The sequence below is a fragment of the Bifidobacterium rousetti genome (genome assembly GCF_008698235.1).
GTDB lineage: Bacteria > Actinomycetota > Actinomycetes > Actinomycetales > Bifidobacteriaceae > Bifidobacterium > Bifidobacterium rousetti.
Map to the genome: position 1 here is coordinate 57672 of NZ_PEBH01000010.1, position 57671 is coordinate 115342.

Below are 57671 nucleotides of genomic sequence, written 5' to 3' on the forward strand. Positions count from 1 at the left end.
CCGAGGCGAGCACCACCTCGTCGCCGGGCCGGATCGTCACGACCCGGATCGGATAAGACGGATCGGTGAATCCGTCGAACACGAAATAGCCGTATTCGCCGCGCCGGTTCGCGAACTGCGATTGCAGGCGCAGGAACGGCAGGATCATCTCGCGGGCCGGGTCGTCGGACGGTTCCGAGGACGCGGGGGCGGATGGTGCGGATGACGTGGATGGCTCGGACGATGCGGCACCTAAGTTTCGTTCGTCCTGCAACCGCAGCCCCTGCGCCGCGAACGAGCGCAGCTCTCCCAACAGCTCGTCCACGCGCTTCACGGTCGGCGTTTGCACGCCGTTCACCATGATCTGGCAGTCGCCGAACAGCCACGCCTCGCCACGCGCCGCGCTGTACACGACGGCGTTGGCCTGCAGGCGTTCCAGAGGCTCACGTTCGAAGAACGACGACCCCAGCGGATGCGTGCGATACGCCTCGCGGAACCGTTCATCCACCGATCGCTGGACCTCGCGCATGCCGGCGTCGGCGGGAAGAGCCGCGAGCACGTCCAGCATGAGGTCCTTCGCCACTACGCCGCCGCTCGGACGCCACGGCCGACGTACGCTTTTGCCGGTCACCCCATCCACCACGGCGGCGAACGTGTTGCCGGCGAACGCGTCGCCGACGAACAGCCCGTCCTCGTTGAGCGTCTGATCGGCGTGCTTGCCCCTGCAGCACCGTTCGATGACCTTCATCGTCGCCTCCCTGATTCCCGGCAGCCATCCCTGCCGTCATCAACAGCCGCCATCAACTGTAGACGCGCCGCGACCGCCCCGCACGTTGCGGGATCACACGCCCCGGCTTGGTCAGTCCTCCCGATTACGCTGGGACTGTTCACCAATGCATCAACGGGAGTCGCCCGTCCCTCGCGGGGCCGATGGATGGCCGGCGATCCCCGCCATGATGCGTCGTACGAGGCAACAAGGGAGAGCGTATGACCGACGTGCAGGACAGGGCAGCCGCCGACAGCAGTGACGACGGCGTCGACATCGTTCCGCTCGATGCGCCGGGCATGCACTCGCCGCTCGAGACACCCGATTTCGACGACCTCATCCGTCCGGTCCGACTCAAGCGCAAGCGTCCGCCGCTCGGCGCGGTGATCGGCACGATCGCCGGCATCGTCGTCGTCATCGCCGTGGTCGTCGCGCTCGTCGTGCTCAAACCCTTCTCCGCGGTCCATCACTCCGATTACGCGTCCGCGGCCCAGCAGACCTCCACGATGGCCAAGCAGTACGCGAACACGTCGGCCGCCATCGACGACGCCCTGCGGTTCCTCTACGCGCAGGACGCATCCTATGACGCGACCAAGGCGGCGACGCTCAAAACCCAGGCGGCCAAGTTCGGCAAATCCATCGACGCGTTCGCCGACATGCGCGCAGTGAAGGACACCGAAGTCTCCGCCGCCTACGATTCCTACGCCACACAGGCCAAGCACTTCGTGAAGTTGTCCGAGAACCTCGCCGATTCCGCCGAACCGCTGTCCGACATGGTCAAGGCGTGCGGCGCCACACCCAGCGGCACCATGTATGACGCGGATTTCTACACGAAGTACGAGCAGTACATCGCCACCTGCCGTACCGCGGCCACCGCCCTCGACGACGCGAAGGCACAGATCGTCTCCGAGTTCTCCGCGACGCTCGTCCAGGACCTTGACAAGATGACGGCCATCATCGACCAGATGAAGGCGATCGGCAGCCCCTCCCAGTACTCCGCGAGCTCCGAGAAGGGCAAGCAGCTGCAGGACCTCTCCACGCAGCTGGTCGACCTCGACACCTCCTACGGCGCGGTCAACGCGTTCCAGGAACAGCTGCAGCAGGCCCGTGAGAACGCCGACCCGACCCAGTTGCTCACCAAACTCGACGACGTGATTCAGCTCAAGTACCGGTCGGAGGGCCAGTAGTAGCAACGGCTGGCAGGCGGCTGGCAGACGGCTGTCAAACGGACGGTTAAACGGACAGGTAAACGTCGGATACGAGGAAACACCCGACCTGTGCCGGACATGTGCCCCGCGGGTCGTCGAAAGCCCTATACGATGGGCGTATGAGCGAAACGAAGCAAGACAACCTGTGGGCCGCGCCCACGCCCGACGGGCCGCTCGACGCGACCGTCACCGTCCCGGGCAGCAAATCCCTGTCGAACCGCTATCTGATCCTCGCCGCGCTCGGCTCGAAGCCGGTCACGCTGGTGGGACTGTTGCGTTCGCGTGACACCGAACTGATGATGGGCGCGCTCAGGGCGCTCGGCGTCAGATGCGACATCGATCCGGAATGCGACACCACCGTCACCGTGACGCCGCCCGAGGGAGGACGGTTCCACGGCAATGTGGACGTGTACTGCGGTCTTGCCGGCACGGTGATGCGCTTCGTGCCCGGTCTTGCGCTGTTCGCCGACGCCGCCGTCCGCTTCGACGGCGACGAACAGGCGTACGCGCGCCCGATGAAACCCGTGCTCGACGGGTTGGAGCAGCTGGGCGCCACCATCGAATACCACGGCGAGGAGGGCTTCCTGCCGTTCACCGTGACGCCGCCGAAGGCCCTTCCCGCATCGAACCCGTCCACGGTGTCCATCGACTCGTCAGGCTCCTCCCAGTTCATCTCCGGACTGCTGCTCATCGGCTCCCGGTTGCCCGGTGGCCTCGAGCTCACGCACACGGGGGAGAAGACCCCGAGCCTGCCTCACATCCGCATGACCGTCGCCGACGTCAACGGTGCCGGCGGTCACGCCTCGGCCGACGAGGAGCGGCGCGTGTGGACGGTCGCGCCCGGCGCGCTGCAGCTGCCCGATCGCGTGGTCGTCGAACCCGACCTGTCGAACGCGGCCCCGTTCCTCGGCGCGGCGCTCATCGCCGGCGGCCGTGTGCGCGTGCCCCACTGGCCGGTCGAGACCACGCAGCCGGGCGGACTGCTGCCCGGATACCTGCAGTCGATGGGCGCGCACGTCACCTTCCCCGAGGAAGACGGCATCCGCTATTGCGAAGTGACCTCCGACGGCCACATCCACGGTCTCGGCGACTTCGACCTGACCGCGGCAGGGGAGATCGCGCCGTCACTGGCCGCGATCCTCGTGTTCGCCGACGCCCCCACGAACATGATCGGCATCGGGCACCTGCGCGGGCACGAGACGAACCGCCTCGCCGCGCTCGTCACCGAGATCACGCGCATCGGTGGACGGGCCGAGGAGCTCCCCGACGGGATTGCGATCGATCCCGTGCCGTTCGACAGCCTGCACGGAGCCGCGATGGAGACCTACGCCGATCACCGCATGGCGACGTTCGCCGCGATGATCGGGCTCAGGGTGCCGGGCGTCGACGTGGTCGACGTCGAGACGACGCGCAAGACCCTGCCCGACTTCGTGGGCATGTGGAACGCGCTGTTGAGCCGCTGACGCCGGGCGCACGAACAATACTGAGGGCCTGTGATCCGTTGTCGGATCACAGGCCCTCATCATATGTCAGCGGTGAGTCGGAGGACTCACCGGCCTACGCTCACTTGGTGAACGTGTTGCCGTAGGTGTCCTCGCCGGCGGCCGCGATCTCGGCGGACTTGCGGGCGATGGCCAGCTCCTCGTTGGTCGGGATCACGGCGATGATCACGGAGGAGTCCGGGGTGGAGATGACGCGCGGCTGCTTGGAGCGGGTCGCGTTCTTCTCCTCGTCCAGCTTGACGCCGAACGGGGCGAGCTTGTCGCACACCATCTTGCGCACGATGTCGTCGTTCTCGCCGACGCCGGCGGTGAAGGTGATCACGTCGCAGCCACCCATCTGGTAGGTGTAGTTGCCGATGTAGCTCACGATGCGGTGCACGTAGACGTCGAGGGCCAGCTTGGCGTCCTCGTTGCCCTCGGCCACCAGACGGTGGACCTCGCGCAGATCGCCGAAGCCGGTCATGCCCATCATGCCGGAACGCTTGTTGAACAGGGCGTCGAGCTCGTCGACGTTCATGTGGGCGTTGCGGATCAGGTGGAAGACCACGGCCGGATCAATGTCACCGGTGCGGCCGCCCATGACGAGGCCCTCGAGCGGGGTCAGGCCCATGGAGGTCTCGACCGGCTTGCCGGAGATCTCGGCGGAGGCGGAGGCGCCGTTGCCGATGTGCAGGACGATCTGCTTCAGGCCCTCGGCCGGCTTGCCGATGACCTCGGGCACCACGGAGGAGATGTACTCGTGGGAGGTGCCGTGGGCGCCGTAGCGGCGGATGTGGTACTGGTCGGCGATCTCCTTGTTCAGCGCGTAGGTGCTGGCGGCCTTCGGCAGCTGGAAGAAGAAGGAGGAGTCGAACACGAAGATCTGCGGCACGTCCGGCAGCAGGGAGCGCATGACCTCGGCGCCCTTGGCCTCCGGGCCGTTGTGCAGCGGGGCGAGGACGGCCAGATCCTTGACCTGGTTGATGGTCTTGTCGGTGACCAGCGCCGGCTTCGGGAAGATGGAACCGCCCTGGACGACACGGTGGCCGACGGCGACGATGCCGGCCTCGGACAGGTCCGGACCGTACTCCTTGAAGAAGCCGAGCACGCGCTTCAGGCCCTGCTCGTGGTAGTGGATCGGCTCCTCGAGCTCGTGCTTCTCGCCGTTGTACTCGTGCTTGTAGTGGCCGTCGATCGGCTCGCCGATCTTCTCGACGAGGCCGGAAGCGAGGCCTTCGCCGGTCTCAAGGTCGACCAGCTGGTACTTGATCGAGCTGGAACCGGAATTGATGACAAGGACGGTTTTCGCCATTGTGGGCATCCTCCATTGTGATTTGTCTGTTTCCCGCTGACACGGGTTACCGTTAGTCAGATTACTCGTTGCTTACTACAAACTACTGGGCTTCGATGTTAGGGGCCGGAGAGTGGTGAGCGTGGTGTCGGACACACTCACCACTCTCCGGCCAAGCCTACGGTCCGGCACCACGTTCACCGCGCTCCTCCCATGCGAAAACCCGGTAGGGAAGTGCGTGGATTACTGGGCTTCGATGGCGGTGAGGGCGATCGTGTTGATGATGTCCTGCACGAGGGCGCCACGGCTCAGGTCGTTGACCGGCTTGTTGAGGCCCTGCAGGATCGGTCCGATCGCCAGCGCGCCGGAGGAGCGCTGCACGGCCTTGTAGCCGATGTTGCCGGCGCACAGGTCCGGGAACACGAACACGTTGACGTGGCCGGCCACATCGTTGCCCTTGGCCTTGGTGGCGGCCACGGTCGGCGACCATGCGGCGTCGAACTGGATGGAGCCGACGACCGGCAGATCGGGCGCCTTCTCCTTGAGCAGACGCGTGGCCTCCTCGACGACGTCCACGTCGGGGCCCTTGCCGGAGCCGAGCGTGGAGTAGGAGAGCATGCCGACCTTCGGGTCGATGCCGAACGCCCTCGCGGTCTCGGCGGACTGCAGGGCGATCTCGGAGAGCTGTTCGGCGTCCGGGTTGAGGTTGATCGCGCAGTCGGCGAACACGGCCACATGGTCCTTGAAGCACATGAGGAACGAGCCGGAGACCAGCTTCTGGCCGGGCTTGGTCTTGATGACCTGCAGGGCCGGGCGCACGGTGTTGGCGGTGGAGTTGACCGAGCCGGAGACGAGGCCGTCGGCGTAGCCGAGCACGACGAGCATCGTACCGAAGTAGCTCGCGTCCTTCAGCTGCCGGCGGGCCTGCTCCTCGGTCATGCCCTTCTTGGCGCGCAGCTCGCACAGCTTGGCGACCATCGGCGTGAGCACGTTCTCGTCGTCGATCGCCTGGAAGCGGGCACGGTCGAGGTGGTTCAGGCCCAGCTCCCTGCCGCGGGCGAGGATCGACTCCTTGTCGCCGACGATGATGAGGTTGACGATCTCGCGCTGGAGCAGGTAGTCGGCCGCCTTGATGATGCGGTCCTCCTGGCCTTCGGGCAGGACGATCGTCTTCTTGTTGGACTTGGCCTTGCCGAGCAGCGAGAACTGGAAGGCGTACGGGGTGATGGGGAAGTCCACGTCCACGTTGAGCGCGGCGAGCACCTCCTCCGTGGGCACGTTCTTGCGGAACGTCTCCAGGGCGACGTCCTTGGTGGACGCGTCGGTGAACTGCACCTGGGGGAGCGCCCACACCGGCAGTCCGTACTTGGCGAGCGTCTCCTTGACGGAGAAGGCGTGGCGCGGCTCGCAGCCGGTCACGAAGATGCCGAGCACCTTGTTGCCGGCGGCCTCCATGCCCTCGATGGACAGCTTGACGGTTTCGTCGAGCTCGTGCGGCCAGCGGTCGACGGTCGCGATGGTCAGGAACACGCCGGCCTCGAGGTCGGCGGCCACATTCGCGTTGAACTCGTAGGTGGTCGGGTCGTTGACGTGGGACTTGTCGGTGCCGACGATGAGCGCGGCCTCGGCGCGCGAGACGTCCAGAGCGTCGTTGAAGGCGCCGACGATGTCGCCGCGGGCGGTCTCCTTGTCGCGGCGCACCTCGTGGATGTCGAGGCCGGTGGACAGGGCCACGCCGAGTCCGGCGTTGGATGCGCCGAGCAGCACGGGGGTGAAGTCGTCGTGGTTGGACACGGCGGGGCGGAACACCATCGTCTTGTACTTCGAGGTCAATGCGTTGAGCACGCCGTAGGCCACCACGTTGCGGCCGTTGGCACCCTCCGGGCTTGCGATGTAGACGCGGGTTACGGTCACGATGTCTTGTCTCCTTTGATGAACAGTTAGAACCTCGCCCATTATAACGACGGTTTGTTGTGATGGTCGGCAACGCGGGAGGAATAACGAAAAATCCCGGACCGCTCGTTCAAGCTGATCCGGGATTCGTGATCGTGGAGCTAAGGGGATTCGAACCCCTGACCCTCTCCATGCCATGGAGATGCGCTACCAGCTGCGCCATAGCCCCGTGTTGAGNNNNCGTGGAGCTAAGGGGATTCGAACCCCTGACCCTCTCCATGCCATGGAGATGCGCTACCAGCTGCGCCATAGCCCCGTGTTGAGTTATGTGGTGAACAGGCGTGATGTCCGTCTGTTTCGTGGAGCTAAGGGGATTCGAACCCCTGACCCTCTCCATGCCATGGAGATGCGCTACCAGCTGCGCCATAGCCCCGTGTTCACTTGTTTGGCTCGCTTTTTGAGCCTCGTATACATTACGACGGAGTTCCGATTCCGGCAAATACGGCGTGTCGCGTGCGTGTCGTGCATGTGAACCGTGTCGCGGTAATCGCATTGAACCCCTTGCGCCGCAACGGTTTTCGACCTGTCACGGTACAAGGGGTTCACTGCGGTTCCAACGTAATCGACGTCGGTCAGCGTTCGCGCTCCCATTCGGGCGTGTCCGCGATGGCGGGGCCGTGGTTGTAGTCGGCGAGTCGCCAAGTGACCGATCCGTCGATCATGTCCATCGGGGTCAGGCGCACCCAGTGGGCGTTGCCCATCGAGACGAGCGTGGAGTACGTGGGGTCGATGCGGTTGATCCCGAGCAGCGTCTGCACGGTCTGGGAGATCCACGCCCCGTGCGAGAACACGAACAGATCCGTGTCGCTGCCGGCTCGGGCCGACCAGTCCTCCAGCGCCTCGACGCCGCGCGTGCCCACATGCTCCTTGGGCTCGGCGCCGTACTTGAGCTCGCCCCCGGTGTGGCGCATCCACGAGCGGAAGTCCTCCGGGTAGCGTTCGGCCAGTTCGGCAACGGCGTGGCCGTCCCAGTCGCCGAAGCTGCGTTCTCGCACACGCGGGTCGTCATGCACCTCGATGCCGGTGGCCGCCCCGCCGAGCTCGTCGGCGAACGCCTGCGCGGTCGCGTGCGCGCGCGACAGGTCGGAGCTGACGATGATCCGGTTCGCGATGGTTGGGCGCTGGTCGACGTACGTGGCCTTGAGCCACGCCGCGGTCTGCGCCGCCTGCCAACGGCCCACGGCGTCGAGCGGGATGTCCACCTGCCCCTGCAGCTTGTGGGCCGCGTTGTAGGAGGTGCGCCCGTGGCGCACGAGGAAGATCGAGTGGACGTGGCGGCTCATCGTTCGGCGCTTTCTGGGTGCTCGAGCTCCAGATCGATCTGCGGGCAGTCGCGCCACAGGCGCTCGAGGCCGTAGAACTCGCGCGACTCCTCGTGCATGACGTGGATGATGTAGTCGCCGTAGTCGAGCAGCACCCACTGGCCTTCGGTCAGGCCCTCGCGCTCGCGCGGCTGGCGGCCGCCGCACTTGACGTACAGGTCCTTCTCGATCTCCTCGGCGACGGCGAGCACCTGGCGTTCGTTGGACGCTCCGGCGATCATCATGATGTCGGTGATGCCCAACGGGCCGGTCACGTCGAAGGCGACGATGTCGGTGGCCTTGACTCGGTCGGCCGCCTGGGCGGCGATGCGGATGTCGTCGATGGATGACTGCAATGCGGGCATGGATCTCCTCTATGCGGTTGTATGCGGTGTGTTGCGGTGATATTGCGGTGTGTTGCGGTTGTCGTGGGATCGGCTACGGGAGGTGTCGCCTCCGGGGGTCAGCGCTCCCAGGCGGGCTTCCAGCCCTCCACGTTGTGCTGCGTGTTCTCGGAGTACGTCATCGTGTCGTCGGGGATGGCGTGGCGCACGACGGAACCGGCGCCGGTGGTCACGTTGTCGCCGACCTCGACCGGCGCGACGAACAGGTTGCCGGCGCCGATGTGGCATCCGGCGCCGATGTGCGTCTTGTTCTTGTGCACGCCGTCGTAGTTGGCAGTGATGGTGCCGCCGCCGATGTTCGTGTGATCGCCGAGCGTGGCGTCGCCCATGTAGCTCAGGTGCGGCACCTTGGTGCCATTGCCGATGTGCGCCTTCTTCATCTCGACGAACGCGCCGGCCTTCGACTCCTCGCCCAGCTCGTTGCCGGGGCGCAGGTAGGTCCACGGGCCGATGTTGGCGGCGCGTCCGATGTGCGACTCCTGCACGCGGGAGCGCTCGACGGTGGCCTCGGCGTCGACGGTCGCGTCGATCAGCGTGGTGTACGGGCCGACGACGGCCTCCTCGCCGATGACGGTATGCCCCTGAAGGAGGCAGCCGGGCAGGATCACGGCGTCACGGCCGATCTCGACGTCGTCCTCGATCCACGTGGTCTCCGGGTCGAGGATCGTCACGCCCTCGTGCATCCACGCCTCGCACACGCGGCGGTTGTGCGCCTTGGCGAGTGCGGCGAGCTGCACGCGGTCGTTGACGCCTTCGACGCTCAGCGGGTCGGGGGCGGTGAACGCGCCGACCTTGCCGGCCGAACGGGCGGTCTCCAGCGCGTCGGTCAGGTAGAACTCGCCCTGCGCGTTGTTGGACTTGAGGTCGGCGATGGCGCGGGTGAGCAGCTCGGCGTCGAACACGTACACGGACGTGTTCACCTCCTGCACCGCCAGTTCGCTGCGGTTCGCGTCCTTCTGCTCGACGATGCGCAGCACGTTGCCGTCACGGTCGCGGATGATGCGGCCGTAGCCTGTCGGGTCGTCGAGCACGGTCGTCAGCACGGTGGCGCCGTCGCCCGAGGCGGTGTGGAATTCGACGAGCCTGCGCAGCGTCTCGGTGTCGAGCAGCGGCATGTCGGAGGCTGCGATGAGCACCGGGCCCGTCAGCGGTCCGTTTTCGGTCAGCTGCGCCATCGCGCACTGCACGGCGCGTCCGGTGCCGGGGATGTCGTCCTGATTGACGATGGTGACCGCCTCGTCGTACGAGCGGGCCGCCTCGGCGACGCGCTCGGCCTGGAAGTGCACGACCACGGCGAGCGTGGCGGGGTCGAGGGCCTTGACGGAGTCCATCACGCGGTTGAGGAAGGTGCGGCCCGCGAAGGTGTGCAGCACCTTCGGCTTGTTGGAACGCATGCGGGTGCCTTCGCCCGCGGCGAGGATGATTGCGGCGGTCAATGCCGAGGATGCCATGAGTGTGTCGTTTCCCTTCACTGGCGGTTCGATTGCTGTGTATGCGCGGGAGTCTCGCGGGGAGGCGTGCCTCGCGCATACATGACTAAAGCTAACAGCACCTATACAACGAACGGCCGACCGGGAAGACCGGTCGGCCGTTTATGCGAGGTGTTCCCCCACCTGGATTCGAACCAAGACAAAGGGTTCCAAAGGCCCGTGTGCTGCCATTACACCATGGGGGAGCGGCGGGCGGACCCGCCAAGTGTTCATTTATACCATAAGGTCAGGCGAACAGGAAACCCTGACCGTGGTGTTCGGGGTACGTCTCGAACAGTTCGGCGACGGAGCCGTCCTCGAACACGGCGCGGATGGCGCTCGCCAGCAGCGGGGCGATGGACAGGACGGTCAGGCCGTCCCAGCGCTTCTCCTCCGGGATCGGCACGGTGTCGGTGAGCACCACCTCGCGCGCGCCGCAGCCCTTGAGCCGTTCGACGGCCGGGCCGGAGAGCACGCCATGGGTGGCGACGACGGTGACGGACTTGGCGCCGGCGTCCTTGAGCACGTTGCACGCGCCCACGATGGTGCCGGCGGTGTCGATGAGGTCGTCGACGAGCACGCAGTCCTTGCCCTTGACGTCGCCGACGACGCGGTTGGAGACCGCTTGGTTCGGGCGGGTGATGTCGCGCGTCTTGTGGACGAAGGCGAGCGGGCCGCCGCCGAGGCGCTGCGCCCACTGCTCGGCCACGCGGATGCGGCCGGCGTCGGGGGAGACGACGGCGACGTTGTCGAGGTGGCCCTCGAAACGGTCGCGGATGTAGTCGACGAGCACCGGCATGGCGATGAGGTGGTCGACCGGGCCGTCGAAGAAGCCCTGCGACTGCGCGGCGTGCAGGTCGACCGACATGATGCGGTCGGCGCCGGCGGTCTTGAGCAGGTCGAAGACGAGGCGGCAGGAGATGGGCTCGCGGCCGCGGTGCTTCTTGTCCTGACGGGAGTAGCCCAGCATCGGGCACACGGCGGTGATGGAGCGTGCGGAGGCGCGCTTCAGGGCGTCGATCATGATGAGCTGTTCCATGATTGCCTTGTTGATCGGCTTGTAGTGGCTCTGCAGCACGAACACGTCGGCGCCGCGCACCGACTCGGTGTAACGCACGTACATCTCACCGTTGGCGAAGTCATAGGCGGTGGTCTCCAGCAGGTCGATGCCGAGCTGTTCGGCGACGTCCTGCGCGAGTTTCGGATGAACCCTTCCCGTAACGAGTATCAGGTTCTTGTCGGGCTTCCCTTCGAGGATTGCGCTCACCGTATCTCCCAAACGTCATTTGAAGTTTTCGCTTGCGTCACACCAGTGTAGTGGTTCGCGCCGACCGTGCCGCGCGCCGCTCGTCCGAAGTTCTTCCATGTAGAAAAAGGAGCGTCGCCCGCAACGGACGATGCTCCTTATTTTTTTACTCCCATTCGATGGTTGCCGGCGGCTTGGACGTGCAGTCCAGCACCACGCGGTTGATCTGGCGGCATTCGTTGGTGATGCGCGTGGAGATCGTGGCGAGCACGTCATAGGGGATGCGCGACCAGTCGGCGGTCATGGCGTCCTCGGAGGAGACGGGGCGCAGCACGATCGGGGAGCCGTAGGTGCGCTCGTCGCCCTGGACGCCGACGGAGTGCACGTCGGCCAGCAGCACGACGGGGCACTGCCAGATCTCGCGGTCGAGGCCGGCGCGGGAGAGCTCCTCGCGGGCGATGGCGTCGGCCTCGCGCAGCACATCGAGGCGTTCGCGGGTGATCTCGCCGACGATGCGGATGCCGAGACCCGGGCCGGGGAACGGCTGGCGCCAGACGATCTCGTCGGGCAGGCCGAGCTCGGTGCCGATGGCGCGCACCTCGTCCTTGAACAGGGTGCGCAGCGGCTCGACGAGCTGGAACTTGATGTCCTTGGGCAGGCCGCCGACGTTGTGGTGGCTCTTGATGTTGGCCGCGCCGTCGCCGCCGCCGGACTCGACGACGTCGGGGTAGAGGGTGCCCTGCACGAGGAACTTGACTTCCTTGCCGCGGGCTCCGGCCTCCTCGAGGACCTGGCGCTGGGCCTTCTCGAAGGTGCGGATGAACTTCTCGCCGATGATCTTGCGCTTGCGCTCGGGCTCGGAGACGCCCTTGAGGGCGTCGAGGAAGTCGTCGGCCGCGTCGACGGTGATCAGGCGGATGCCGGTGGCCTCGACGAAGTCGTGCTTGACCTGCTCGACCTCGCCCTTCCTGAGCAGGCCGTGGTCGACGAACACGCAGGTGAGCTGGTCGCCGATGGCCTTGTGCACGAGGGCCGCGGCCACGGCGGAGTCGACGCCGCCGGACAGACCGCAGATGACCTCGGCGTCGCCGACCTGCTCGCGGATCTTCTTCACTTGGTCGTCGATGATGGAGGAGGCGTCCCAGTCGTTCGGCAGGCCCGCGCACTTGTGCAGGAAGGTCTCGATGAGTTCCTGGCCGCGCGGGGTGTGCTTGACCTCGGGGTGCCACTGCACGCCGTAGAGCCTGCGGGACTCGTCCTCCATGGCGGCGACGGGGGCGCCCTCGGTGTGGGCGAGGACGGTGAAGCCCTCGGGGGCGGTCTTGACGGCCACGCCATGGCTCATCCAGGTGCTCTGGTCGGCGGGGGAGCCGGCGAGGATGCCTTCGGCCCTGTCGATGACGGTGTCGGTCTTGCCGTATTCGCCGAGGGCCGCCTTGTCGACGTCGGCGCCGAGGGCGTAGGCCATGGCCTGGAAGCCGTAGCAGATGCCGAGCACCGGGATGCCGGCCTCGAACAGCTTGGGGTCGACGCGCGGGGCGCCGGGCTCGAACACGGAGGCCGGGCCTCCGGACAGGATGATCGCCTTCGGATCCTTCGCCAGCATCTCGTCGACGGGCATCGAATGGGGCACGAGCTCGGAATATACATTGGCCTCACGCACGCGGCGGGCGATGAGCTGGGCGTACTGGGCGCCGAAGTCGACGACGAGCACAGGACCTGTTGCCATGGAAATTCCCCTAACGTTTATCGGGATGTAACTTGGGTGGTGTCATATTGATTATCCCCAGCGAGCCAGACAAGGGGTAAAAGGCGTAGTTTCTGTGCGAAAAACGAACAAACAACGTGCACGCGTCTTACCAACACGCCGATAGTGAACATGGCGAATCGAACGTCGCCTTTCGTTGCAAAATGGCGGATTGCCGCGGTATTCCAACGTTTTCATTGCATGGCCGCGTCAAACGTATGCGCACAATCGATCGGCTAATTCACACAAAACCAGCAATTTTCGCAACATTTTCGAACACACCCGCAAGAAATCGTTCAAAAGTCGCGTTGTCCTCGTAACATGACTGGTGATTGGAAGCGGGAAACCGCGTAACCGCAAGGTTATGGAGGTCTCGCGACCGAAACAGAAATAATCAATCGCACGATTACGTGCAGGAGTACAGGAGTACACATGACGAGTCCTGTTATTGGCACCCCTTGGAAGAAGCTCAACGCTCCGGTTTCCGAGGAAGCCCTCGAAGGCGTTGACAAGTACTGGCGCGCCGCCAACTACCTCTCCATCGGCCAGATCTACCTGCGTAGCAACCCGCTGATGAAGGAGCCCTTCACCCGCGAGGACGTCAAGCACCGTCTGGTCGGCCACTGGGGCACCACCCCGGGCCTGAACTTCCTGATCGGCCACATCAACCGCTTCATCGCCGACCACGGCCAGAACACCGTGATCATCATGGGCCCGGGCCACGGCGGCCCGGCCGGCACCTCGCAGTCCTACCTGGACGGCACCTACACCGAGACCTTCCCGAAGATCACCAAGGACGAGGCCGGTCTGCAGAAGTTCTTCCGCCAGTTCTCCTACCCGGGCGGCATCCCGTCCCACTTCGCTCCGGAGACCCCGGGCTCCATCCACGAGGGTGGCGAGCTGGGTTACGCCCTGTCCCACGCCTACGGCGCCATCATGGACAACCCGAGCCTGTTCGTCCCGGCCATCGTCGGCGACGGTGAGGCCGAGACCGGCCCGCTGGCCACCGGTTGGCAGTCCAACAAGCTCGTGAACCCGCGCACCGACGGTATCGTGCTGCCGATCCTGCACCTCAACGGCTACAAGATCGCCAACCCGACCATCCTGTCCCGCATCTCCGACGAGGAGCTCCACGAGTTCTTCCACGGCATGGGCTACGAGCCGTACGAGTTCGTCGCCGGCTTCGACGATGAGGACCACATGTCCATCCACCGCCGCTTCGCCGAGCTGTGGGAGACCATCTGGGACGAGATCTGCGACATCAAGGCGACCGCCCAGACCGACAACGTGCACCGTCCGTTCTACCCGATGCTGATCTTCCGCACCCCGAAGGGCTGGACCTGCCCGAAGTACATCGACGGCAAGAAGACCGAGGGCTCCTGGCGTTCCCACCAGGTGCCGCTGGCCTCCGCCCGCGACACCGAGGCCCACTTCGAGGTCCTCAAGAACTGGCTCGAGTCCTACAAGCCGGAGGAGCTGTTCGACGAGAACGGCGCCGTCAAGGAGGACGTCCTGTCCTTCATGCCGAAGGGCGAGCTGCGTATCGGTGCCAACCCGAACGCCAACGGTGGTGTCATCCGCGACGACCTGAAGCTCCCGAACATCGAGGACTACGCCGTCAAGGAAGTCGAGAAGTACGGCCACGGCTGGGGCCAGCTCGAGGCCACCCGTCGTCTGGGCGTCTACACCCGCGACATCATCAAGAACAACCCGCACGACTTCCGCATCTTCGGACCGGATGAGACCGCCTCCAACCGTCTGCAGGCCTCCTACGAGGTCACCAACAAGCAGTGGGACGCCGGCTACATCTCCGACGAGGTCGACGAGCACATGCACGTCTCCGGCCAGGTCGTCGAGCAGCTGTCCGAGCACCAGATGGAAGGCTTCCTCGAGGGCTACCTGCTGACCGGTCGTCACGGCATCTGGAGCTCCTACGAGTCCTTCGTCCACGTGATCGACTCCATGCTCAACCAGCACGCCAAGTGGCTCGAGGCCACCGTTCGTGAGATCCCGTGGCGCAAGCCGATCGCGTCCATGAACCTGCTGGTCTCCTCCCACGTCTGGCGTCAGGACCACAACGGCTTCTCGCACCAGGACCCGGGTGTCACCTCCCTGCTGCTGAACAAGTGCTTCCACAACGACCACGTCATCGGCATCTACTTCGCGACCGACGCGAACATGCTGCTGGCCATCGCCGAGAAGTGCTACAAGTCCACCAACAAGATCAACGCCATCATCGCCGGCAAGCAGCCGGCCGCCACTTGGCTGTCCCTCGACGAGGCTCGCGCCGAGCTCGAGAAGGGTGCCGCCGCTTGGGATTGGGCCTCCACCGCGAAGTCCAACGATGAGGCCGAGATCGTGCTTGCCGCCGCCGGCGATGTCCCGACCCAGGAGATCATGGCCGCCTCCGACAAGCTCAAGGAGCTGGGCATCAAGTTCAAGGTCGTCAACGTGGTTGATCTGCTCGCTCTGCAGTCCGCCAAGGAGAACGACGAGGCCCTGTCCGACGAGGAGTTCGCCGACATCTTCACCGCCGACAAGCCGGTCCTGTTCGCGTACCACTCCTACGCTCACGACGTGCGCGGCCTGATCTACGATCGCCCGAACCACGACAACTTCAACGTCCACGGCTACGAGGAGGAGGGCTCCACCACCACCCCGTACGACATGGTTCGCGTGAACGAGATCGACCGTTACGAGCTGACCGCCGAGGCTCTGCGCATGATCGACGCCGACAAGTACGCCGCCAAGATCGACGAGCTCGAGAAGTTCCGTGACGAGGCCTTCCAGTTCGCCGTCGACCACGGCTACGATCACCCGGACTACACCGACTGGGTGTACTCCGGCCTGAACACCTCCGAGAAGGGCGCCGTCACCGCCACCGCCGCGACCGCCGGCGACAACGAGTGAGTCTGACTCCATCTCGTTAGGGTCCTAACGGTTAAGGGGCTTGGGGATTCTCCCCAAGCCCCTTTTCGTATGCCGATTCGTATGCCGGTAGAATCCTGATCTCCTCCGAGTCGTAGCCCGTAGAATCTGGCAGCCTCTGCAAGGGGAGCCGAGAAAACAAATGGTCTTGGCAGAACACAGTCTGCCAAGACCATTATTGATGAGAACCGGATCGGTCAGTTGGTCGAGCCGGAACCAGTGGAGGCGCCGCCCGAGGTGCCGGAGCCGGTCGAACCGGACGTCGAGCCCGTGCCGGAACCGGACTGGGAACCCGAGGACTCGGAACCGGTGGAACCCGACGACGAACCGGTCGAGCCGGACGTCGAACCGCCGGTCGATCCCATGCCAGTGCCGGTCGAACCGGAGCCGGTGGAACCCGAGCCGGTCGAACCGGATTCCGAACCATTGGAATCGGTCGAGCCGGAGGATTCGGAACCGGACCCCGAACCGGATTCGGTGCCGCTCGTGCCGTCGGTGGAGCCGGTGGAATCGGAGGATCCGGAATCGGTCGTGGACTCGGAATCGGTGCCGTCCGACGTGGAACCGGAGTCCTTGCCCGAGTGATCCTGCGGCTGCGAGGGCGCGTTCGGCGTGGTGTCCGAATCGTTGTCGGTGCCGTTGTTTGTCGTGGTCTGCGAGGTGGTCGGGCTCACCACGTCGCGCACGATCGTGTCGGTGCCGTTGCCGTTCGTGAACAGCATCACCAGACCGGCGGCGAACGCCACGCCGATCAGGCCGGAGACGACGGACACGATGATCGCCATGCGCTTCGGATCGATGCGGCGCTTGCGGCCGCGTCGGATCTCCTCGAGCGTGTAGGTGCTCGTCTTCGTGGCGGGCAGGCCGCGACGATCCGCGGTCGGCACGTTCGAGCTGACCGCGCGGGGCGTGCGGGTGGATGCGCCGGACACGCCAGCCACCCCCGCCGCATCCGCGATGACGCGTGTCGCATCGGACGGTTCGGCGGCATCGTCGTTCGGCGCCTCGTCGGACGATGGCGAGGAGGCCGACGGTTTCGCCGCGTCGGCATCGCCACCTGCGGCGGCGTCGGAGGCGGCGGCGGAGTCGGAATCCGGTGTATCCCCGCCGTCGGCCGAGTCGGACGATCCCGGGGTGATCGACTGGAGTTTCTCGCCCGAGGCGTCGAGCACGTTCTTGTAGATGTTCGCGGCGACGGTCGAGATGATGTAACTGGCGGCGGCACCGATCACCGAGCCGGCGACGCCGATTTTCGCCGATAACAGGAATGACGTGACCGCCGCGAGCGACCCCGCGACGATCTGTGAGACGGAAAGACCTTTGATAAACTTCATCACCATCGAAAGTAACCGTTATCGCCTGCGAATGCCTGTGAAGCGCGATGATGACGCAAAACACACACAAGCTTGGGGGTGTCGTTCGGGGGTGCCCCGTGTCGTCGTCGTGTCGCGTCGTATCGACCGCGGTCGCGTCGCCGTCAGTTGCGGTGCAGGGAATGCCGTGTCGGCCTGATCACGGACAGCAACACGGCCGAGAAGATCAGCGCGAATCCGACCAGCGAACTCCATGTGATGCGCTCGCCCCAGAACAGCGCCGAGAACGAGACCGCGAACAGACTCTCCGTGCACATGATGATCGACGCCTGCGAGGCGGGCACATGCGCGAGACCGATGTTCTGCATGATCTGCGCGGACATCGTCGCCCCGAGGAACAGGTACAGCACGCTCGCCAGCACCGGGGCGGCGAGCCAGCCGGCGTTCGGCGCCGGTTCGGTGAACACGGCGCCGACGATGAACATGACGCCCGCGACGGCGAACTGCACGAACGTCACGGCGATCGGGTCGAACCGCTTCGTGTAGACGCCCAGGAACGTGAGGTTGAACGAGAAGATGACGGCGGTCGACAGCGTCAGCCAGTCGCCGGTCGACAGCGACAGTGACGCCCCGTCCTTCAGCGAGACGAAGCCGACGCCGATCAGGCAGATCACGCCGGCGACCAGATTGACGGCCTTCGGACGGACCTTCGAGACGATCCATGTGGCGAAGGGGGTGATCACGCAGTAGGCCGCGGTGAGGAACGCGCTGCGTCCCGGCTCAATGGTCTGCAACCCGATCGTCTGCGTGACCATCGTGCCCCAGTAGGTCAGGCCCACCACCAGCGCGGGGACGATGATCGACGGCTTCAAGGCCGGGATGATATGACGGTGGAACATCGCCAGCATGCACAGGCAGGCGCCGATCATGCGCAACCCCATCAGCCATTGCGGGGGAATCGCCTCCATCGCGAACTTGGCCAGCAGGTAGCTGCCTCCCCACAACGCGGCGCAGGAGAGCAGCATGAGCCGGGCGAGATTCGGCGGGAAGGACCGTGACCATCGGCTGCGCAACGCGCCGATTCGTTCCGCCATACGCATGGAAGATGACCTCACTTCCTTCGTCTTCTCGTGTTCGTCTTCTCGTGATGCCGATACTTACGATACGGCCGGTCCGGCGGACGACATGCCTGCGAGGGAAGAGTGAACATACTCACAGCGAACGATGAGGGCGGCGCGGCGGGCGAATGGGTAGAGTGGAGTACGGATAACGCGTTTCCCAACGAAAGGATGTCACCATGGCAACGCTCACCGCTGAGATGAAGACCTTCATCGAGAACAACCTGGGCTGGATCTCCACCGTCTCCAAGGACGGCCAGCTCGACCTCGGCCCGAAGATGTCCCTGTTCGTGCTGGACGACAACCACATCGCCTACCACGAGCGCACCGCCGGCCAGGCCTACGAGAACCTCAAGAACGGCTCCCCGCTCGTCATCGCCTTCGCGAACCTCGCCGAGAAGAAGGGCTACCGCTTCCGCGGCACCGTGACCCTGCACTCCGACGACGCGATCTACGAGGAGCAGGTCAAGGTCGCCGAGGAGAAGGGTACCAAGAAGCCGGCCGTGATCCCGGTCCTCGAGATCACCGAGATCCAGAACCTCGCCTCCGGCCCCACCGCCGGCAAGACCATCGTCAAGGACTGAGCCTGCCATACGGTCGGTGTCCGCTCCGGTCCTGGACCTGATCCCGGATCATTCCATGATGCCTGTGCGTCGCATTCGACTGTGACGCACAGGCATCATTGGTTTTCGGGGAAGAGATGGACTGAGGAGATGGGTCCGTCTCCGTCTTCAACCTCATCCGCGACCCCGTTATGCCTTGCGGCAGCGGATGACGAGGTGACGGCCCCGGTCGTCCGTCGTGGCGAACAGATAGGCGTCACCGCCGTCCTTGAGCTTGAGTTTCCTGCGCAGCGCGGCGACGGGCATCGGGAAGTTGCGCACGGCGATGTTCGCATGCGTGAGATCGCCAAGCGCGGCCTTGAGCTCGCGCTTGTTCATCGTCGATACGCCTTCGATGGCGAACGACCGTCCGGGGAAGCCCTCGACGGGCTCGTCGGAGACGAACAGGTGGCTGTTCGGCCCGATCATCCGTACGCCATAGCTCCGGGCGAGCGCATCGAAGCATCCTGCCTTCATGATCGAGGCGTTCGGCTCGTACAGATGACGCCATTCGTGTCCGTCGGGGGAGGGACCTGCGTCCGATCCCATGGGATCCGTCGCGGCGGGCGGGGTGAAGGAGAAGAGCTGGGCGTCGTTGACGCACACGATGCGCGGGGAGGCATGCGTGCCTCGGTCGAGGACGACCAGCAGCTCCTTGCACTCGTTGCCGGTGGAGACGATATGCACCTCGGCCGCGTGGCCGGCGAAATCGTCCACCGTCTTATGCCAGTCGAGCATCGGGGAGAGCTTGACCATCACATGCGGGGCCTTGGCGAGCAACCGGTCCAGAATCCCCAGCACGTCCGGCGTGCAGTCGGCGATCGCGTAGGTGCGCGCGCCGTGCGCGTCGCGTCGGGCCGGATCGAGGAAGACGAGCGTCGCGTCGGGCATCGAATCCAGATACGCCTCGGCGTCGGCGTTGACGATCCGGGCGTGGGCCAACCCCAGCGCGGGCATGTTGTGCGCGGCGAGCTTGCACAGGTTCGGCTGACGCTCCACGTAGACCGCATGCTCGAAGTCGCGGGCCATGTATGAGAAGTCCACGCCGAACCCGCCGGTCAGATCGACCAGCGTGGAGGATCGGGCGGAGTCGGGGGCGTTGTCCGACGGGTCGAGGGACGACGTACTCTGGGCTGTTGCGCCCTCGGCGTGCGGGACATCGTTCGACATGGTGTCGAGCGATTCTCCTGCGACGAGACGGCGCGCGACCCCCGCCTTGTACCTTGCGGTGAACTCCGACGAGCACTGTTCCATCGCGAGGTGCGGCGGATACCATACGTCGTCATGCGCCGCCCACTCGGGCAGCTTCGCGCGCGCCGTCCGCCATCCGGCGATCTGCTCCAGCGCGACCGTCATGTCGACGCCGTCCGGGCGGCCCGCGTGCAGCGCCAGATCGCGTACGTCCTCATTGCGATGCGCGTCCACGAACGCGCGCGTCTGTTCGGAAATCATCACGATGCCATTCTACGGAAGCCGGAAATCCGAAAACCCAGGACGCTCGACGATGACCGGCGGATGTGGAACACTTGACACGAGGAAGCCCCCGCGAGCGTACGGAAGGAAGTCGTCGACGATGATCGAAGAAGTGGTGATGCTTAGGCACGGACGCACGAACTACAACCTGACCCGGCGGCTGCAGGGCCAGATCGACGTGCCGCTCGACATCGTCGGCCAATGGCAGGCCGACCAGTCCGGACTGGCGCTCGCCGGTCGGTATTACTGGGCCAAGGTGAGCCGTCTGGCGGCGCACCCCGAACGCATCGCGCAGCCCGGTCCGGACGCGGCCGAACGTACCAGCGTCGACGAGTACCGCGAGGCGCCCGCCGCGGCGAGGCGCATGGTCGTGGTGAGCTCCGACCTGTTCCGCGCATTGCAGACGGCCCACGCCTTCGCCGACATCCTCGGTCTTGAGGTCCACCCCGACGCGCGCCTGCGCGAACGCAGCTTCGGACAGTGGGAGGGCATGACCCGCGACCAGATCAGGCGGGTGGACGCCGCGGCCTACGACTCATGGAAGCGTCGCGAGGGCGGCGAGCTCGCGTACGGCGTCGAAAGCAGGAAGGCGTTGGGGCAGCGCGGCGTGAAGGCGCTGAACGAGATCCTCGCCGATCCGGCGTACGCCGACGACACGCCCACCACGCTGATGATCGTCGGACACGGATCGTGGATCATCGCCACGATCAGCGAGCTGCTGGGCATCGACCCGGACGCGATGAACGCGATCGGACCGATGCGCAACGCCTGCTGGAGCCGTCTGAAGCCCCGGTACACGGTCAACGGGCACGCCGTCGCCACGCCGCTGTGGGAGCTGCTGGAGCACAATCAGGCGCCGGACGTCGCGAACCTGACCGACTGGGAGAACGGCCCGGCCGAGCTGCACGGGCCGCACATGCCCCAATGGCAGCCGATCACATGGTGAGCCGGCGGACCGGCCTGTAGACCGGGCGGCGGTCCGCGGCGGTCCGCGGCGGACCGCGGCGGACCGGACACGGACGGATAATTCACGTCGAATTCAGACTTCCTGTGGTGCGGCGGTGGCGCCGGGCACGGCCTCGGATTAGACTTGTCGAGGTTTGAAACGCCATATACGGCGTCACGATGCAAGACGGAAGGCGGGTGAGAAGACGATGTTGAGGATGTTCAGCACCATGAATGGTCAGGTGGAGCGTATCGACAAACCCGAGAACGGCTCGTGGCTGTGCCTGAGCGAACCGACCGACGTCGAGCTCGCCACCGTCGCCTCCGAGACCGGCGTGGATCTCGCCGACCTGCGTGCCCCGCTGGATGACGAGGAGCGCTCGCGCGTCGACGTCGAGGACGACTACACGATGGTCATCGTCGACATCCCGACCGTCGAGGAGCGCGGCGGACGCGACTGGTACGAGACGATCCCGTTGTCGATCATCGTCACCGAACACCTCATCATCACCGTGTGCATGCAGGACACGCCGGTGCTCCACCCGTTCATGGAGGGCACGATCCGCGGCTTCAACACGTACATGCACTCGCGTTTCATCCTGCAGATCCTCTACCGCAACGCCACGATGTACCTGCGCTACCTGCGCATCATCGACCGCGAGAGCGACAAGCTCGAACTGAAGCTGCGCCATTCGATGGAGAACCGCGAGATCGTGATGCTCATGGAGCTGTCCAAGACCTTGGTCTACTTCACCACCTCCCTCAAATCGAACGAGATCGTGATGGAGAAGCTCAACACGCTGCAGCGCATCAAGCAGTATCCGGACGACGAGGACCTGCTCGACGACGTCATCACCGAGAACAAGCAGGCCATCGAGATGGCCAACATCTACAGCGGCGTTCTCGCGAACATGACCGACGCGTTCGCCTCGATCGTGTCGAACAACCTGAACAACGTGATGCGCATCTTCACGATCATCTCGATCACGCTGTCCATCCCGACGCTGATCTTCTCGATGTACGGCATGAACTTCGTGCCCGGTCAGCTGGGCATGCCCTTCACCGACAAGACATGGGGCTTCACGCTGATCATCGTCATCTCGATCGTGCTGTCGGCTCTGGTCACCTGGTTCCTCACCCGTTCCCGCATGTTCAAGTGACGTCCCGGAGGGCGATCATGGCGATGAAGGCGAAACCGTCCGCCGGTATCAGGCGCACCGCCGTCGCGGCATGCGCGGCGCTGACGTCGCTGGCGATGCTGACGTCGCTGACCGGGTGCGGCGAGGCGCCGGCGACGGCCGGCCAGCCCGAGGGGCCGACCATCGCGATCGGCGTGGCCGCCGACGAGCCGGGCCTGTCGCGCTGGCACGACGGCTCCTACTCCGGGTTCGAGACCGAGGTGGCCCGGTATGTGGCCAAGAAGCTCGGATACGCGAACAAGCAGATCATCTTCAAACAGGTGCTTCCGTCCAACCGTCTGGAACTGCTGGACGACGGCACGGTCGACATGGTCGTCGCCGGCGTGACGATGCCCGAGACCGAACAGCAGGCCGGCGACGCCTCCATCGAGTACGCCGGGCCGTACCTCGAGGTCGCCCAAGGGCTGCTCGTCCGCCCTGACGATGCGGACGACATCACCGGACCGGACGAGTTGGCCGGCCATGACGTGTGCGTGGTGGCGGGCAGCGGGGCGAAGGAGGCGCTGCTCGCCGAACAGCCCGGAGCGCGGACGCACGAGCGAGACACGTACCCGCAATGCGTCACCGACCTGATGATCGGCACCGCCGACGCCATCGCCGGCGATGACGTGATACTCGCCGGCCTCGCCCGCGCGCAGGGCGGCGGACTCGCGCAGCCGGTGGGCGGCGTGTCCTACGGCGGGGCGCGGTACGGCGTCGCGCTGCCCGAGGGGGCCGGCACGCTGGCCCAGAACGTCGCCGCCGCCCTCGAGGACATGCGCTCGGACGGTTCATACGAGGCGGCGCTGCGCGGGCTTAAGGCCGACACCGGATGGCGGGCCTCCTGACGTCGGCCTCCGGCTCCGGTGGCACCCGCTGACGCTCGGACAGACGTTCGGACATGCGGTCGGATAGTATGGATGGCCGACCCGGACGACCGCCGGAACCGTGCCGGACGGCCACGCCGGCGGACCAGACACGAGACAGGAGAGGCGATATGCGACGCGGACCGCTCATGGCGGGGGAGAAGGTGCAGTTCACCGACCGCAGGAACAAGAGGATCACCGACCAGCTGGTGGCGGGCGGGTCCACGCAGACCGAGCACGGGCTGATCCTGCACGACGACGTGATCGGACGCACCGAAGGCGTCATCGTCACCACCGTCACCGCCAAGCGCGAGGCGCAGGTCAACCAGCTGCACCCGGAACGCGACGCCGCCAAACCATGGAAGGCGACACGCGCGATCGGCGGCTGGCAGTACGCCGTGATGCGCCCCAGGATCGCCGACTACGTGCTTTCCATGCCGCGCGGCGCGCAGATCATGTACCCGAAGGACATCGCCCAGGTCATTCAGCTCGGCGACATCCGCACCGGTCATCGCGTGCTCGAATCGGGCGCCGGATCGGGCGCGATGAGCCTGAACCTGCTTGACGCGGTGGGCGAGGGCGGCGAGGTCACCACCATCGAGCTGCGCCCCGATTTCGCGCGCGTGGCCGAGGCCAACGCGACCGTCTACTACGGCGAGCGCCCCGCATGGTGGAACCTCCTGACCGGCGACTTCGACTCGGTCGCCGCCACGCTGCCCGAACACTGTTTCGACCGCATCATGCTCGACATGCTCGACCCGTGGAACCGCCTCGAACAGGCGTACCGCGTGATCGCCCCCGGCGGCGTGCTCGTCGCCTACGTCACCACCACCACGCAGATGAGCCGCATGGTCGAGGCCCTGCGCGACGCGGGCGTGTGGACCGAACCCGACGTGCAGGAGACGCTGGAGCGCAGCTGGAAGGTGCAGGACCTCGCCGTCCGCCCCGACCACCAGATGATCGGGCACACGGGCTTCCTCATCGTCTCGCGCGCGATGGCCGAGGGCTTCACCGCCCTGCGGAAGCGCGATCGCGCGGCCAAGGACACCGTCACCGACGTGGACGACCTGACGCCCGAGGAGCGTGCCGCGCGGCTCGAGGACCTCGAGCTGCGCGACATCTCCGACCGCAAACTACGTAAGGTGCTGCGCGACCTCGACCGCATGGTCGATGCGCTCGGAGACTGAACGGACTATAATTGATCGTTATTGCGCGAACGTGATGTTCGCCGTCCGTTCCCCGGCCGTTTTCCGGCGGTTCGGACGGCGTTCACGGAAGGGTTCGCCACGGGATCGAGGGGAGCAGTCATGGGAGTCAATCCGAACAAGGTGGCCAAGCGTGCCAAGGGCTACGACCATGTCCTGATCATCATGCGCCACGCGAAGGCCGAACCGTTCCACGCCGAGGGCGACTACGGCCGCGAACTGACGTCCAAGGGCCTCAAGCAGGCGAAGAAGGTCGCCAAGGGCCTCGTCGACATGAAGCTCCTGCCGGACGTGATCGCCTGCTCCGCCGCCACGCGTGCGCGCCAGACCTGCGCCAAGATGCTCAAGACGTTCGGTGACGCGCCCAAGGTCGACTACCATCAGAGCCTCTACGAGGGGGGCGTGCAGGCCGTGTTCGACGAGCTCACGCACACCAAGGAGAAGGACCGCGTGCTCATGGTCCTCGGCCACGAGCCGACCGTCTCGATCGCCAGCCAGTGGCTCGCCTCGTCCGAATCCGATTCGGAGCGCCTCGACCTGCTCAACCTCGGACTGCAGACCGCGGGCGTCGTGGTCTTCGGCTCCGACAAGCCGTTCGACCAGTGGCAGGTGCATTCCGGCGACCTGCTGGCCGTGATGAGCCCCTCCGATTTCGAATGACGGGCAGCCGGCGCGTCGGGTCACCCAGCGGGCTATGATTCCTCTACAGTGGCGCCAAACGGCGGTATAAAGCCGGTTTATAGCGACACTTCCATGTCATTGATGACCGTGTTTTAGGACGTGTTTGATAGGCTGAGCGGGTTGAAAAGCCGTTTTCGCTACGAAGCAGTATGGAGGATTCATGACTGCACTCACGTCCGTGTCCGGATTCCCGCGCATCGGTCAGAACCGAGAGCTCAAGAAGATCATCGAAGCCTACTGGAAGGGCAACGCCACGCTCGACGAGGTGCACGCCACCGCCAAGGAGCTGCGCGCCAAGCACTGGAGGATCCAGGCCGAGGCGGGCGTCGACCTGATCCCGAGCAACGACTTCAGCTACTTCGACCAGCTGCTCGACACGGCCATCCTGCTCAACGTCATCCCGGAGCGCTACCAGCGCCTCGCCTTCGAGCAGCCCGAGGAGACGCTCTTCGCGATGTCCCGCGGCTACCAGGGCGAGCGCGGCGACGTCACCGCGCTGCCGATGAAGAAGTGGTTCACCACCAACTACCACTACATCGTGCCGGAGATCGAGCCCTCCACCGAGATCAAGCTCAACGGCACCAAGCCGTTCGACGAGTTCCTCGAGGCCAAGGAGCTCGGCATCGTCACCAAGCCGGTCCTCATCGGCCCGTACACCTTCCTCAAGCTCTCCCGCGACGACAACGCGCAGGAGCTCACCTACGACAAGGGCCTCGTCAACGCCGTGGCCGCCGTGTACGCCGAGGTGGTCGCGAAGTTCGCCGAGCTCGGCGCCGAGTGGATCCAGATCGACGAGCCGTTCCTCGTGCTCGACAAGCAGCCGGGCGACGTCGAGCTCTTCAAGAGCCTGTACGCCAAGATCCTGCCCGCACGCAAGGGCGCCGTCAAGGTGCTGCTCAACACCTACTTCGGTCACATCGCCGACGTGTACGAGACCGTCAACCTGCTCGGCTTCGACGGCATCGGCCTCGACCTCAACGAGGGACGCGAGGAGAACCTCGCCGCCGTCTCCAAGTACGGCGTCGCCGAGAGCACCACAATCTTCGCCGGCGTGGTCAACGGCCGCAACATCTGGCGCAACAACTACGCCGTCAGCCTCGGCCTCGTCGACGCCCTGAAGCAGGTCACCGCCAACGTGGCCGTCTCCACCGCCAGCTCCCTGCTGCACGTCCCGTTCAGCACCGAAGGCGAGACCGCCTTGAAGCCCGAGGTCCTCAAGCACTTCGCGTTCGCCGTCGAGAAGCTCGGCGAGCTCAAGGAGATCGCCGTCCTGGCCGACGCCTCCGACGAGGAGCGCAAGGCCTCCGCCGCGCTCGCCGCCAACCAGGCGCTGTTCGACGGCACCCGCGTGGCCGCCGACCCGGCCGTCGCCGAACGCATCTCCAAGCTCGCCGACGCCGACTTCGTGCGCCAGCCCGCCCGCGCCGAGCGCCAGAAGCTCCAGCGCGAGGCCCTCGGCCTGCCGCTGCTGCCGACCACCACCATCGGCTCCTTCCCGCAGACCCGCGAGATCCGCGCCGAGCGCGCCAAGTTCCGCAAGGGCGAGATCACCAAGGATGCGTACGACCAGTTCATCAAGGACCAGATCGACGCCTGCATCAAGCACCAGGAGAAGATCGGCCTCGACGTGCTCGTCCACGGCGAGTTCGAGCGCAACGACATGGTCGAGTACTTCGGCCAGAACCTCAACGGCTTCCTGTTCACCAAGAACGCTTGGGTGCAGTCCTACGGCACCCGCTGCGTCAAGCCCCCGATCGTCTGGGGCGACGTCTCCCGCGCCAAGCCGATCACCGTCGAATGGTCGTCCTACGCGCAGAGCCGCACCGACCACGTCATGAAGGGCATGCTCACCGGCCCGGTGACGATCCTCAACTGGTCCTGGCCGCGCGAGGACATCACCCACGAGGAGCAGACCAAGCAGCTCGCCCTCGCCATCCGCGACGAGGTCCTCGACCTCGAGGCCGCCGGCATCAAGGTCATCCAGATCGACGAGGCCGCCCTGCGCGAGAAGCTGCCGCTGAGGAAGACCGACTGGCACGTCAAGTACCTCGACTGGGCCGTGCCGGCGTTCCGCCTCGTGCACTCCGCGGTCAAGCCGACCACGCAGATCCACACGCACATGTGCTACTCCGAGTTCAACGACATCATCCGCGACATCGACGCGATGGACGCCGACGTGATCTCCTTCGAGGCGTCCCGCGGCGACCTCGTCGTGCTCGACGCGATCCACGAGGCCAACTTCGAGACCGAGGCCGGCCCGGGCGTCTACGACATCCACTCCCCGCGCATCCCCGCCGAGAAGGAGATCGAGGAGCGCATCTACGAGATCCTCAAGAAGATGGACGTCGAGAAGGTGTGGATCAACCCGGACTGCGGCCTGAAGACCCGTGGCGACGCCGAGACCTGGCCGAGCCTCGAGCATCTGGTCGCAGCCGCCAAGGCCGTGCGCGCCAAGCTCGCGTGAAGACGACTGACTAGATTCCGGTAGTTCCAGCGGGGAGGCTGGGCGTTGCATACGATACGCGACACACTCAAGGCCGTTCGGCCAAGCCTACGGTCGCGCATCGCATGCAACGCCCAGCCTCTGTTGCGTGGGCATGGCGCCTGCGCGCCGCTCGGGTGCGTGATGTGGGCGCCTTTGGCGCGCCGAGGATAAGGGAAGGGAAGAACTATGCATAAGCCGATGTTTTCGCTCGAGGTGTTTCCGCCGAAGCGGGATGCGCCCGTGGGCACGATCTATGACACGCTGGACGGGCTGCAGGGGCTCGACCCCGACTTCATCTCGGTGACGTACGGGCACGGCACGCACGCCGACCGTACGGCCACGGCGCGCATCGCCAACACGATCCGCAAGGAGTACCGCATTCCGACGGTGGCGCATCTGACCGCCCTGTATTCGGACGAGGCGAAGATCGACGAGGCGCTGGAGATGTTCGAGCATGCGGGCGTCTTCGCGGTACTCGCGCTGCGCGGCGACTACATCGACGGCGAGACGCCGGTGGGCGTGTTCGAGCACGCCAGCGATCTGGTGCGTTACATCCGCGACCGCAAGCCCGATCTCAAGGTGTTCGGCGCCTGCTACCCGGAAGGCCACATCCAGTCCGCCTCGCTCGACGAGGACATCGAACACCTGAAGGAGAAGGTGGACGCGGGCGCCACGCACCTGATCTCCCAGCTGTTCTACGACAATGAGGACTTCTACCGGTTCCTCGACAAGGCCCGCGCGGCCGGCATCGACGTGCCGATCGAGGCGGGCATCATGCCGATCAACGGCGCGAAGTCGCTGCGTTCGATGGCTTCGAAGAACCGCACGCGCATCCCGGCCGCCGTCGAATCGCTGCTTGAGCGGTGGGGGAGCGACGTGCCCACGCTGCGCGAGGCCGGCATCAACTACGCCTCGGCGCAGATCACCGATCTGGTCGCGCACGGCGTGGACGGCGTGCACCTGTACACGATGAACCGCCCCGCCTCCACGCGGCGCATCTGGCGCAACGTGCGCCCCCTGTTCGATACCGCGGAGACCGCCGAACCCGCCGAGTGACGAACCGGCCGAGTGACGGCTACTTGCGCTTCCTGCCGCCGTTGCCGCCCTTGCCGGCGGGCTTGGCGCGCTTGAGGGGGCTCTTCGGCTTGGCCGGCGCCATCCACGGGAACTGCTCCAGACCCCAGCGGTGCAGCGGCGGGATCTTGGCGATGATCACGCCGGCCAGCATCGCGAAGATCGCCGCCCACGAGGCGAAGTCCTGCTTGGTGAAGATCAGGATGATCACCAGACCGACGCCGATGATGCCGAAGAACTGCGAGTACTTGTTCTGCTCCTCGGTGGTCTGATCGACCTTGAGCGGGATCAGGCCGAAGAAGAGGCCGATCACCACCGAGACGATCACGACAATGACGGTGACGGTGATTTCCAGACTGCTCATGATGGGTGTATTCCCTTCCTGTTCGGTTCTATTCGTCTATTCGCTGCTATTCGTTGCCGGCCCAGTAGCCCCTGGCGCTGCGGTCCAGCGCCGCGCTCATCGTGCGGTCGATGAGCTTGCGTTCGCGCACCATGTTGCCATACTTCGGGCTTTCGGTGATCTCCTCGTACTCGTGTTCGGTCGCGACGCCGGCGATCTCGGCGATGATCTCCTCGTACGAGGTCTCGACCGTGCGGTGCACGCCGGAGATGCGCCCCTGACGGATCACGACGATGCGGTCGGACACGGCGAACACGTCGGGCAGGTCGTGGCAGACCATCACCACGGTACGTCCCTCGGAGCGCAGGCGCTTGATGTACGAGAGCACCTCGGCGGTCTGCATCACCGACAGGGCGGCGGTCGGCTCGTCCAGCAGGATCAGCTGCGGGTCGTTGAGCAGCGTGCGCGCGATCGCGACGGTCTGGCGCTGTCCGGTGGACAGGGCGGCGATGGGCGAACCCACGCGGATCGCCGAGCTCAGGGTCTTCAGCACCGAGCGGGCGCGGGAGTTCATCGCCTCGTCGTCGCGCACGCCGCCGATGTTGACCTCCTTGCCGAGGAACAGGTTGGCGGCCACGTTGAGGTTGTCGCAGAACTCCTGCCCCTGGAACACCGAGGCGATGCCCATGCGGTCGGCGGCGCGGATCGAGGGGATCGTCACCTCCTCGCCGTTCAGGTAGATGTGCCCGAAACCGGGCTGGAGGAAGCCGGCGATGATCTTGACCAGCGTCGACTTGCCGGCGCCGTTGTCGCCGACGATGGCGACGACCTCCTGTCGGTTGATGTCGAGGTTCACCGATTTGAGCGCCTCGACGAAGCCGAACTTGATGCAGATGTCCTCGAGCCGCAGCAGAGGCGGTTCGGACCGCTTGCCTTCGCCGGATGAATGAACGTGTGCGTTCCCTCGTGCCATCTCGTCCTCCACGCGGCTGTCGCGTGTCGATTGCCTGTTCATGCCCACCATAGTCGATTCCGATCGCCGTCGCCAAGCACCGTTACTGCGCCGCCGTTGTTACCGTGGCCGCTGTCGTCGCCGTCGCTGAGGGGGCGACCGGGTTGCGGTCCGAGTATTCGATGGCGACCAGGGCCCCGCCGAGCGCCGCCCCGTCGACCGGGTGCGAGGACACCCTCACGTCGATGGGGGAGACCGCGTCGGGGAACAGCATGCGCTGCAGCGCCTCGTCGAACGGCTGCGAGAACGTCTCCCCGGCGAGCGCGAGTTTGCCGCCCAGCACCACGATCTCCGGGTCGACGCTGATGCACAGGTCCGCGACCACCTGGCCGATGCACACGGCGGCGTCGGAGATGACGCGGCGGCATCCGGGGTCGCCGTCGTTGGCCTTGGCGACAAGGTCGTCGAGCGTCATGTTGCCGTGCGTGACGCTCAGCAGTTGGACGAGGCGGTTCTCCGAGACCACGGTGTTGAGGCATCCGCGGTTGCCGCACGAGCAGATCGAGCCGAGCGGGTCGATCTGGATGTGGCCGATCTCGCCGGCGAGTCCGGTCACGCCGTGCAGGACGGCCCCGCCGATCATGATGCCGGCGCCCACCCCGTCGCCGGTGCCGATGTACACGAAGTTGCGTCTGCCGAGGGCGACGCCCATGCGTGATTCGCAGAACGCCGAGAGGTTCGCGTCGTTGTCGACGTAGACCGGGCAGTTGAACGCGGTGTTCAGCGGCGAGGCGATGTCGACGCCGTCCCAACCGGGCAGGATGCCGGGGATCGCGATCATGTGGTCGGCGGTGGTGACGGGGGCCGCCACCGCGACGCCGATGCCGACGATCTCGTCCGCGTCGGCGTCGATGTTGTTGAGGGTCTCGTTGATAAGCACCATCGCGCGTTCGAGCGTGGTGTCGGCCTTGTGTCCGAAGGCGAGTGGCAGGACGTGCTTGGCGATGATTGACTTCGAGAAGTCAACGATGACGAGGGTGAGCTGCCTGCGTTCGACCCACAGGCCGAGACCAAGCCCCTGATGGCGTGCGAGGGCGACCAATGTGGCGCGCCTGCCGTTGCGCGTAGTGCCCTTGGTCTCCACCAGACCCTCGTCGACGAGCTGGTGGACAAGCGTCGAGACCGTCGCCGTCGACAGTCCCGTGACCTCGGCGAGCTCGACCTGCGTCATCGCGCCGAACCGGTGGAGGCTGTCCATGAGGTTCGCCCGGTTGGCCTCGCGCAGTGAGGTCTGCGACCCGAATAACCGTCTTGTCATAAGGGTCCAGTGTAGTCGAAGTGGCTGTGTCGGCCGCGGCCGTGTGTGACCGTTTACGGCGTGTCGCGTTCTCGGGTGTAAGAAATGGCGTATTTCCGCCATTGTGTTCACGTCTCAAACTCAAGTGATCGAGAACATGCGTTTATGAGTTTGACATCTAAATCCAACTTGGTATTCTGTTACCTGAACCTAAGGAAATTCCAAGGTTCGGGCAGACAACGGTTGTCCGCCCGCCCTCAACGAAGAAGGAGAGCACATGAAGTTCACCAAGAAGATCGTGGCCCTGATGGCCGGTGTCGCCATGATGGCCGGACTCGCGGCGTGCGGCGGCGGTAGCCGCACCGGACAGGCCGCCGGCGGCGACGCGAAGATCGAGAAGGGCGCCACCATCGGCATCTCGATGCCGACCAAGTCCGAGGAGCGCTGGAACAAGGACGGCAACAACCTCAAGGCCAAGCTGGAGAAGGCCGGATACAAGGTCATCCTCTCCTTCGCCGACGACAAGCCGGCCCAGCAGAACGCCGACATCGAGAACATGGTCAACAACGACGCGAAGATCGTCGTCGTCGCCTCCAAGGACGGCACCGCCGTCGGCCCCGCGGTCGAGAAGGCCCGCGACGCCGGCGCCAAGGTCATCGCCTACGACCGCCTCATCATGAACACCGACGCCGTCGACTACTACGCCACCTTCCAGCTGGAGCAGGTCGGCGTGCTCGAGGCCACCTGGCTGATCGACAAGCTCGGCCTCGAGAAGGGCGCCACCGGCCCGTTCAACATCGAGCTGTTCACCGGCTCCCCGGACGACAACAACGCCAAGTACTTCTTCAAGGGCGCCTGGGACCTCCTCCAGCCGTACTTCGAGAAGGGCGTCCTCGTCTCCCCGTCCCAGCACGGCCAGGGCGGCGTGACCAAGGACTTCACCGTCGAGGACTGGCAGAAGATCTCCGTCATGAGCTGGAAGACCGAGCAGGCGCAGAAGGACATGGAGTCCATCCTCGACTCCACCTACGCGCACGGTGAGAAGCTCGACGCGGTCCTCACCCCGTACGACGGCATCGCCCAGGGCGTCATCAACGCCATCGAGTCCAAGCGTCCGGACATGAAGCCCGGCACCGACACCTGGCCCTACATCACCGGCCAGGACGCCATGGAGATCGCGGTCGCCAACATCGCCAAGGACAAGCAGGGCGAGACTGTCTTCAAGGACGTCAACAAGCTCGCCGACGCCGTCTACGACATGATCGTCGAGATCGCGGAGAACAAGGAGGTCTCGGGCATCAACGGCAAGTTCAACAACAACAACATCGACGTGCCGTCCAAGCTCCTCGACCCGCAGAACATCACCAAGGACAACCTCGACGACCTCGTCAAGGCCAACTACATCACCCAGGATCGTTTCGACGAGCTGACCAAGTAACGTCCCGAAAAGATTCCCACGAATCCAACGACATGCGGCGCATGGCGCTACCGTGCGCCGCATGTCCATGAAACCAGCACTGTGAACGAGGAGTGATGACATGTCAGACAATGACACCATTTTGACGATGGAGAACATCACGAAGACGTTCGGACCGGTCAAGGCGCTCACCAACGTGAACCTCGAAGTGGGGCGTGGCGAGATCCACGCCATCTGCGGCGAGAACGGCGCGGGCAAATCGACCCTGATGAACGTGCTTTCGGGTGTCTACCCCTACGGCAGCTATTCCGGCAAGATCACCTTTGACGGCAAGGAATGCAAGTACCACACGATCAACGACTCCGAGGCCGACGGCATCGTGATCATCCATCAGGAGCTCGCCCTGAGCCCCTTCCTGTCGATCGCCGAGAACATCTTCATCGGCAACGAACGCGCCAAGGGCGGCGTGATCGACTGGGACGAGACCCGTGCCGAGGCCAAGAAGCTGCTCGACCGCGTCGGCCTTCCCGAGGACCCGGACACCAAGGTCATGGACATCGGCGTCGGCAAGCAGCAGCTCGTCGAGATCGCCAAGGCCCTGTCCAAGGACGTGAAGCTGCTCATCCTCGACGAGCCCACCGCGGCCCTGAACGACGAGGACTCCGCCCACCTGCTCGACCTGGTGCGCCAGCTGCGCGACAAGCAGGGCGTGACGAGCATCATCATCACGCACAAGCTCAACGAGGTCGCCGCCATCGCGGACACCGTCACCATCATCCGAGACGGCTCCACCGTCGGCGTCATGTACGTCACCCCGGAGACGCCCCTCGACCAGGAGGAGCTCATCCGCAAGATGGTCGGCCGCCCGCTGCACAACCTGTACCCGGACCACCCCTCCAACAAGCCCGGCGCCGAGTTCCTGCGCGTCGAGGACTGGACTGTCCACCACCCGCTCGACTCCGAGCGCGTCATCGTCGACCACGCGAACATCAACGTGCACGCCGGCGAGATCGTCGGTCTGGCGGGCCTGATGGGCGCCGGCCGCACCGAGATGGCGATGTCGATCTTCGGACACTCCTACGGCTCCAACATCTCCGGCAAGGTGTTCGTCAAGGGCAAGGAGGTCCACCTGCCCAACGTGCAGTCCGCCATCGACGCGGGCCTCGCCTACGCCACCGAGGACCGCAAGGGCAACGGCCTGAACCTGCTGCAGAACATCCGCGAGAACGCCTCCCTGGCGAGCCTCACGAAGATGAGCAAGTACGGCGTGATGGACGACAACATCGAGCGCAAGGAAGTCGAGCAGTACCGCAAGGACTTCAACATCAAGTGCCACGACATCGATGTGAACGTCTCCACCCTCTCCGGCGGCAACCAGCAGAAGGTGCTGCTCGCCAAGTGGGTCATCTCGCAGCCGGACATCCTCATCCTCGATGAGCCGACCCGAGGCATCGACGTCGGCGCGAAGTACGAGATCTACGAGATCATCGACCAGCTGGCCGACGCCGGCAAGGCCGTCATCGTGATCTCCTCCGAGCTGCCCGAGCTCATCGGCATCTGCGACCGCATCTACACGGTCTCCTACGGTGTCGTCACCGACAATGTTGAGAAGAATGGATTCACCCAGGAATACCTGATGAAGGGTATGACCAAGGAAAGGGAGGTGGCAGCCTGATGAGCGCCGCAACCGCAACACCTGCTAAGAAAGAAGAGAAGGTCGGCCTGCTGGCCACCGTCGCCAACAACGCCCGCCAGTACGGCATCGTCGGCGCGCTGCTGGTCATCGTCGTCGCGTTCCAGATCCTGACCGGAGGCGTCCTGCTCAAGCCGAACTCCTTCGTGTCGTTGATCCAGCAGAACGCGTACGTGATCATCCTCGCCATCGGTATGGTGATGGTCATCATCGCCACGCACATCGATCTGTCCGTCGGCTCGCTGGTCGCCTTCATCGGCGGCGTGTGCGCCCTGCTCATGGAACGCCAGGGCGTCAACTGGATGGTCGCCATCCTCGTGGCCCTGATCGTCGGCCTCATCGTCGGCGTCTGGCAGGGCTTCTGGGTCGCCGTCGTCGGCATCCCGGGCTTCATCACCACGCTGGCCGGCATGCTCATCTTCCGTGGTCTCGCCACCGTCATCGTCGGCGAGTCCGTCCCGATCACCTCCCTCGAGTTCCGCGGCATCGCCCGTAACTACCTGCCGAACATCCTCGGCTGGTGGGGTCCGTTCGACGGTCTGACGATCGTCCTCGGCATCCTGTGCATCGCCGCCTTCGCCTGGAGCCAGCTGCGCAAGCGCGCCCGCGTCGCCAAGGTCGGCCTCGTGCCCGAGCCGATGAGCCTGACGATCCTCAAGATCGTGCTCGCCACCATCGTCATCATCTTCGTGACCTACCTGCTCGCCTCCTCCGGCAACGCCGATCAGGGCGGCACCCCGATCATGCTGGTCATCGTCGGCGTGCTCGTGTTCATCTACAACTTCATCCTGACCAAGACCGTGTTCGGACGCCACGTGTACGCCGTCGGCGGCAACCGCAAGGCCGCCATCCTCTCCGGCATCAACACCCGCCGCGTGGACTTCCTCCTGTTCGTCCACATGGGCTTCCTGTCCGCCGTCGCCGCGGTGTGCATGCTCTCCCGCCTCGCCTCGGCGACCGCCCAGGCCGGTATGGAGTTCGAGATGGACGCCATCGCCGCCTGCTTCATCGGTGGAACGGCCGTCACCGGTGGTATCGGCACCATCCCGGGCGCCGTGGTCGGCGCCTTCGTGATGGGCGTCATCAACCAGGGCCTGTCCATCATGGGCGTCGACACCGCGGTCGTCAAGACCATCAAGGGCCTCGTGCTCCTGCTGGCCGTCGCCGTGGACATCATGTCCAAGAAGAAGAAGAGCTGAACCGCCTGACTTCATCCCGCTCCTCCTCCTAGAATGGGGTCCGCGCTTATAGGGGCTTTCGGTCCCGGGGCGCGGACCCCATTCGCCGTATCAGAAGGGAACCGCACATCATGAAACTCAACAAGCAATCGACCGCGCGCCTCTACGCGCTCACCTGCGTGGCCTGCGTGGCCTGGCTCGTCCAGTCGCTCATGGAGGCCAACTCCGACGGCTCCCTGACCAACTGGGCCACCATCGTCTTCTCCCTGTGCCTGCTCGTCGTCATCGGATGGACCGGATACAACGCCATCATCGGCTGGAACGCCAAGGACGATGACGAGGACGACGGCGCGAACGGCGACGGCAAGAACGATGGCGTGAACGGCGGCGACGCCCGCAAATAGTCCGCACCGCGGACGCGACGTCCGCCGTGGCGCGTGCGTTCCGTGTACATTAGCTAAGTATGAACGCAAGTGACGCCTTCCAGCCATCCGCGATGGACCTGATCCGAGCGGGATTGCAGAACCTCGACGAAGCCCGCGGCATGTTCGACCGTCTCAGGGCCGATGGCGTGCCGTCCGACCGTCTGCGATTCGTCCTGAAGGCGCTCGCCGAGGCGTGCGACCCCGACGGCGCGCTCGCCAACCTCGTGAGCATCACCAACGCCGTGCAGAGCCAGGGGCGCGACTTCGACCGCATGGTGCCCGACGCGGCGGCCTTCGAACGGCTCATCACCGTGCTCGGCGTCTCCGACGAGCTCGGCAAGCTCATGCGCTTCCGCCCCGAACTGGTCGAGGCGGCGTCCACCGACGCCTGCAACAGCCACCTGTACACCCGCGAACAGCGCCGCGCCCACGTCCTGAAGGCCGTCGGCGCCGATCCCGGCGATCTAACCGCACCCGTCGCCACCAAGGAGCTCGCCGACGCCGCCACCGCGCTGCGCGGCACCTACCGCCGCCAGCTCGCCGCGATCATGGCGCAGGACGCCACCGCCGCCGATCCGTGCGCGATCCAGCCCACGATCAGCCGCGGCCTGTCCGATCTGGCGGACGCGGCCCTCGAAGGCGCGCTCGCCATCGCCCGCCACGAGGTCAAGGGAAGCGAGCATGTGCGCTTCGTCATCATCGGCATGGGCAAGCTCGGCGCCCAGGAACTGAACTACGTCTCCGACGTCGACCTCATCTACGCCGTCGAGCCGGCCGACAAGGAGATCGGGCGGCAAGAGCTGCTGCGCACCGGCACCAAGATGGCCACCACGCTGCAGCGCGTCTGCCAGTCCATCATCATGGGCGTCGCCGAACCCACCCTGTGGCAGATCGACGGGGGGCTTCGACCCGAAGGCAAGGACGGCCCGCTCGTGCGCACCATCGAATCGCACGAGGGCTACTACCAGCAGTGGGCCGAGAACTGGGAGTTCCAGGCGCTGCTCAAGGCGCGGCCGGTGGCCGGCGACCCCGAGCTCGGCCGTCAGTACATGGAGATGACCCGCCCGTTCGTATGGACCGCCTCCAAGCGCGACAACTTCGTCTACGACTGCCAGCAGATGCGCAAACGCGTCGAGGACCTGATCCCCGCGCCGCTCAAGGACCGCGAGATCAAACTCGGGCGCGGCGGCCTGCGCGACGTCGAATTCACCGTGCAGATGCTCCAGCTCGTCCACGGGCGCTCCGACGAGACGCTGCGCACCCGCTCCACGCTCGAATCGCTGGCGAGGCTCGCCGAAGGCGGCTACGTCTCGCGCAAACAGGCGGCCCGGCTTTCCGCCGACTACCGCTTCGAACGCGTGCTCGAACACCGCCAGCAGATGTGGGGGCTCAAGCGCACCCACCTGTTCCCGGATCTCGGCGCCACGGCGAACCTCGGCGGGCTCGAACGCAAGCGCGACGTCGACGTCGACGAGCTGAACCAGAACCAGGAGCTGCGCCGCGTGGCCCGCGCCTTCCGCATGCACCCCGAGGAGCTCGTCGAACGCTACGACGAGACCCGACGCGAGGTGCGCCACCTGCACCTCGACATCTACTATCGTCCGATGCTGCCCGTCTCCGCGCAGCTCGAGGACGACCAGATCGACCTGAGCAAGACCGCCGCGCAGGAGCGTTTCAGCTCCATCGGCTTCGGCGACCCGGATGCCGCCATGCGCCACGTCGCCGCCCTGACCGCCGGCATCGGACGGGCCGCCAAGATCAACCGCATCATCCTGCCCGCCGTGCTCGAATGGCTCGGACAAGGGCAGAACCCGGACATGGGCCTGCTCAACTGGCGCAAGCTCGAGGAGCACTTCGGCACCGAAAGCGAGTACCTCGGCTTCCTGCGCGACTCCAACTCCGCCGCCCAGCGCCTGTGCCATGTGCTGTCCAACTCCCGGTTCCTCGGCGACGCGCTCAACAAGTCGGTCGAATCGGTCACCTGGCTGGGCGACGACGATCGGCTCAAGGCGCGCACCCGCGAGAGTCTCGACGTGCAATGCCGCTCCTCGCTGGAACGCAACGCCGAGAACATCAACGACTTCGCCACCTCGATGCGCGCGATGCGCCGCCACGAGATCGAGCGCATCGGACTGGCATGGATGAGCGGCGTGATGGACGACGCCGCCAGCCTCAAGGGCATGACCGACGTGTACGACGCGATCATCGAGGCGTCGCTCGAATGGGCGGTCCGCCGTCGCGTGCGCGAGGGCGGGCTGACGTCGGCGCCGGCCGCGCTCGCCGTCATCGGCATGGGACGGTACGGCGGGCGTGAGGTCAACTTCAGCTCCGACGCCGACGCGATCCTCATCTACCGTCCCACGGACGGGGCGCACGTCGACGAGGGGACGGCGAACCTGTTCGCGCGCAAGGTCGTCGAGGACCTGCGCGCCATCCTGCAGGGGCCCACCACGCTGGAGCCGCAGATCGAACTCGATCTGGACCTGCGCCCCGAGGGCAAAAACGGCCCGCTCGTGCGCTCCTACGCCTCCTGCGAGGAGTACTACCGCTCGTGGGCGAGCACCTGGGAGCATCAGGCGCTGCTGCGCGCCCGGTACGCGGCCGGCGACAGGGAGCTCGCGCACGACTTCCTGACCAACATCGCCGACCCGCTGCGCTACCCGCATGTGGACCTGACCGACACCGAGATCGGCGACATCCGCAAGCTCAAGGCGCGCATGGAGGCCGAACGCCTGCCGCGCGGCGTGCGCCGCGATCGTCACCTCAAGCTCGGCAAGGGCGGCCTGTCCGACGTCGAATGGACCGTGCAGCTCATGCAGCTCGAACACGCGGGCGACATCGCCGACCTGCGCGTCAACGGCACGCTGCCGGCGCTCGACGTGCTCGAGGCGCGCAAGATCATCTCCAAGGCCGACGCGTTCACCCTGCGACGCGCGTGGACGATGTGCACGGCCGCGCGCAACGGCAACTACCTGTGGAGCGGCCGCGCGCGTCAGGCGGACATCCTGCCCGACGACATGTACTCGCTCGGCGGCATCGCCGTGTACCTCGGGTACGACGCGAATCGCGGGCAGCATTTCGAGAACGACCTGCTTGCGGTGATGCGCAAGGCGCGAGAAGTGGCCGAACGCCTGTTCTACGGCCGCTGATCTTTCGGAAGGGGAGCAACATGGTGTCCAGCAAACTGGTGTTCATCGACATCGACGGCACGCTGGCCGACGAGAGGCACATCGTGCCCGAATCGGCGGCGCTCGCATGCCGCGAGGCGCAGAAGAACGGCCACCGGCTGTTCATCTGCACCGGCCGGTCCATGCCGAAGATCGAGAAGAGCATCCTCGATCTGGGATTCGACGGCGTGGTGTCGGTCGCGGGCGCGCAGGCGAACATGGGCAGCAAGGTGCTGTTCCAGCGGTTCGTTCCGCCGGAGGCGATCGACGCGGCCGACAGGTACTTCCGCGAGCACCACATCGAGGCGTACCAATGGCAGGGCGCCGACGGCATGTACATCTCGGAGGGCTATCGCCGTCATCTCGAGGAGAAGGGATCGGCGTGGAACCGCGGCGAGTTCGCGCGGTTCTGGCATCGCCTTGATGAGATCGAGATCCCGTCGGGCTCCACGCTCGGACAGGTGATCCACGTGAGCAAGGGATCGTACTTCACCGGCCCCGACCCGGACGTGAGCTTCGAGGAGACGCGTCGCGACCTCGCCCCGTGGTTCGAAACCGTGCACGGCTCGTACGACAAGATCTCGCCGAACAACGGCGAGCTGCTCATCAACGGCGTCGACAAGGGCACCGCCGTGCGCGAGGTGGCCGCGCGCCTCGGCTACGACATCGCCGACACGATCGCCATCGGCGACAGCGACAACGACACCGCGATGCTCAAGGCTGCCGGCACGTCCGTGGCGATGGGCAACGCGATCCACGGCATCAAGGACTTCTGCGACCTCGTCACCACCGACATCCACGACGACGGCCTGGCCAACGCGTTCCGCACGCTGGGGCTGACCGGTGACGGGGACGCCCGGAGCGATGATGCCGAAACTGATGGAAAGGACGGTCGATGATGCCTGTTGCCGTTGCCCGCTGCGGGTCCGTGTCCGCGCTGACCCTGGGATTGCCGGTTTCGATGGCGGTGCCCGAAGCGAAGGGTGCGCTGCCCAAGGCGATGTTCCTCAAGCTGCCGATCTCAGCCAAGCTGAAGCAGCGGCTGAACACCGAGGTCGAGTCGATCACGATGCTCGCGCTGATGCGCCCGGCCAACACCGGTCTTGAGGCGGTCGCCGGCAGGATCCCGGAGGTGCTCGTCATCGGGCTGAAACTCACCGGCAAAACCGACGTGGTGCCGGCCGAGATCGTCGAGCTCATCTCGTCGATCCGCAGCAAGTCGGGCATCGTGTTCGTGTGCGTGCGGGACGTGCCGTTCGAGGGAACGACGCGCGAGGAGTGCGCGTTCGCGGTACGCCGCGCCGTGCCGGTCAAGCCGGGGCGGCCTGCGGTCGCGAAGGTGTACGCGGGGCGTTGGATGCCTGCCGGCGAGGCGCAGCTGGAGGTCGGGGTCGCCGGGGCCGCTGTCGCGGGAGATACGGACGATGCCGGTTCCGCGGAAGCCGTGCCCCGGACGATGGACACGCTGTGGCATTCGCTGTGCGCGCAGGCCGTGCTGGGGGACGCGGACGGGACGGACCTTGATGCGCGCATCGCGCGGCGGGACCTGATCGCCCGGCTCAAGGCCGACGAGTCGAAGCTCTCACGCGACCACCAGCGCGCGAAGAACCCCGCGCAACGCAATGAGATCTACGCGAAGCTGCACAAGGTACGTGCGCAGATCGCGCAGATGGAGGGGTGAGTCGAGGTGGTCGGGTCCGGGGTCCGGGGTCTCTGGGTGGGGGCGCTGCCGGGCCCTTCGGCCTCGGCCTGTCTCGGTGGCTTTGGATGCCTTGGAGAACCGGGGCTTTGGGGCGCGTCACTTCGTGTCCGTGAGGAACGCGCGGATGTCGCGAATCTCCTCGTCGCGGATCGCGTGGCCCATCCCCGCATACTCGCGGTAGGTGAGGTGTCCGGCGGACTCGAGGACGCGGCGGGCGTTGCGCTGATCGTCGAACGGGATCGTGTGGTCCTGGGAACCGTAGGCGAGCAGGAACCGGGTGGGGGAGTCGAGTCGGGTGGTTTCCTCGCCCTTGAATGACGGGCTCATGAGGATGGCCGCGTCGAACGCGTCCGGATGCTCGAGAACGAGCCGATAGGAGAGATAGCCGCCCTGCGAAAAGCCGATGAGGACCTTGCGACGGCCGGCGAACAGCGGGTTGTCGAGCAGCGGGACCAGCGTATCGCCGACGGCCGTGCACGCACGGCGCCGTTCTTCGACCCCGCAGCCGTCCGGATACCAGTACGCGCCGCCCATGTATGGCCGGTCGTAGGTGCCTCGGAACGAGAGATAGCTTGGGGTGGCGGTTACGGTTGAGGCCGCGGCGGACGGGTGCGGTCCGGTGACGTCGGAGGAGTCGTCGCCGTTGTCACCATTGTTATCGTCATCGTTGTCGCTATCGTTGTCGAGATCGCCATCGAGACCGCCGTCGGCGTAGACCGCGTCGATGATGCGGATCATCTCGCGCTCGTCGTTGCCGTACCCGTGGAACATGATGAACAGCCGGTCGTCGAACGGCGATCCTGCCTGTGGAACATTGATCTGACTGGTCATACGCAGCTGCATCGTCGATCCTCCCTCGCCCATCGGCGTCGTTTCCGGTCCGTCTCGGGGGTCTTTCGATTCTCCTCGGATGTCGTTTCCGATCCGTCTCCAGTCTAGGCGTCAGGTTCTCTCGAAACGAGCCCGGTTCTCGAGAGAACCTGACGCTGAACCATTGTGAGCGACGGTTTTTCTCGAAACGAGGTCTGTTCTCGAGAGAACCCGTCGCTAGGTCGAGTCAAGCGACGGTTTCTCTCGAAACCGCCCAATTCCCCGAGAGAACCTGACGCTGAGCCGCCGTCAGCGACGGTTTCTCTCGAGACAAATCGATATGTACGTTTGTACACGCCGACAACTTTGAGAAGTTCGAATAACTAGAGGTTGTGCGATATGATGAATGTGGACGATGGCGCATGGTCGTAACCGGTTCGATGAGGATGCCGGCATGGGCCGATCGTGAAGGAGGCGAGGATGGCGCGCGACTATCAGGTGATTGTCGAACAGTTGCGATCGCGCATTCAAGCCGGTGAATTCGGCAGGAACGGCAAGCTGCCCACCGAGGAGCAGCTGATGGAGCAATATGGCGCAACGCGATACGGCGTGCGCAAGGCGCTGGGTTCACTGGCTGACATGGGCATCGTGTTCTCCATGCGAGGCAGCGGCGTCTATGTCCGTGACGGTCGGGAAGACAACGACTATATACCGATTTGTGACATGCGCGGGTTATCCTCGGAGTATCCGGGACGCAAGGTTCGATCCAGAGTTCGTGAACTGTCCATGTTGCGTGCGGATGCCAGGCTGGCAGAGAGGCTGCGTTGTACTGTTGGAACTCAGGTATGGAAAGTTGTCAGGGTGCGCTTGATCGATGGGGAGCCATGGTTTTTCGAGAAATCTTGGTTTCCCAAGGATGTGGTGCCGTATCTTGATCTGCACATAGCTGAAGGGTCGCTCTTCGGATATGCGCGCAATGTACTTGGACGGAACTTCGGATACGCCGATAGGGTGTTCGATGTGCATGAGCTTGATGCCGAAGAGGCCAAAGAGCTTGGTCTACACGAGGGGGAGCTCGTCCCCCGTCTTGAATCTGAGGTATTTCTCGAAGACGGTAGAACTCTCAATTACTCGGTTCTGATCGGTGATCGTCGCAAAGTACGTTTCTTCGCGAGATCATCAGTGGGGTGATCGGTAGAACGGGTTCCAGCGAGATCGACAGCAGAACGATATGACAAAGACGGAAGAGAAAACAATGAAGCCCAAGATCATCCTGCTCGACGTCGACGGGACATTGGTCGACTACGAGAACAACCTGCCCGACTCGGCGGTCGAGGCTATCCGCAAGGCGCGGGCGAACGGCCACAAGGTGTACATCTGCACCGGACGCAGCAAGGCCGAGGTGTATCCGCCGCTGTGGGAGATCGGCCTCGACGGCATGATCGGCGGCAATGGCAGCTATGTCGAGAGCGACGGCGAAGTCGTCATGCACCGGACGCTCGCCCTCGAGCAGTGCGCACGGGCGGTCGATTGGCTCAATTCGCGCGGCCTTGCGTTCTATCTCGAAAGCAACAGCGGTCTGTACGCCAGCGAGGGGTTCGAGGAGGGGGCGCTCGCCGCCGTGCGCGAGTACTCCGCGCGCAAGGGCAAGGAGGGCGCCTGCACGATGACCGTGCGCGACGGCTATCCGGAGATGATCTACGACGGCGAGCTGTATCGCGACGATGTCAACAAGATCAGCTACGTGCTCGGTTCCTATCAGGATTTCCTTGATACCAGGGAACGGTTCGACGACCTGCAGAACGGCACATGGGGCGGCAGGGATGCCACGGCGCTGTGGGGTGACCTCGGCGTCAAGGGCATCACCAAGGCGCACGCCATCGATGTGTTGCTGGCGCACCTCGGAGCCGACAGGGCCGACACCATCGCGTTCGGCGACGCGACCATCGACGTGCCGATGCTCGAGTACTGCGCGTTCGGCGTCGCGATGGGCAATGGCTCGGACGACGTCAAGGCGAGGGCCGACCTCATCACCGACGACGTCGAGGCCGACGGTCTCGCACACGCCTTCGAACGATTGGAGCTGGCATGAAATTCCACGAATTGGCCGCGGCGATAGCCGACGAAATAGACAAGGGCACGTATGCCGACGGCAAATTGCCGACGGAGAGCCAGCTCATGCAACGGTATGAGGTCACGCGCTACTGCGTGCGTAAGGCCATCGCGGAGTTGGTCACGCAGGGACGTGTGTATTCGGTGCGCGGCGGCGGCATGTATGTACATGAACGTTCCCGTGAGGGGTTCGTGAGCGTCAACCTCAGTGGGTTGAGCGCGTCGTTCCCCCCTGGGGATTTGGTCTCCAAGGTGTTGTCGATCGGACTGCGCAAGGCCGGCGATACCGTTGCCGGGAGGCTGAAATGCGATCCAGATGACCGCGTGTACGAGTTGAAGAGGATTCGTTTTCTGAGAGGGGAGCCGTTGCTGCTGGAGCATGCGTTCTTTCTCCAGCCCGTGGTCAAATACCTTGACGAACATATCGCGATGGGTTCCATCTTCAGATATCTGGCCGATAGTCAGGACGTCGTGGTCCGTTTCGTCGACAAGTCATTCCGCGCCGATGCGATGCCCGAGGACGTGGCGTTGACCATGGGGTTGACGCCGGGGGAGCCGACACTGATCGTGGAGGACGAGGTGTACAGCATGAACGGCACGGTGTTCGATGTTTCGGTGAGCTATTACAACTACCGTCTCGGCAGGTTCTTCAGCATGTATGACGTGAGTTGACACGGGCTGGATCGGCCTGGCCGTGCGGTGCGTTGCAGGTGCGACACGGCATCCGAAGCTGCGGCGTATGACGGCGCCACCCCGAGGAGGGGTGGCGCCGTCTTCTCGTATCGGGAGGCATGTGCGTATGTGATTGCGTGGGGGCGTTCGGGTGCATGTGCGTGCAGGTAAAAGATAAGAAAAGTTATTCGTATAACTTTGGCAGTTTTATGCCAGTGTGAGCGTTAACGTAGTTAATGAGAGCTGTATAAATGTCGTCAAATCGTTGAAAATACCGGCGTGTCGCATTTTGACAAGTAGTTCGAACAAGTGCATACTATAGCCAAGAAGTTCGAACAACTTCATAGAGTTCGTACTTCAGGTTACAAGGAATGGAACTATCTCACAGCGATGTGAATAGGAGAAACAAGGAGTAATCCAATGAAGGAGCATTTCCAAGCTGCTGGCGATGCCATGATGAAGGGCTTCGCTCGGTTCAGCACCTTCAAGATCGTGGTTGCCTTGAAGGATGCGTTCATCCTGACGCTTCCGGTCACCCTGCTTGGCTCGATCTTCCTGCTGGTCGCGAACATCCCGATCACCGGCTACGCCGACTTCATGTCGAAGTACCTGACCGAGAACTGGGATATCGGTCTGAACCAAGCGTATTCCGCCACGTTCAATGTGCTGGCCATCGTCGTCGCAGTCGGCGTCGGTTACTCCTACGTGCATAACGAGAAGCTGGACGGCATCTCCGGCGCCATCCTCGCCATGGTCTCCTTCTTCTGTGTCTCCCCGTCATCGTTCGGCATCGACCACAGCACTGTCGACGCCCTGCCCAAGGGGATCACTGCCGAGGTCGCCAACGTCATCCCCTTGACCTGGGTCGGCGGTAACGGCATCATCTCCGCCGTCATTTGCGGCCTGTTCTCCTCCTGGGTCTTTACCAAGTGCATCAAGAAGAACGTGCGCATCAAGATGCCTGATTCCGTGCCCGAGGGCGTGTCGAACGCGTTCTCCGCGCTCATCCCCGGCTTCATCGTGCTGTGCGTTTCGGCCCTCGCCTACCAGCTGTGCGAGATCTTCGGCGGCGTGTCCCTCACCGAGATGATCTTCAAGGTCATCCAGGCGCCTCTTCAGGGCCTGACCGACAACCTCGCCGGCGCCATCATCTTCGCGATCCTGCCGCCGCTCATGTTCTGGTGCGGTATCCACGGCCCGAACGTCATGCAGGGCATCCTCCTGCCGCTCGCCACCGCGAACTCCCTTGCCAATCAGCAGCTCATCGACGCCGGTACCGCCCTCACCCGCGAGAACGGCGCGCACATCATCACCCCTCAGCTGTTCGATCTGTTCAACAAGTTCGGCGGCTGCGGTCTGACCCTCGGCCTGCTCATCGCGGTGTTCATCGTCGGCCGCTCCCAGCAGCTGCGCGAGGTCTCCAAGATGTCCTTCGTGCCCGGCCTGTTCAACATCAACGAGCCTGTCATCTTCGGTCTGCCGATCTGCTTCAACCCGTACTTCCTCGCCCCGTTCATCCTCTCCCCGCTCGCCGCGATCGTCATCATGTACTTCGTGCAGATCACCGGATTCATCGCTCCGTTCGGCGCGGTGCAGGTGCCGTGGACGACCCCGCCGATCATCTCCGGCTTCATCGTCGCCGGGTGGAAGGGATCGCTGCTGCAGATCATCATCACCGCGGTCTCCACGCTGATCTACCTGCCGTTCGTCAAGATGCAGGACCGCATCTACGTCAAGGAGGAGGCCGAGATGGCCGCCGCCGAGGCCGAGGCCTGACGGATCATTCCCGTTCCGGCGAACAACCGACACTTGGCCGCCCGCTGACGAGAACGGGCGGGCGGCCATCCAAACCGACAGTTCTCGCACCCAACTCATACCCACCAACAATCACCAACATCGACGGCCGATGAAGGTCGTCACAACGAAAGGAATCACCATGAAGATCGTCCTGTGCTGCGCCAGCGGAATGTCCACCAGCATGCTCGTCAAGAAGATGCAGGAGGCCGCCGTCAAGAAGGGCGTCGACGTCACCATCAGCGCCTGCCCGGTCACCGAGCTCGACGTCAAGGCGTCCGACGCGAACGTCATCCTCCTCGGCCCGCAGGTTCGCTACGAGCTGTCCAACGTCAAGAACAACTTCGGCGACCGTGCCGGCGTCGACGCCATTGACCCGCGCGACTACGGCATGATGCGTGGCGACAAGGTGCTCGCCCACGCCATCGAAATCGCCAAGTGACGATCGCCCATCCATTCTCAGTCACAGCGAAAGGCATATGCGATGACGCAAGAAGAATATGAGATGACCTGCTTCCAGATGATCACGGCCGCGGGCACCGCGAAGTCCGATTACATCGAGGCCCTGCGCGCCGCCAAGACCGGCGACTACGCGAAGGCCGAGGAGCTGCTGGCCAGCGGTCTGGAAAGCTACAACGCCGGCCACGAGGCACACTCGGCGATGGTGCAGCAGGAGGCTGCCGGCAATCCTGTCGCCCCGACCCTGCTCATGACCCACGTCGAGGACCAGATGATGAGCGCCGAGGTGATCCGCACCATGGTGATCGAACTCATCGACGTCTACAAGAAACTCGAGAACAAGGAGAACTGAACGATGGCTTTCCCGAAGAACTTCCTGTGGGGCGGCGCGGTTGCCGCGCACCAGCTTGAAGGCGCATGGAACGAGGGTGGCAAGGGCATGTCCGTCGCCGACGTGATGACCGCGGCCCGCCACGGCGTGCCTCGTGAGATCACCGACGGCATCATCGACGGCAAGGTCTACCCGAACCACTGGGGCAACGACTACTACCACCGCTACAAGGAGGACCACTCCCTGTACCAGGAGATGGGCTTCCGCTCCTTCCGCACCTCGATCGCATGGACCCGCATCTTCCCGAACGGCGACGACGCGGAGCCGAACGAGGAGGGCCTCAAGTTCTACGACGACCTGTTCGACGACATGCTCGCCAAGGGCATCGAGCCGCTGGTCACCCTCTCCCACTTCGAGCTGCCGCTGCACCTCGCGAAGATGGGCGGCTTCACCAACCGCAAGGCGATCGACTGCTTCGTCCGCTTCGCCACCACCGTGCTGGAACGGTACAAGGACAAGGTCAAGTACTGGCTGACCTTCAATGAGGTCAACAACCAGATGAACATGGGCATGCCGTTCTTCGGCTGGACCAACTCGGGCGTGTACTTCGACGAGAACACTCCGATGCAGGAGCGCAAGCAGAAGATCTGGCAGGCCGTGCACAACGAGTTCGTCGCCTCCGCACTGGTCGTGAAGAAGGCCCACGAGATCAACCCGAACTTCCAGATGGGTTGCATGATCGCCTTCACTCCGGTCTACCCGGCCACCTGCAACCCGGCGGACGCGATCTACGCCGAGGAGCGCATGCGCGACAAGTTCCTGTTCACCGACGTCTACGCGCACGGCAAGTACCCCGAGTACCTGCGCAAGCGCTGGCAGAACGAGGGCATCGAGATCCAGATGGAGCCCGGTGACGAGGAGATCATCGCCGGCGGCATCATGGACTTCATCTCCATCAGCTACTACATGTCCGCCACCGTCTCCGCGTCCGCGTCCAAGGAGATCACCCCGACCACGCAAGTGGCCGGCGAGGTCCCCAACCCGTACCTGAAGGCCACCGACTGGGGCTGGACCATCGACCCGCAGGGCCTGCGCTACGCGCTGCGCCGCCTCTACGACCGCTACGCCATGCCGATCTACGTGGTCGAGAACGGCTTCGGTGCCTACGACACGGTCGAGGCCGACGGCAGCATCAACGACGACAACCGCATCGACTACCTCTCCGCCCACATCAGCGAGATGAAGAAGGCGGTCGAAGAGGACGGCGTCGACGTGCGCGGCTACTACATCTGGGGCTGCATCGACCTGGTCTCCGCCGGCACCGGCGAGATGAAGAAGCGGTACGGCATGATCTATGTCGACGCCGACGACGAGGGCCACGGCACCTTCGAGCGTCGTCGCAAGAAGTCCTTCTACTGGTACAAGAAGGTCATCGAGAGCAACGGCGAGGAGCTGTGAGCCCGATGACCGGCCATGCCACGTCCCGCGGGACGTGACGACGAACGAAATCCTCCCTTCGCATCATGCGGCGGGAGGATTTCGTCGTATCGTGAAAGGAAACGGATATGAACGGACACGAACGTGAAGGAGCGTACATGAATCGCGCAATCGTCTTCCTCGACATCGACGGCACGCTCTTCGGCCGTGACCATGTGATCGCGCCGTCCACACTCGACGCGATCCACACGGCGCAGCGCAACGGGCATCTCGTGTTCATCGACACGGGGCGCTCGCGGCCGGAGATCGACGACGAGGTGCTGGCCCCCGGATTCGACGGCATCGTCGGCGCGATCGGCGCGTACGTCGAGATCGACGGCAAGGTGCTGCTCGACCGGTTCATCGACCCCGCGGTCGTCACGCACGCTTCGCATGTGTTCGACGAGATCGGCGTCAACTACATGTGGCAGTCCTCGCGCGGCCTGTGGGCGTCCGCCGGGTACATGGCGCACGTCGACTGGGTGCGCCGCACCATGCACCCCGGATACGGCGGCGACTGGTGGCGCGTGCTCGAGGACGCGAAGGCCGAAGCATGGTTGGACAAGGTGCCGCTGGGCGAGCTCGTGCCCGGCTCGAAGTGCACGTTCTTCGCGCCGTCCTCGTCGCGCCTCACGCTGGACGACATCCGCGAGGCGGTCGGGCCGAGCCTCAAGATCGTCAGCGGGTCGATGGGCCTCGAGGCGCCCACCAACGGCGAGGGCATGACGCCCGGGGTCAACAAGGGCACGGGATTGAGGTACGTGGCGGACCTCTACGGCGTCGACATCGCCGACACCGTGGCCATCGGCGATTCCGAGAACGACACGGAGATGATCGAGACGGCCGGCGTGGGCGTGGCGATGGGCAACGCCACGGACGGCATCAAATCCGTCGCCGACTGGGTCACCACCGCGGTCGACGACGACGGCATCGCCCACGCCTTCGAGCATCTCGGCCTGATCTGACGGCTGTATCTGATCTGAACCGATCTGAACCGGTCTGGACTGATCCGAACCGGTCTGACTTGATCCGGCGGCAGCCGCCGGAACGGTGAACGCGCGGTGACGCGCGGGTGACGCGGAGCCGCGTCGCGAGTCGGCGAAATGGTCTATAGTCGGATAGGTCACGTTAGTGGCCACCTTATCCGCTTCACGCACGAAAGGTGAGCCGTGTCAACTCCACAAGAGCCGGCGGAGACGCCGATGATCGGTAAGAGCGTCATTTCGCTGGATGATCTGTCCATCGCCCAGATCAGGGATCTGCTGCACAAGGCGCAATACATCGATTCGAATCGTAAGGAAGTGGCGCACACCTGCGACGGCAGGGTGCTGGCCACGCTGTTCTACGAGCCCTCGACCCGCACGCGTCTGAGCTTCGAGACCGCGATGCTGCGTCTCGGCGGCAAGGTGATCGGCTTCGCCGGCGCGCAGCTCGCCTCCGTCACCAAGGGCGAGTCCATCGCCGACACCCTCAAGACCGTCTCCAACTACGTCGACGTGGTCGCGATCCGCCACCCGAAGGAGGGCGCCGCGCTGGTCGCCTCCCGCGCCGCGTCCGTGCCGGTCATCAACGCCGGCGACGGCGGCCACATGCACCCCACGCAGACGCTCGCCGACCTTGCGACCCTCCAGTCGCGCTTCGGCCGCGTCACGAACCTGACGGTCGGCCTGTGCGGCGATCTCATGTTCGGCCGCACCGTGCACTCCCTGATCGAGACGCTGTGCCGCTTCGGCAACGTGAACTTCGTGCTCATCAGCCCCGACGAGCTCAAGACGCCGCAGTACGTGCTCGACCGCATCGACGCGACCCCGTCCTGCTCTTACACCGAGGTCAAGGACCTCGTCTCCGTGATCGGCGACCTCGACGTGCTGTACATGACGCGTGTGCAGAAGGAGCGCTTCTTCAACGAGGACGACTACCTGCGTCTGCGCGACACCTACATCCTCGACGAGGACAAGCTCTCCCACGCGAAGAAGGACATGGCCGTGCTGCACCCGCTGCCGCGCGTCAACGAGATCGCCGTCGAGGTCGACGACGACCCGCGCGCCGCGTACTTCGAGCAGGTCAAGAACGGCATGCTCATGCGCATGGCGCTCGAAAGCTCCGTCGTGGGCGACGAACTGCCCGGATACGAACCGCTCGAATCCAAGGAGGTCCAGGCCTGATGGAGGTCACCAGCATCCAAAACGGCATCATCATCGATCATGTGCCGGCCGGCACCGCGCTCAAGGTGCTCGAATACCTGAAGATCGACCCGGCGAAGACCAAGCTCGCCCTGATCATGAACACCGACAGCCACCTGTACGGCTCGAAGGACATCATCAAGATCGAGGACCGCGAAGGCGAGGACAACCCGGCCATCGACCTCGACGTGCTCGGCCTCGTGGCTCGCACCGCGACCGTCGGCATCGTGCGCGGCGGCACCATCGTCGAGAAGAAGACCCCGACCCTGCCCGAGCACGTGGTCAACATCCTCACCTGCCGCAACCCCCGTTGCGTGACCACCACCGAGCGCGGCATCGACCAGATGTTCCACCTGACGCACTCCGGGCGTCAGGAATACCGCTGCGACTACTGCGACGAGGAAGCCAAGCTGTAGCCGATCCGCATAACGAGCACTCCGCATAACGAGCACAAGGAGCACAAGGAGGACGCCATGCTCACGCTGCGCAACATCAAGGTGTGGGACACCGACGAGATCATCGATCTCAAGGTGCCCGCGGACGGGACGCTGTTCGAGGACGGCGGCTCGGTCTCGCCCGAAAACGGAGCGGACGGCGACGTTGAGATCGACGCCACGGGTCTCACGCTCGCGCCTGGCTTCGCCGACCCGCACGTCCACTTCCGCGATCCCGGCCAGACCTACAAGGAGTCGATGGCCTCCGGTTGCGCGGCGGCGGCCTCCGGCGGCTACACCGACGTGCTCATCATGCCGAACACCGTGCCCGCGATGGACGGCGAGACGATTGACGACCCGGACGCCCCCGGCGCGAAGGAGGTGCTCGACTCCGGCTACGACACCGTCATCGACTACCTCCAGCATTACGAGGCCATCCACGGCGTTAGCCTGCCGGTGCGCTACGACCTGTGCGTGTGCGCGTCCAAGGGCCGCGCGGGGCGCGAGGCCACCGAGCTCGAGCATTGGCGCCGCTACATGCTGGGCGTCGACGACGACTCCAAGGACGACGCCCAGCTGGCGCACCCCGTCACCGCGATCAGCGACGACGGTTCGGCCGTCACCCCCGAGATCCTCGACGATGTGCTCGAACTGGCGCGCGAGAGCGGGCTGTGCCTGATCGAGCACTGCGAGCACCACGACACCGGCGCCGTCAACGAGGGGCCGGTGTCGCGTGAACTCGGCGTGCCCGGCATCCCCGAGGACACCGAACTCAAGGTCGTCGCGCGCGACATCGCCAAGGCGCGCGAGACCGGCGTGCACGTCCACTTCCAGCATGTGAGCACCGCGATCTCGTTCGACGCGATCCGCGCGGCCAAGGCCGAGGGCCTGCCGATCACCTGCGAGACCGCGCCGCACTACCTCGCGCTGAGCGACGAGGCGCTGCTGAAGTACGGCACGCTCGCCAAGATGAACCCGCCGCTGCGCTCCGAGGCCGACCGCAAGGCCACCATCGCGGCCATCGCCGACGGCACGGTCGACCTGCTCGCCACCGACCATGCCCCGCACACGATGGAGGAGAAGGCCCGCGGCTTCCTCGAGGCGCCCAACGGCATCATCGGACTGGAATGCGCGTACGGCGTGTGCCACGCGAAGCTCGTCGACGGCGGCTTCATCTCCGACAAGCGACTCATCGAACTGATGAGCGTCGAGCCGATGCGACTCATGGGCCACGAGCCCACCGACGTCACCGCGCTGCTCGACCGCGAGACCGACGCCTCCCGCGAACCGGACGCCAAACGCGTGCTCGACCTGACCCGGCCCGGCGAGGCGGACGGCATCGGACTGGTCGTGCTCGACACCGCCGCCGAATGGACCGTCGACCCCGAGGCGTTCCACTCGAAGGCCCGCAACACCCCGTTCGGCGGATGGCGGGTCACCGGACGCCCGATGGCCACCATCATCGGACGGAACCTGACGTTCAGCCGGCTGTAGTCGGCTGTAGCCGGCGGCGGTCGGCGTCGGGCGGGCCGCCGATGAATCACACGTAGAAGCCAGAGAAGCTCCAGAGAAGCTAAAGAAAGGGACCATCATGGACCGTCTGATCGAAGCGATCGAGGCGACGCAGAATCCGAGCGTCGTCGGACTCGACCCCACCGAGGCGCTGGTGCCGCCGCAGGTCGTCGCGAGCTTCGCCGAGGAGGTGCGCGACTCGGTCGACACCCCCGAGGAGGTGCCCACCGCACAGCTCGCCGTCGCCTACTACGAGTTCAACCGCACGATCATCGACGCGGTCAGGGGCATCGTGCCCGCGGTCAAGCCGCAGATCGCGATGTACGAGGCGCTCGGCCCGGCCGGCGTCGACATCTACACGATGACCTGCGAATACGCGGCGTCGCAGGGACTCTACGTGCTCGCCGACGTCAAGCGGGGCGACATCGGCTCGACCGCCGCCGCCTACGCGCACATGCTCTCCGGCGTCGAGGGCCACGACCCGTGGCATGTGGACGCGGTGACCGTCAACCCGTACCTCGGCACCGACGGCATCACCCCGTTCGTCGACGCCGCCAAGACCGCCGACAAGGACCTGTTCGTGCTGGTGCGCACGTCCAACCCCTCGTCGAGCGAGCTGCAGATGCTGGACCTCGCCGACGGCTCCAAGGTGTACGAGCACGTCGCCGATCTCGTCGAAGGCTGGGGCGCCGACACGATCGGCTCCCACGGCTACTCTCGCGTCGGCGCGGTCGTCGGCGCCACCCATCCCGAGGAGGGCAAGGCGTTGCGCGCGCGCATGCCGCACACCTTCTTCCTCGTGCCCGGCTACGGCGCGCAGGGCGGCACCGCCGCCGACGTGCGCGGCATGTTCGATGCCGACGGCTCCGGCGCCATCGTCAACTCCTCGCGCGGCATCATCGGCGCGTGGAAGAAGAACGGCGGCTACTCCAAGTCGATGTCCGTCGACGACGCGCTTGCGCTGGTCTTCGACACCGCGCGAGAGGCCGCCGAGGCCATGCGCGACGACCTGCAGGCCGTGCTGTAACGCTGCACCTCGCAACACAAGCACACAAAGCCCACACAAGCCAAGTTCTACTTCGTAATTTCGTACAAGGAGCATGATGACCGCCACCTTCACCCCCACATACGACGTGGTGGACGAAGCCGTCGCGGCCGGGTACTTCCCGCCGCGTCACCCCGTCGAGATCACCGGCGTCGAGACCCTCGCCGACCGCGTGATCCGACTGACCTTCCGCGACCCGTACATCGCGAAGCACGCCCGGCCGGCGCAGTTCGTGAACCTGTTCACCAACGATCCGCTGATGCCCATGCCGCGTCCGTTCGGCGTGAGCGAGGTCAACGGCGACGAGGTGAGCGTGATCTTCGCGGTCATCGGCAAGGGCACCGCCGAATTCGCCGAGCTGCACGCCGGCGACACGCTGCAGGTGCTGGGGCCGCTCGGGCGTCCGTTCAGGACCAAGCAGGCCGCCCACTATGTGCTTGTGGCCGGCGGCCTTGGCGTGCCCCCGCTCATCTACACCGCGCAGTGCCTCGCCGCCGATCCGGCCGTGCGCACCACCGCCGTGTTCGGCTACCGCAACGAGCGGTTCGCCGACCGCTTCGTCGAACCGTACGCGGACGCCACGGTGAGCATCGACGAGTCCGAAGGCAACGTCATCACGCTGCTTGACAGGCTCGAGGCGACCGGAGGTCTCCATGTCGACGGGCTCGAGACCGTGGTCCTCTCCTGCGGGCCGCTGCCGATGATGAAGGCCGTGGCCGCATGGACCGCCAAGCGGGGGCTCGCATGCCAGCTGAGCATGGAACAGCGCATGGGCTGCGGCTACGGCACCTGCGTGCTGTGCACCGTCGACACCGTGGACGGACGCCTCAAGGTGTGCGCCGACGGACCGGTGTTCACCCGCGAACAGCTCGGATGGGGGGAGTGAACATGACGGAGCGGATCAAGGAACACATCGACCACATCAACCTGTACGAGGCCCACGAGTGGAAGCACCCCACCAAGGTCGCGGGCGTGACGTGGAAGAACCCCGTCGGCACCGCATCCGGCACCTTCCAGTACGCGGCCGTCCGCTGGTTCTACGATGTCAGCCAGCTCGGCGCCGTGTGCACCAAGGGCTGCTCGCCCGTGCCGTGGGAGGGCAACCCGTCGCCGCGTACCGCCGAAGGGCCCGCCTCCAACATCAACGCCGTCGGCCTGCAGAACCCCGGCGTCGATCACTATCTCGTCGACGACCTGCCCAAGCTCAAGGAGGCCGGGGCCATGGTCATCGCCAACGTCGCCGGTCACAGCGACGACGACTACGCGGCGGTTGTCGACAAGCTCGCCGACTCCGCCGCCGACATGCTCGAGATCAACGTGAGCTGCCCGAACGTGACTCACGGCGGCATGAGCGTCGGCACCGACCCGGTGGCCCTCGCCAAGCTCATGGACCGTCTGCGTCCGATGACCGACAAGCCGATCATCGTCAAGCTCACCCCGAACGTCACCGACATCACCGTGCCGGCGCGCGCCGCCGTCGAACACGGTGCCGACGCGCTGAGCATGATCAACACGCTGCTCGGCATGCGCATCGACATCCGCACCGGCGAGCCGATCATCGCGCACGTCACCGGCGGCGTGTCCGGGCCGGCCGTGCTGCCCGTCGGACTCGTGGCCGTCTACCGCACACGCACCGTGCTGCCCGACACCCCGATCATCGGCATCGGCGGCGTTGACTCCGGCGAGAAGGCGCTCGAATACCTGTACGCCGGCGCGAACGCGGTCGAAGTGGGCGCCGCCGCGCTCTTCGACCCCGTGGCGCCGTTGCGCGTCGCCCGCGAACTCGACGACCTGCTCGACGAGAGGCCCGAACTCGCGGCCAAGCTCGCCGCCGGCGAGACCTGGCGCTGACCTGCGCTGATCTGGCGCTGACCCGCGCTGCACGACTACACGGCACATCCACAGAACCACAGAAGGAGATACAGGACCATCATGGCCGACACCGCATCGCTCGACATTCGCTTCACCCAGTTCCTGCTCGAGGCTCAGGCCCTGAAGTTCGGCGAGTTCACCTTGAAGTCCGGGCGCAAGTCGCCGTACTTCATCAACGCCGGCGCGTTCAACGACGGCACCAAGATCGCCACGCTCGGCGCGTTCTACGCCGAGAAGATCGCCGCCGAAATCGAGGCCGGACGCCTGCCCAAGGACATCGACACCGTGTTCGGTCCCGCGTACAAGGGCATCCCGCTGGCCGTCTCCACCGCGATCGCGCTGGTCAGCGCGCACGGCATGGAGATCGGCTACACGTTCGACCGCAAGGAGAAGAAGGACCACGGCGACGGCGGCATGATGGTCGGCACCCAGCTGAAGGACGGCATGAAGGTCCTGCTCGTCGACGACGTGATGACCGCCGGCACCGCCGTGCGCGAGGTCATCCCCAAGCTCAAGGCCGAGGCGGACGTCGAGGTCGTCGGCCTCGTGCTCTCCGTCGACCGCATGGAGAAGACCCGCGATTCCGACACCTCCGCGGTCAAGGCCGTCGAGGCCGAATTCGGCTTCCCGGTGTTCGCCATCGCCAACGTGCGCGAGATCTTCGATGCCGGCCAGCACATCGCCACCGATTCCGGCGAGCCGTACGTGACGCCCGAGATCAAGGCCGCCGCCGACGCCTACCTCGCCCAGTACGGCGCCTGACGTTCCCGTTGGTGTAGGAGAGAGGTCCGGCCTGTGGCGAGCAATCGTGAGACAGACCTCTGAAAGCCGTAATTCTTCCGACTGTATTCGAGGATGAATTACGGCTTTTTCGTTGCGGCGCTTTCATATCTGTGTATCTGTTCGTTGATGAATTCTCGGTGACGTCACTGTCCGAGCCGGGTCAGGATCACTACAGTTGGTGATATGAGGGACAAGGATGAGGCGCAGGCGCCGTCCGAAGGGATCAGAAACACGCAGGTCAATCCGGTCATCGTCGTGGTGGCGACGGCGGTCGTCGCGATGCTGATGTTTGCCGGCGCGTACGCCGCCGGGCGTTCCGCCACCAAACCGACGGACAGCCCCGAATACCGTGCTCTGGTGTCGGACATCGCCGACGTGAAGAAGCGCACGGCGGCCAACAAGGCCAGGGCGAAGGAGCTCACCGGCGAGGTGGAACAGCTGGAGGAGAAACAGCAGGCCGCGGACAAACGGCTTGAGGAGGCCAAGCAGGCGTATCAACGGTATGTGCCCGCAGGCAGCGTCACGGACCAGCCGTTGACCGTCGAATCGCTCGACGTGACGGTCGACAACTCCAACGGCACGGGAATGCATGTGCATCCCAAGTTCGTCGTGCGCAACACGTCCGGGCACATCATCACCAAGATCGAGATTGTCGGCGACATCGTGCGTCCTGACGGCAGCATGGTCTCCGACACTCAGGTCGTCTCCGCCGACGACATCCGCCTCATGCCCGGCAGGACCGCCGTCATTGAGGAGGTCCTCTTCTCGCAGGGCGGCAGGGGAGACCTGTTCAAGCCGAAGCACTACTACTATCAGGCCGCTTCGGACAGCCAATCCAAGGACGTGCAGTTCGGCGGCGACGTGACGGCGAAGGTGATCTCATGAACGACAGGAGGTTGAAGACCGCGATCGTCGCCGCCATCTGCTTGATCGCGGTGGTCGCGGCTGGAATCATGGGCTGGAGCATGGGCGGCCGCTCCGTAGACGTACATGCCAGCGCGGAATACCAGGCCAGGACGAAGGAGCTCAGGCGCGCCGAAACGGCGTTGACCGAATCGCAGGAGGACATCGACAACCGCAACACACAACTCAACGAGACAGACGACGCCATCGGGAAGACCGAGCAGGAGATGAAACGGTATCAGGATTTCGCCAAGGAGTTCGGCCCCTCGGCCGGCGACGCCAATCCGCAGATCACCGTGAAGAGCATCGGCGCGGTGGAACCTTCATACAGTTATTACGACATTCCGATCACCGTGCACAACAACACCTCGACCGCGATTACCTACTACGAGATCCGA

50 protein-coding genes and 4 tRNA genes (2 of these 54 cut by a window edge) are annotated in these 57671 nt (G+C 65.0%); 35 read left to right on the top strand and 19 right to left on the bottom strand.

All coding sequences use genetic code 11. The features are described from left to right. On the bottom strand, positions 1-727 hold the 5' portion of the coding sequence (locus tag CSQ85_RS10350; RefSeq protein ID WP_150383978.1) for a hypothetical protein. The gene continues 164 nt to the left of window position 1, outside the view; 727 of the gene's 891 nt are visible here — the first part of the coding sequence; the start codon lies at positions 725-727; its stop codon lies off the left edge, out of view. Between the two features lie 239 nt (positions 728-966). Between CSQ85_RS10350 and CSQ85_RS10355 the strand changes: the two genes are divergently transcribed. Both CSQ85_RS10355 and aroA read left to right on the top strand, forming a co-directional pair. Further along, positions 967-1932, top strand: coding sequence for a hypothetical protein (locus CSQ85_RS10355; protein WP_150383979.1), 966 nt, complete (start codon positions 967-969; stop codon positions 1930-1932). 140 nt (positions 1933-2072) lie between these two features. Continuing rightward, a complete protein-coding gene (gene aroA, locus CSQ85_RS10360) occupies positions 2073-3416 on the top strand; it encodes a 3-phosphoshikimate 1-carboxyvinyltransferase (RefSeq protein ID WP_150383980.1) in 1344 nt (447 codons plus the stop codon). Positions 3417-3516: 100 nt separating this feature from the next. Here aroA and CSQ85_RS10365 read toward each other — a convergent pair whose 3' ends face one another. From CSQ85_RS10365 to guaA, 11 genes are all read right to left on the bottom strand, one after another. Further along, the gene (locus tag CSQ85_RS10365; protein ID WP_150383981.1) at positions 3517-4746 is read right to left on the bottom strand and encodes an acetate/propionate family kinase; all 1230 of its coding nucleotides are present in this window, start codon (positions 4744-4746) and stop codon (positions 3517-3519) included. Positions 4747-4968: 222 nt separating this feature from the next. Beyond that, a complete protein-coding gene (gene pta, locus CSQ85_RS10370; protein ID WP_190973010.1) occupies positions 4969-6639 on the bottom strand; it encodes a phosphate acetyltransferase in 1671 nt (556 codons plus the stop codon). 135 nt (positions 6640-6774) lie between these two features. Continuing rightward, a tRNA-Ala gene (locus CSQ85_RS10375) sits at positions 6775-6847 on the bottom strand. Positions 6848-6861: 14 nt separating this feature from the next. Beyond that, a tRNA-Ala gene (locus CSQ85_RS10380) sits at positions 6862-6934 on the bottom strand. Positions 6935-6978: 44 nt separating this feature from the next. Next, positions 6979-7051, bottom strand: a tRNA-Ala gene (locus tag CSQ85_RS10385). Positions 7052-7250: 199 nt separating this feature from the next. Next, positions 7251-7961 carry a histidine phosphatase family protein gene (locus CSQ85_RS10390; RefSeq protein WP_150383983.1) on the bottom strand — a complete coding sequence of 237 codons (711 nt, stop codon included), beginning with the start codon at positions 7959-7961 and terminating at the stop codon, positions 7251-7253. Continuing rightward, positions 7958-8344, bottom strand: coding sequence for a ribosome silencing factor (gene rsfS, locus CSQ85_RS10395; protein ID WP_150383984.1), 387 nt, complete (start codon positions 8342-8344; stop codon positions 7958-7960). The genes CSQ85_RS10390 and rsfS overlap by 4 nt, the downstream gene beginning before the upstream one ends. Positions 8345-8442: 98 nt before the next feature. Next, the gene (glmU, locus tag CSQ85_RS10400) at positions 8443-9834 is read right to left on the bottom strand and encodes a bifunctional UDP-N-acetylglucosamine diphosphorylase/glucosamine-1-phosphate N-acetyltransferase GlmU (protein ID WP_150383985.1); all 1392 of its coding nucleotides are present in this window, start codon (positions 9832-9834) and stop codon (positions 8443-8445) included. Between the two features lie 153 nt (positions 9835-9987). Further along, positions 9988-10058 (bottom strand) — tRNA-Gln (locus CSQ85_RS10405). Positions 10059-10099: 41 nt separating this feature from the next. Next, a complete protein-coding gene (locus CSQ85_RS10410) occupies positions 10100-11119 on the bottom strand; it encodes a ribose-phosphate diphosphokinase (RefSeq protein ID WP_181281819.1) in 1020 nt (339 codons plus the stop codon). A 145-nt stretch (positions 11120-11264) separates the two neighbouring features. Further along, the gene (guaA, locus tag CSQ85_RS10415) at positions 11265-12827 is read right to left on the bottom strand and encodes a glutamine-hydrolyzing GMP synthase (RefSeq protein ID WP_107041234.1); all 1563 of its coding nucleotides are present in this window, start codon (positions 12825-12827) and stop codon (positions 11265-11267) included. Between the two features lie 450 nt (positions 12828-13277). Between guaA and CSQ85_RS10420 the strand changes: the two genes are divergently transcribed. After that, positions 13278-15755 (top strand): phosphoketolase, encoded by a 2478-nt coding sequence (locus tag CSQ85_RS10420; protein WP_150383986.1) that lies wholly within the window; start codon positions 13278-13280, stop codon positions 15753-15755. Positions 15756-15970: 215 nt separating this feature from the next. Here CSQ85_RS10420 and CSQ85_RS10425 read toward each other — a convergent pair whose 3' ends face one another. Beyond that, complete coding sequence (locus CSQ85_RS10425) at positions 15971-17107, bottom strand: hypothetical protein (protein ID WP_223846941.1); 1137 nt, start codon at positions 17105-17107, stop codon at positions 15971-15973. A 143-nt stretch (positions 17108-17250) separates the two neighbouring features. Beyond that, positions 17251-18180 carry a DMT family transporter gene (locus tag CSQ85_RS10430; protein ID WP_223846942.1) on the bottom strand — a complete coding sequence of 310 codons (930 nt, stop codon included), beginning with the start codon at positions 18178-18180 and terminating at the stop codon, positions 17251-17253. Between the two features lie 203 nt (positions 18181-18383). On the opposite strand from CSQ85_RS10430, the gene CSQ85_RS10435 reads away from it, so the two are divergent. Beyond that, positions 18384-18788, top strand: a complete 405-nt coding sequence (locus CSQ85_RS10435; protein ID WP_107041237.1) for a pyridoxamine 5'-phosphate oxidase family protein — start codon at positions 18384-18386, stop codon at positions 18786-18788. Between the two features lie 168 nt (positions 18789-18956). Here the strand turns inward: CSQ85_RS10435 and CSQ85_RS10440 are convergent, their stop codons facing one another. After that, on the bottom strand, positions 18957-20261 hold the full coding sequence (locus CSQ85_RS10440; RefSeq protein WP_150383987.1) for a class I SAM-dependent methyltransferase: 1305 nt from the start codon (positions 20259-20261) through the stop codon (positions 18957-18959). Positions 20262-20379: 118 nt separating this feature from the next. Here CSQ85_RS10440 and CSQ85_RS10445 point away from each other — a divergent pair, with 118 nt between their 5' ends. The 7 genes from CSQ85_RS10445 to metF all read left to right on the top strand — a co-directional run bounded on the left by CSQ85_RS10445 (position 20380) and on the right by metF (position 28695). Then, the gene (locus CSQ85_RS10445; RefSeq protein WP_150383988.1) at positions 20380-21225 is read left to right on the top strand and encodes a histidine phosphatase family protein; all 846 of its coding nucleotides are present in this window, start codon (positions 20380-20382) and stop codon (positions 21223-21225) included. A gap of 208 nt (positions 21226-21433) precedes the next feature. After that, on the top strand, positions 21434-22384 hold the full coding sequence (locus CSQ85_RS10450; protein ID WP_107041240.1) for a magnesium transporter CorA family protein: 951 nt from the start codon (positions 21434-21436) through the stop codon (positions 22382-22384). Positions 22385-22401: 17 nt separating this feature from the next. Then, entirely contained in the window at positions 22402-23250 is an 849-nt protein-coding gene (locus CSQ85_RS10455; RefSeq protein ID WP_190973011.1) for a transporter substrate-binding domain-containing protein, read from the top strand. 149 nt (positions 23251-23399) lie between these two features. After that, positions 23400-24455: a tRNA (adenine-N1)-methyltransferase gene (locus tag CSQ85_RS10460; RefSeq protein ID WP_150383990.1), complete on the top strand. Its 1056-nt coding sequence runs from the start codon at positions 23400-23402 to the stop codon at positions 24453-24455. Between the two features lie 120 nt (positions 24456-24575). After that, a complete protein-coding gene (locus tag CSQ85_RS10465; protein ID WP_150383991.1) occupies positions 24576-25133 on the top strand; it encodes a SixA phosphatase family protein in 558 nt (185 codons plus the stop codon). 181 nt (positions 25134-25314) lie between these two features. Next, the gene (metE, locus tag CSQ85_RS10470) at positions 25315-27618 is read left to right on the top strand and encodes a 5-methyltetrahydropteroyltriglutamate--homocysteine S-methyltransferase (protein ID WP_150383992.1); all 2304 of its coding nucleotides are present in this window, start codon (positions 25315-25317) and stop codon (positions 27616-27618) included. A gap of 207 nt (positions 27619-27825) precedes the next feature. Next, positions 27826-28695: a methylenetetrahydrofolate reductase [NAD(P)H] gene (gene metF, locus CSQ85_RS10475; RefSeq protein ID WP_150383993.1), complete on the top strand. Its 870-nt coding sequence runs from the start codon at positions 27826-27828 to the stop codon at positions 28693-28695. A gap of 19 nt (positions 28696-28714) precedes the next feature. Here the strand turns inward: metF and CSQ85_RS10480 are convergent, their stop codons facing one another. The 3 genes from CSQ85_RS10480 to CSQ85_RS10490 all read right to left on the bottom strand — a co-directional run bounded on the left by CSQ85_RS10480 (position 28715) and on the right by CSQ85_RS10490 (position 31326). After that, complete coding sequence (locus tag CSQ85_RS10480; protein ID WP_150383994.1) at positions 28715-29077, bottom strand: hypothetical protein; 363 nt, start codon at positions 29075-29077, stop codon at positions 28715-28717. 46 nt (positions 29078-29123) lie between these two features. After that, positions 29124-29945 (bottom strand): ATP-binding cassette domain-containing protein, encoded by an 822-nt coding sequence (locus tag CSQ85_RS10485; protein ID WP_223846947.1) that lies wholly within the window; start codon positions 29943-29945, stop codon positions 29124-29126. Positions 29946-30111: 166 nt separating this feature from the next. After that, complete coding sequence (locus CSQ85_RS10490) at positions 30112-31326, bottom strand: ROK family transcriptional regulator (protein WP_150383995.1); 1215 nt, start codon at positions 31324-31326, stop codon at positions 30112-30114. Positions 31327-31582: 256 nt separating this feature from the next. Here CSQ85_RS10490 and CSQ85_RS10495 point away from each other — a divergent pair, with 256 nt between their 5' ends. The 7 genes from CSQ85_RS10495 to CSQ85_RS10525 all read left to right on the top strand — a co-directional run bounded on the left by CSQ85_RS10495 (position 31583) and on the right by CSQ85_RS10525 (position 40866). Beyond that, on the top strand, positions 31583-32743 hold the full coding sequence (locus CSQ85_RS10495; RefSeq protein WP_150383996.1) for a substrate-binding domain-containing protein: 1161 nt from the start codon (positions 31583-31585) through the stop codon (positions 32741-32743). A 100-nt stretch (positions 32744-32843) separates the two neighbouring features. Further along, a complete protein-coding gene (locus tag CSQ85_RS10500) occupies positions 32844-34397 on the top strand; it encodes a sugar ABC transporter ATP-binding protein (RefSeq protein ID WP_107041637.1) in 1554 nt (517 codons plus the stop codon). Continuing rightward, a complete protein-coding gene (mmsB, locus tag CSQ85_RS10505; RefSeq protein WP_150383997.1) occupies positions 34397-35614 on the top strand; it encodes a multiple monosaccharide ABC transporter permease in 1218 nt (405 codons plus the stop codon). Before CSQ85_RS10500 ends, mmsB begins: the two co-directional genes overlap by 1 nt. A 110-nt stretch (positions 35615-35724) precedes the next feature. After that, a complete protein-coding gene (locus tag CSQ85_RS10510; RefSeq protein ID WP_223846943.1) occupies positions 35725-35997 on the top strand; it encodes a hypothetical protein in 273 nt (90 codons plus the stop codon). Between the two features lie 59 nt (positions 35998-36056). Next, positions 36057-39167, top strand: coding sequence for a bifunctional [glutamine synthetase] adenylyltransferase/[glutamine synthetase]-adenylyl-L-tyrosine phosphorylase (locus CSQ85_RS10515; RefSeq protein ID WP_150383998.1), 3111 nt, complete (start codon positions 36057-36059; stop codon positions 39165-39167). A 20-nt stretch (positions 39168-39187) separates the two neighbouring features. After that, positions 39188-40084 (top strand): HAD family hydrolase, encoded by an 897-nt coding sequence (locus CSQ85_RS10520; RefSeq protein ID WP_150383999.1) that lies wholly within the window; start codon positions 39188-39190, stop codon positions 40082-40084. Then, positions 40081-40866: a DUF4391 domain-containing protein gene (locus CSQ85_RS10525; RefSeq protein ID WP_150384000.1), complete on the top strand. Its 786-nt coding sequence runs from the start codon at positions 40081-40083 to the stop codon at positions 40864-40866. Before CSQ85_RS10520 ends, CSQ85_RS10525 begins: the two co-directional genes overlap by 4 nt. Positions 40867-40983: 117 nt before the next feature. On the opposite strand, the gene CSQ85_RS10530 is transcribed toward CSQ85_RS10525, so the two are convergent. Next, on the bottom strand, positions 40984-41724 hold the full coding sequence (locus tag CSQ85_RS10530; protein WP_223846948.1) for an alpha/beta hydrolase: 741 nt from the start codon (positions 41722-41724) through the stop codon (positions 40984-40986). Positions 41725-42177: 453 nt separating this feature from the next. On the opposite strand from CSQ85_RS10530, the gene CSQ85_RS10535 reads away from it, so the two are divergent. The 17 genes from CSQ85_RS10535 to CSQ85_RS10615 form a co-directional block, all read left to right on the top strand. Further along, a complete protein-coding gene (locus CSQ85_RS10535; RefSeq protein WP_150384002.1) occupies positions 42178-42888 on the top strand; it encodes a GntR family transcriptional regulator in 711 nt (236 codons plus the stop codon). A gap of 40 nt (positions 42889-42928) precedes the next feature. Beyond that, positions 42929-43789: a Cof-type HAD-IIB family hydrolase gene (locus CSQ85_RS10540; RefSeq protein ID WP_223846944.1), complete on the top strand. Its 861-nt coding sequence runs from the start codon at positions 42929-42931 to the stop codon at positions 43787-43789. Further along, positions 43786-44481 (top strand): GntR family transcriptional regulator, encoded by a 696-nt coding sequence (locus CSQ85_RS10545; RefSeq protein ID WP_150384003.1) that lies wholly within the window; start codon positions 43786-43788, stop codon positions 44479-44481. Before CSQ85_RS10540 ends, CSQ85_RS10545 begins: the two co-directional genes overlap by 4 nt. Before the next feature lie 420 nt (positions 44482-44901). Next, complete coding sequence (locus CSQ85_RS10550; protein ID WP_150384004.1) at positions 44902-46257, top strand: PTS sugar transporter subunit IIC; 1356 nt, start codon at positions 44902-44904, stop codon at positions 46255-46257. 160 nt (positions 46258-46417) lie between these two features. After that, positions 46418-46717 carry a PTS sugar transporter subunit IIB gene (locus CSQ85_RS10555; RefSeq protein WP_107041647.1) on the top strand — a complete coding sequence of 100 codons (300 nt, stop codon included), beginning with the start codon at positions 46418-46420 and terminating at the stop codon, positions 46715-46717. Positions 46718-46759: 42 nt separating this feature from the next. After that, positions 46760-47086, top strand: coding sequence for a PTS lactose/cellobiose transporter subunit IIA (locus CSQ85_RS10560; protein ID WP_150384005.1), 327 nt, complete (start codon positions 46760-46762; stop codon positions 47084-47086). A gap of 3 nt (positions 47087-47089) precedes the next feature. After that, positions 47090-48523 (top strand): 6-phospho-beta-glucosidase, encoded by a 1434-nt coding sequence (locus CSQ85_RS10565; protein WP_107041649.1) that lies wholly within the window; start codon positions 47090-47092, stop codon positions 48521-48523. A gap of 137 nt (positions 48524-48660) precedes the next feature. Then, on the top strand, positions 48661-49506 hold the full coding sequence (locus CSQ85_RS10570; protein ID WP_190973012.1) for an HAD family hydrolase: 846 nt from the start codon (positions 48661-48663) through the stop codon (positions 49504-49506). Positions 49507-49743: 237 nt separating this feature from the next. Continuing rightward, the gene (gene pyrB, locus CSQ85_RS10575) at positions 49744-50706 is read left to right on the top strand and encodes an aspartate carbamoyltransferase (protein ID WP_150384032.1); all 963 of its coding nucleotides are present in this window, start codon (positions 49744-49746) and stop codon (positions 50704-50706) included. Then, the gene (locus tag CSQ85_RS10580; RefSeq protein ID WP_107041652.1) at positions 50706-51140 is read left to right on the top strand and encodes an aspartate carbamoyltransferase regulatory subunit; all 435 of its coding nucleotides are present in this window, start codon (positions 50706-50708) and stop codon (positions 51138-51140) included. The genes pyrB and CSQ85_RS10580 overlap by 1 nt, the downstream gene beginning before the upstream one ends. Positions 51141-51197: 57 nt before the next feature. Continuing rightward, positions 51198-52652: a dihydroorotase gene (locus tag CSQ85_RS10585; protein WP_150384007.1), complete on the top strand. Its 1455-nt coding sequence runs from the start codon at positions 51198-51200 to the stop codon at positions 52650-52652. Between the two features lie 97 nt (positions 52653-52749). Beyond that, entirely contained in the window at positions 52750-53697 is a 948-nt protein-coding gene (gene pyrF, locus CSQ85_RS10590) for an orotidine-5'-phosphate decarboxylase (protein ID WP_150384008.1), read from the top strand. Between the two features lie 73 nt (positions 53698-53770). Further along, positions 53771-54601 carry a dihydroorotate dehydrogenase electron transfer subunit gene (locus CSQ85_RS10595; RefSeq protein WP_150384009.1) on the top strand — a complete coding sequence of 277 codons (831 nt, stop codon included), beginning with the start codon at positions 53771-53773 and terminating at the stop codon, positions 54599-54601. Further along, complete coding sequence (locus tag CSQ85_RS10600; RefSeq protein ID WP_190973013.1) at positions 54589-55566, top strand: dihydroorotate dehydrogenase; 978 nt, start codon at positions 54589-54591, stop codon at positions 55564-55566. The genes CSQ85_RS10595 and CSQ85_RS10600 overlap by 13 nt, the downstream gene beginning before the upstream one ends. 81 nt (positions 55567-55647) lie before the next feature. Beyond that, a complete protein-coding gene (gene pyrE / locus CSQ85_RS10605; protein WP_150384011.1) occupies positions 55648-56349 on the top strand; it encodes an orotate phosphoribosyltransferase in 702 nt (233 codons plus the stop codon). Positions 56350-56553: 204 nt separating this feature from the next. Beyond that, positions 56554-57255, top strand: coding sequence for a hypothetical protein (locus CSQ85_RS10610; RefSeq protein WP_150384012.1), 702 nt, complete (start codon positions 56554-56556; stop codon positions 57253-57255). Then, positions 57252-57671: the 5' portion of a hypothetical protein gene (locus CSQ85_RS10615; protein ID WP_150384013.1), read on the top strand. Its footprint extends 210 nt past the window's final position; only the first 420 of its 630 coding nucleotides appear in the window; it begins with the start codon at positions 57252-57254; the stop codon falls past the right edge of the window. Before CSQ85_RS10610 ends, CSQ85_RS10615 begins: the two co-directional genes overlap by 4 nt.

Excerpts from the sequence above, each read along its gene's own strand:
- CSQ85_RS10355 (WP_150383979.1), top strand. The coding sequence starts at position 967 with ATGACCGACGTGCAGGACAGGGCAGCCGCCGACAGCAGTGACGACGGC.
- aroA (WP_150383980.1), top strand. The coding sequence starts at position 2,073 with ATGAGCGAAACGAAGCAAGACAACCTGTGGGCCGCGCCCACGCCCGAC.
- CSQ85_RS10365 (WP_150383981.1), bottom strand. The coding sequence starts at position 4,746 with ATGGCGAAAACCGTCCTTGTCATCAATTCCGGTTCCAGCTCGATCAAG.
- CSQ85_RS10390 (WP_150383983.1), bottom strand. The coding sequence starts at position 7,961 with ATGAGCCGCCACGTCCACTCGATCTTCCTCGTGCGCCACGGGCGCACC.
- rsfS (WP_150383984.1), bottom strand. The coding sequence starts at position 8,344 with ATGCCCGCATTGCAGTCATCCATCGACGACATCCGCATCGCCGCCCAG.
- glmU (WP_150383985.1), bottom strand. The coding sequence starts at position 9,834 with ATGGCATCCTCGGCATTGACCGCCGCAATCATCCTCGCCGCGGGCGAA.
- guaA (WP_107041234.1), bottom strand. The coding sequence starts at position 12,827 with ATGGCAACAGGTCCTGTGCTCGTCGTCGACTTCGGCGCCCAGTACGCC.
- CSQ85_RS10420 (WP_150383986.1), top strand. The coding sequence starts at position 13,278 with ATGACGAGTCCTGTTATTGGCACCCCTTGGAAGAAGCTCAACGCTCCG.
- CSQ85_RS10425 (WP_223846941.1), bottom strand. The coding sequence starts at position 17,107 with ATGAAGTTTATCAAAGGTCTTTCCGTCTCACAGATCGTCGCGGGGTCG.
- CSQ85_RS10430 (WP_223846942.1), bottom strand. The coding sequence starts at position 18,180 with ATGGCGGAACGAATCGGCGCGTTGCGCAGCCGATGGTCACGGTCCTTC.
- CSQ85_RS10435 (WP_107041237.1), top strand. The coding sequence starts at position 18,384 with ATGGCAACGCTCACCGCTGAGATGAAGACCTTCATCGAGAACAACCTG.
- CSQ85_RS10445 (WP_150383988.1), top strand. The coding sequence starts at position 20,380 with ATGATCGAAGAAGTGGTGATGCTTAGGCACGGACGCACGAACTACAAC.
- CSQ85_RS10450 (WP_107041240.1), top strand. The coding sequence starts at position 21,434 with ATGTTGAGGATGTTCAGCACCATGAATGGTCAGGTGGAGCGTATCGAC.
- CSQ85_RS10455 (WP_190973011.1), top strand. The coding sequence starts at position 22,402 with ATGGCGATGAAGGCGAAACCGTCCGCCGGTATCAGGCGCACCGCCGTC.
- CSQ85_RS10460 (WP_150383990.1), top strand. The coding sequence starts at position 23,400 with ATGCGACGCGGACCGCTCATGGCGGGGGAGAAGGTGCAGTTCACCGAC.
- CSQ85_RS10465 (WP_150383991.1), top strand. The coding sequence starts at position 24,576 with ATGGGAGTCAATCCGAACAAGGTGGCCAAGCGTGCCAAGGGCTACGAC.
- metE (WP_150383992.1), top strand. The coding sequence starts at position 25,315 with ATGACTGCACTCACGTCCGTGTCCGGATTCCCGCGCATCGGTCAGAAC.
- metF (WP_150383993.1), top strand. The coding sequence starts at position 27,826 with ATGCATAAGCCGATGTTTTCGCTCGAGGTGTTTCCGCCGAAGCGGGAT.
- CSQ85_RS10480 (WP_150383994.1), bottom strand. The coding sequence starts at position 29,077 with ATGAGCAGTCTGGAAATCACCGTCACCGTCATTGTCGTGATCGTCTCG.
- CSQ85_RS10490 (WP_150383995.1), bottom strand. The coding sequence starts at position 31,326 with ATGACAAGACGGTTATTCGGGTCGCAGACCTCACTGCGCGAGGCCAAC.
- CSQ85_RS10495 (WP_150383996.1), top strand. The coding sequence starts at position 31,583 with ATGAAGTTCACCAAGAAGATCGTGGCCCTGATGGCCGGTGTCGCCATG.
- CSQ85_RS10500 (WP_107041637.1), top strand. The coding sequence starts at position 32,844 with ATGTCAGACAATGACACCATTTTGACGATGGAGAACATCACGAAGACG.
- mmsB (WP_150383997.1), top strand. The coding sequence starts at position 34,397 with ATGAGCGCCGCAACCGCAACACCTGCTAAGAAAGAAGAGAAGGTCGGC.
- CSQ85_RS10510 (WP_223846943.1), top strand. The coding sequence starts at position 35,725 with ATGAAACTCAACAAGCAATCGACCGCGCGCCTCTACGCGCTCACCTGC.
- CSQ85_RS10515 (WP_150383998.1), top strand. The coding sequence starts at position 36,057 with ATGAACGCAAGTGACGCCTTCCAGCCATCCGCGATGGACCTGATCCGA.
- CSQ85_RS10520 (WP_150383999.1), top strand. The coding sequence starts at position 39,188 with ATGGTGTCCAGCAAACTGGTGTTCATCGACATCGACGGCACGCTGGCC.
- CSQ85_RS10525 (WP_150384000.1), top strand. The coding sequence starts at position 40,081 with ATGATGCCTGTTGCCGTTGCCCGCTGCGGGTCCGTGTCCGCGCTGACC.
- CSQ85_RS10535 (WP_150384002.1), top strand. The coding sequence starts at position 42,178 with ATGGCGCGCGACTATCAGGTGATTGTCGAACAGTTGCGATCGCGCATT.
- CSQ85_RS10540 (WP_223846944.1), top strand. The coding sequence starts at position 42,929 with ATGACAAAGACGGAAGAGAAAACAATGAAGCCCAAGATCATCCTGCTC.
- CSQ85_RS10545 (WP_150384003.1), top strand. The coding sequence starts at position 43,786 with ATGAAATTCCACGAATTGGCCGCGGCGATAGCCGACGAAATAGACAAG.
- CSQ85_RS10550 (WP_150384004.1), top strand. The coding sequence starts at position 44,902 with ATGAAGGAGCATTTCCAAGCTGCTGGCGATGCCATGATGAAGGGCTTC.
- CSQ85_RS10555 (WP_107041647.1), top strand. The coding sequence starts at position 46,418 with ATGAAGATCGTCCTGTGCTGCGCCAGCGGAATGTCCACCAGCATGCTC.
- CSQ85_RS10560 (WP_150384005.1), top strand. The coding sequence starts at position 46,760 with ATGACGCAAGAAGAATATGAGATGACCTGCTTCCAGATGATCACGGCC.
- CSQ85_RS10565 (WP_107041649.1), top strand. The coding sequence starts at position 47,090 with ATGGCTTTCCCGAAGAACTTCCTGTGGGGCGGCGCGGTTGCCGCGCAC.
- CSQ85_RS10570 (WP_190973012.1), top strand. The coding sequence starts at position 48,661 with ATGAATCGCGCAATCGTCTTCCTCGACATCGACGGCACGCTCTTCGGC.
- pyrB (WP_150384032.1), top strand. The coding sequence starts at position 49,744 with ATGATCGGTAAGAGCGTCATTTCGCTGGATGATCTGTCCATCGCCCAG.
- CSQ85_RS10580 (WP_107041652.1), top strand. The coding sequence starts at position 50,706 with ATGGAGGTCACCAGCATCCAAAACGGCATCATCATCGATCATGTGCCG.
- CSQ85_RS10585 (WP_150384007.1), top strand. The coding sequence starts at position 51,198 with ATGCTCACGCTGCGCAACATCAAGGTGTGGGACACCGACGAGATCATC.
- pyrF (WP_150384008.1), top strand. The coding sequence starts at position 52,750 with ATGGACCGTCTGATCGAAGCGATCGAGGCGACGCAGAATCCGAGCGTC.
- CSQ85_RS10595 (WP_150384009.1), top strand. The coding sequence starts at position 53,771 with ATGATGACCGCCACCTTCACCCCCACATACGACGTGGTGGACGAAGCC.
- CSQ85_RS10600 (WP_190973013.1), top strand. The coding sequence starts at position 54,589 with ATGGGGGGAGTGAACATGACGGAGCGGATCAAGGAACACATCGACCAC.
- pyrE (WP_150384011.1), top strand. The coding sequence starts at position 55,648 with ATGGCCGACACCGCATCGCTCGACATTCGCTTCACCCAGTTCCTGCTC.
- CSQ85_RS10610 (WP_150384012.1), top strand. The coding sequence starts at position 56,554 with ATGAGGGACAAGGATGAGGCGCAGGCGCCGTCCGAAGGGATCAGAAAC.